General features: G+C 48.1%; 56 protein-coding genes, 1 other RNA gene and 1 other annotated feature (2 of these 58 only partly in view). Of the genes, 45 read left to right on the top strand and 12 right to left on the bottom strand.

What is annotated here, in order from left to right; genetic code table 11:
• From floA to rnpB, 23 genes are all read left to right on the top strand, one after another.
• Positions 1-596, top strand: partial view of a flotillin-like protein FloA gene (gene floA / locus AC0YNZ_RS07515; protein ID WP_475826005.1) — the 3' portion only. Its footprint begins 394 nt before the window's first position; the window shows 596 of its 990 coding nt (coding positions 395-990); the start codon falls outside the window, past its left edge; the stop codon is at positions 594-596.
• A gap of 61 nt (positions 597-657) precedes the next feature.
• Positions 658-1,155: a hypothetical protein gene (locus AC0YNZ_RS07510; protein WP_475826004.1), complete on the top strand. Its 498-nt coding sequence runs from the start codon at positions 658-660 to the stop codon at positions 1,153-1,155.
• 217 nt (positions 1,156-1,372) lie between these two features.
• Positions 1,373-1,651: a sporulation protein YqfC gene (gene yqfC, locus AC0YNZ_RS07505; RefSeq protein ID WP_110770596.1), complete on the top strand. Its 279-nt coding sequence runs from the start codon at positions 1,373-1,375 to the stop codon at positions 1,649-1,651.
• A gap of 56 nt (positions 1,652-1,707) precedes the next feature.
• Complete coding sequence (yqfD, locus tag AC0YNZ_RS07500; RefSeq protein ID WP_475826003.1) at positions 1,708-2,901, top strand: sporulation protein YqfD; 1,194 nt, start codon at positions 1,708-1,710, stop codon at positions 2,899-2,901.
• A gap of 6 nt (positions 2,902-2,907) precedes the next feature.
• Positions 2,908-3,879, top strand: coding sequence for a PhoH family protein (locus tag AC0YNZ_RS07495; RefSeq protein ID WP_475826164.1), 972 nt, complete (start codon positions 2,908-2,910; stop codon positions 3,877-3,879).
• A gap of 17 nt (positions 3,880-3,896) precedes the next feature.
• Entirely contained in the window at positions 3,897-6,143 is a 2,247-nt protein-coding gene (locus AC0YNZ_RS07490) for an HD family phosphohydrolase (protein WP_475826002.1), read from the top strand.
• Positions 6,140-6,637, top strand: coding sequence for an rRNA maturation RNase YbeY (ybeY, locus tag AC0YNZ_RS07485; protein ID WP_475826001.1), 498 nt, complete (start codon positions 6,140-6,142; stop codon positions 6,635-6,637). The genes AC0YNZ_RS07490 and ybeY overlap by 4 nt, the downstream gene beginning before the upstream one ends.
• Positions 6,637-6,999: a diacylglycerol kinase family protein gene (locus AC0YNZ_RS07480; RefSeq protein ID WP_475826000.1), complete on the top strand. Its 363-nt coding sequence runs from the start codon at positions 6,637-6,639 to the stop codon at positions 6,997-6,999. Before ybeY ends, AC0YNZ_RS07480 begins: the two co-directional genes overlap by 1 nt.
• Positions 7,000-7,028: 29 nt before the next feature.
• Complete coding sequence (cdd, locus tag AC0YNZ_RS07475) at positions 7,029-7,463, top strand: cytidine deaminase (RefSeq protein ID WP_475825999.1); 435 nt, start codon at positions 7,029-7,031, stop codon at positions 7,461-7,463.
• 8 nt (positions 7,464-7,471) lie between these two features.
• Positions 7,472-8,395 carry a GTPase Era gene (gene era / locus AC0YNZ_RS07470; RefSeq protein ID WP_475825998.1) on the top strand — a complete coding sequence of 308 codons (924 nt, stop codon included), beginning with the start codon at positions 7,472-7,474 and terminating at the stop codon, positions 8,393-8,395.
• Between the two features lie 101 nt (positions 8,396-8,496).
• Positions 8,497-8,658: a YqzL family protein gene (locus AC0YNZ_RS07465; RefSeq protein WP_475825997.1), complete on the top strand. Its 162-nt coding sequence runs from the start codon at positions 8,497-8,499 to the stop codon at positions 8,656-8,658.
• A 165-nt stretch (positions 8,659-8,823) separates the two neighbouring features.
• A complete protein-coding gene (gene recO / locus AC0YNZ_RS07460; RefSeq protein WP_475825996.1) occupies positions 8,824-9,567 on the top strand; it encodes a DNA repair protein RecO in 744 nt (247 codons plus the stop codon).
• A gap of 159 nt (positions 9,568-9,726) precedes the next feature.
• Entirely contained in the window at positions 9,727-11,268 is a 1,542-nt protein-coding gene (locus AC0YNZ_RS07455) for an MDR family MFS transporter (RefSeq protein ID WP_475825995.1), read from the top strand.
• Positions 11,269-11,636: 368 nt separating this feature from the next.
• Positions 11,637-12,524, top strand: a complete 888-nt coding sequence (glyQ, locus tag AC0YNZ_RS07450) for a glycine--tRNA ligase subunit alpha (RefSeq protein WP_110770586.1) — start codon at positions 11,637-11,639, stop codon at positions 12,522-12,524.
• On the top strand, positions 12,517-14,598 hold the full coding sequence (glyS, locus tag AC0YNZ_RS07445) for a glycine--tRNA ligase subunit beta (protein WP_475825994.1): 2,082 nt from the start codon (positions 12,517-12,519) through the stop codon (positions 14,596-14,598). Before glyQ ends, glyS begins: the two co-directional genes overlap by 8 nt.
• A gap of 27 nt (positions 14,599-14,625) precedes the next feature.
• Entirely contained in the window at positions 14,626-15,441 is an 816-nt protein-coding gene (locus tag AC0YNZ_RS07440) for a pyruvate, water dikinase regulatory protein (protein ID WP_475825993.1), read from the top strand.
• Between the two features lie 101 nt (positions 15,442-15,542).
• Positions 15,543-15,992 (top strand): YaiI/YqxD family protein, encoded by a 450-nt coding sequence (locus AC0YNZ_RS07435; protein WP_475826163.1) that lies wholly within the window; start codon positions 15,543-15,545, stop codon positions 15,990-15,992.
• A gap of 41 nt (positions 15,993-16,033) precedes the next feature.
• Positions 16,034-17,887: a DNA primase gene (gene dnaG, locus AC0YNZ_RS07430; RefSeq protein WP_475825992.1), complete on the top strand. Its 1,854-nt coding sequence runs from the start codon at positions 16,034-16,036 to the stop codon at positions 17,885-17,887.
• A gap of 18 nt (positions 17,888-17,905) precedes the next feature.
• Positions 17,906-19,036: an RNA polymerase sigma factor RpoD gene (rpoD, locus tag AC0YNZ_RS07425; protein WP_110770581.1), complete on the top strand. Its 1,131-nt coding sequence runs from the start codon at positions 17,906-17,908 to the stop codon at positions 19,034-19,036.
• 123 nt (positions 19,037-19,159) lie between these two features.
• Positions 19,160-19,996, top strand: coding sequence for a hypothetical protein (locus AC0YNZ_RS07420; RefSeq protein ID WP_475825991.1), 837 nt, complete (start codon positions 19,160-19,162; stop codon positions 19,994-19,996).
• Positions 19,996-20,754 carry a tRNA (adenine(22)-N(1))-methyltransferase gene (locus AC0YNZ_RS07415; RefSeq protein WP_475825990.1) on the top strand — a complete coding sequence of 253 codons (759 nt, stop codon included), beginning with the start codon at positions 19,996-19,998 and terminating at the stop codon, positions 20,752-20,754. Before AC0YNZ_RS07420 ends, AC0YNZ_RS07415 begins: the two co-directional genes overlap by 1 nt.
• A complete protein-coding gene (locus AC0YNZ_RS07410) occupies positions 20,745-21,866 on the top strand; it encodes a Nif3-like dinuclear metal center hexameric protein (protein ID WP_475825989.1) in 1,122 nt (373 codons plus the stop codon). Before AC0YNZ_RS07415 ends, AC0YNZ_RS07410 begins: the two co-directional genes overlap by 10 nt.
• An 87-nt stretch (positions 21,867-21,953) precedes the next feature.
• Positions 21,954-22,359: RNase P RNA component class A (rnpB, locus tag AC0YNZ_RS07405), an RNA gene on the top strand.
• A gap of 67 nt (positions 22,360-22,426) precedes the next feature.
• Here the strand turns inward: rnpB and AC0YNZ_RS07400 are convergent.
• Positions 22,427-24,274, bottom strand: a complete 1,848-nt coding sequence (locus AC0YNZ_RS07400) for a S8 family peptidase (RefSeq protein ID WP_475825988.1) — start codon at positions 24,272-24,274, stop codon at positions 22,427-22,429.
• Between the two features lie 182 nt (positions 24,275-24,456).
• On the opposite strand from AC0YNZ_RS07400, the gene AC0YNZ_RS07395 reads away from it, so the two are divergent.
• From AC0YNZ_RS07395 to AC0YNZ_RS07385, 3 genes are read left to right on the top strand one after another with little or no spacing between them, the layout of a single operon-like run.
• The gene (locus AC0YNZ_RS07395) at positions 24,457-24,957 is read left to right on the top strand and encodes a YpuI family protein (RefSeq protein WP_110770576.1); all 501 of its coding nucleotides are present in this window, start codon (positions 24,457-24,459) and stop codon (positions 24,955-24,957) included.
• A 54-nt stretch (positions 24,958-25,011) separates the two neighbouring features.
• Positions 25,012-25,224: a DUF1540 domain-containing protein gene (locus AC0YNZ_RS07390; protein ID WP_110770575.1), complete on the top strand. Its 213-nt coding sequence runs from the start codon at positions 25,012-25,014 to the stop codon at positions 25,222-25,224.
• Positions 25,225-25,230: 6 nt separating this feature from the next.
• On the top strand, positions 25,231-25,647 hold the full coding sequence (locus AC0YNZ_RS07385; RefSeq protein ID WP_475825987.1) for a DUF4190 domain-containing protein: 417 nt from the start codon (positions 25,231-25,233) through the stop codon (positions 25,645-25,647).
• A gap of 44 nt (positions 25,648-25,691) precedes the next feature.
• Here AC0YNZ_RS07385 and AC0YNZ_RS07380 read toward each other — a convergent pair whose 3' ends face one another.
• The gene (locus tag AC0YNZ_RS07380) at positions 25,692-26,321 is read right to left on the bottom strand and encodes a GTP pyrophosphokinase (RefSeq protein ID WP_475825986.1); all 630 of its coding nucleotides are present in this window, start codon (positions 26,319-26,321) and stop codon (positions 25,692-25,694) included.
• 157 nt (positions 26,322-26,478) lie between these two features.
• On the opposite strand from AC0YNZ_RS07380, the gene AC0YNZ_RS07375 reads away from it, so the two are divergent.
• The 3 genes from AC0YNZ_RS07375 to helD all read left to right on the top strand — a co-directional run bounded on the left by AC0YNZ_RS07375 (position 26,479) and on the right by helD (position 32,102).
• On the top strand, positions 26,479-27,267 hold the full coding sequence (locus tag AC0YNZ_RS07375; protein WP_475825985.1) for an ABC transporter ATP-binding protein: 789 nt from the start codon (positions 26,479-26,481) through the stop codon (positions 27,265-27,267).
• A complete protein-coding gene (locus AC0YNZ_RS07370; RefSeq protein ID WP_475825984.1) occupies positions 27,258-29,570 on the top strand; it encodes an alpha/beta hydrolase family protein in 2,313 nt (770 codons plus the stop codon). The genes AC0YNZ_RS07375 and AC0YNZ_RS07370 overlap by 10 nt, the downstream gene beginning before the upstream one ends.
• Before the next feature lie 204 nt (positions 29,571-29,774).
• Positions 29,775-32,102, top strand: a complete 2,328-nt coding sequence (gene helD, locus AC0YNZ_RS07365) for an RNA polymerase recycling motor HelD (RefSeq protein WP_475825983.1) — start codon at positions 29,775-29,777, stop codon at positions 32,100-32,102.
• 2 nt (positions 32,103-32,104) lie between these two features.
• On the opposite strand, the gene AC0YNZ_RS07360 is transcribed toward helD, so the two are convergent.
• Entirely contained in the window at positions 32,105-32,998 is an 894-nt protein-coding gene (locus tag AC0YNZ_RS07360) for a helix-turn-helix domain-containing protein (RefSeq protein ID WP_475825982.1), read from the bottom strand.
• A gap of 698 nt (positions 32,999-33,696) precedes the next feature.
• Here AC0YNZ_RS07360 and glgB point away from each other — a divergent pair.
• The 5 genes from glgB (at position 33,697) to AC0YNZ_RS07335 (ending at position 41,473) form a co-directional block, all read left to right on the top strand.
• Complete coding sequence (glgB, locus tag AC0YNZ_RS07355; protein ID WP_475825981.1) at positions 33,697-35,604, top strand: 1,4-alpha-glucan branching protein GlgB; 1,908 nt, start codon at positions 33,697-33,699, stop codon at positions 35,602-35,604.
• 16 nt (positions 35,605-35,620) lie between these two features.
• Complete coding sequence (locus AC0YNZ_RS07350; protein ID WP_110770568.1) at positions 35,621-36,787, top strand: glucose-1-phosphate adenylyltransferase; 1,167 nt, start codon at positions 35,621-35,623, stop codon at positions 36,785-36,787.
• Positions 36,784-37,896: a glucose-1-phosphate adenylyltransferase subunit GlgD gene (gene glgD / locus AC0YNZ_RS07345; RefSeq protein WP_475825980.1), complete on the top strand. Its 1,113-nt coding sequence runs from the start codon at positions 36,784-36,786 to the stop codon at positions 37,894-37,896. The genes AC0YNZ_RS07350 and glgD overlap by 4 nt, the downstream gene beginning before the upstream one ends.
• A 146-nt stretch (positions 37,897-38,042) precedes the next feature.
• Positions 38,043-39,506 carry a glycogen synthase GlgA gene (glgA, locus tag AC0YNZ_RS07340; RefSeq protein WP_475825979.1) on the top strand — a complete coding sequence of 488 codons (1,464 nt, stop codon included), beginning with the start codon at positions 38,043-38,045 and terminating at the stop codon, positions 39,504-39,506.
• The gene (locus AC0YNZ_RS07335) at positions 39,488-41,473 is read left to right on the top strand and encodes a glycoside hydrolase family 15 protein (RefSeq protein WP_475825978.1); all 1,986 of its coding nucleotides are present in this window, start codon (positions 39,488-39,490) and stop codon (positions 41,471-41,473) included. Before glgA ends, AC0YNZ_RS07335 begins: the two co-directional genes overlap by 19 nt.
• Before the next feature lie 326 nt (positions 41,474-41,799).
• Here the strand turns inward: AC0YNZ_RS07335 and AC0YNZ_RS07330 are convergent, their stop codons facing one another.
• Positions 41,800-42,645 (bottom strand): MurR/RpiR family transcriptional regulator, encoded by an 846-nt coding sequence (locus AC0YNZ_RS07330; RefSeq protein ID WP_475825977.1) that lies wholly within the window; start codon positions 42,643-42,645, stop codon positions 41,800-41,802.
• A gap of 131 nt (positions 42,646-42,776) precedes the next feature.
• Here AC0YNZ_RS07330 and gnd point away from each other — a divergent pair, with 131 nt between their 5' ends.
• Entirely contained in the window at positions 42,777-43,673 is an 897-nt protein-coding gene (gene gnd, locus AC0YNZ_RS07325; protein WP_475825976.1) for a phosphogluconate dehydrogenase (NAD(+)-dependent, decarboxylating), read from the top strand.
• A 104-nt stretch (positions 43,674-43,777) separates the two neighbouring features.
• A complete protein-coding gene (gene gntK, locus AC0YNZ_RS07320) occupies positions 43,778-45,316 on the top strand; it encodes a gluconokinase (RefSeq protein ID WP_475825975.1) in 1,539 nt (512 codons plus the stop codon).
• Positions 45,317-45,372: 56 nt separating this feature from the next.
• Here gntK and AC0YNZ_RS07315 read toward each other — a convergent pair whose 3' ends face one another.
• Both AC0YNZ_RS07315 and AC0YNZ_RS07310 read right to left on the bottom strand, forming a co-directional pair.
• On the bottom strand, positions 45,373-47,241 hold the full coding sequence (locus AC0YNZ_RS07315) for a squalene cyclase (protein WP_475825974.1): 1,869 nt from the start codon (positions 47,239-47,241) through the stop codon (positions 45,373-45,375).
• A gap of 105 nt (positions 47,242-47,346) precedes the next feature.
• The gene (locus AC0YNZ_RS07310; RefSeq protein WP_475825973.1) at positions 47,347-48,231 is read right to left on the bottom strand and encodes a LysR family transcriptional regulator; all 885 of its coding nucleotides are present in this window, start codon (positions 48,229-48,231) and stop codon (positions 47,347-47,349) included.
• Positions 48,232-48,426: 195 nt separating this feature from the next.
• Between AC0YNZ_RS07310 and AC0YNZ_RS07305 the strand changes: the two genes are divergently transcribed.
• On the top strand, positions 48,427-49,455 hold the full coding sequence (locus AC0YNZ_RS07305; RefSeq protein ID WP_475825972.1) for a YeiH family protein: 1,029 nt from the start codon (positions 48,427-48,429) through the stop codon (positions 49,453-49,455).
• A gap of 235 nt (positions 49,456-49,690) precedes the next feature.
• Here AC0YNZ_RS07305 and AC0YNZ_RS07300 read toward each other — a convergent pair whose 3' ends face one another.
• The 6 genes from AC0YNZ_RS07300 to AC0YNZ_RS07275 form a co-directional block, all read right to left on the bottom strand.
• Complete coding sequence (locus tag AC0YNZ_RS07300; RefSeq protein WP_475825971.1) at positions 49,691-49,846, bottom strand: hypothetical protein; 156 nt, start codon at positions 49,844-49,846, stop codon at positions 49,691-49,693.
• A gap of 179 nt (positions 49,847-50,025) precedes the next feature.
• Positions 50,026-50,466: a spore germination protein GerPE gene (locus tag AC0YNZ_RS07295; RefSeq protein ID WP_475825970.1), complete on the bottom strand. Its 441-nt coding sequence runs from the start codon at positions 50,464-50,466 to the stop codon at positions 50,026-50,028.
• 5 nt (positions 50,467-50,471) lie between these two features.
• Positions 50,472-50,681: a spore gernimation protein GerPD gene (locus tag AC0YNZ_RS07290; protein ID WP_475825969.1), complete on the bottom strand. Its 210-nt coding sequence runs from the start codon at positions 50,679-50,681 to the stop codon at positions 50,472-50,474.
• Positions 50,682-51,350 (bottom strand): spore germination protein GerPC, encoded by a 669-nt coding sequence (gene gerPC, locus AC0YNZ_RS07285; RefSeq protein ID WP_475825968.1) that lies wholly within the window; start codon positions 51,348-51,350, stop codon positions 50,682-50,684.
• Between the two features lie 41 nt (positions 51,351-51,391).
• The gene (locus AC0YNZ_RS07280) at positions 51,392-51,598 is read right to left on the bottom strand and encodes a spore germination protein GerPB (protein WP_475825967.1); all 207 of its coding nucleotides are present in this window, start codon (positions 51,596-51,598) and stop codon (positions 51,392-51,394) included.
• Positions 51,595-51,822, bottom strand: a complete 228-nt coding sequence (locus AC0YNZ_RS07275; RefSeq protein WP_110770556.1) for a spore germination protein — start codon at positions 51,820-51,822, stop codon at positions 51,595-51,597. Before AC0YNZ_RS07275 ends, AC0YNZ_RS07280 begins: the two co-directional genes overlap by 4 nt.
• Positions 51,823-51,939: 117 nt before the next feature.
• On the opposite strand from AC0YNZ_RS07275, the gene AC0YNZ_RS07270 reads away from it, so the two are divergent.
• From AC0YNZ_RS07270 to AC0YNZ_RS07235, 8 genes are all read left to right on the top strand, one after another.
• A complete protein-coding gene (locus AC0YNZ_RS07270; protein WP_475825966.1) occupies positions 51,940-52,401 on the top strand; it encodes an Hsp20/alpha crystallin family protein in 462 nt (153 codons plus the stop codon).
• A 153-nt stretch (positions 52,402-52,554) separates the two neighbouring features.
• On the top strand, positions 52,555-52,755 hold the full coding sequence (locus AC0YNZ_RS07265) for a hypothetical protein (RefSeq protein WP_475825965.1): 201 nt from the start codon (positions 52,555-52,557) through the stop codon (positions 52,753-52,755).
• Between the two features lie 35 nt (positions 52,756-52,790).
• Positions 52,791-53,015, top strand: a complete 225-nt coding sequence (locus AC0YNZ_RS07260) for a hypothetical protein (RefSeq protein WP_110770554.1) — start codon at positions 52,791-52,793, stop codon at positions 53,013-53,015.
• A 74-nt stretch (positions 53,016-53,089) separates the two neighbouring features.
• Positions 53,090-53,527, top strand: coding sequence for a Fur family transcriptional regulator (locus AC0YNZ_RS07255; protein WP_475825964.1), 438 nt, complete (start codon positions 53,090-53,092; stop codon positions 53,525-53,527).
• 17 nt (positions 53,528-53,544) lie between these two features.
• On the top strand, positions 53,545-53,784 hold the full coding sequence (yidD, locus tag AC0YNZ_RS07250) for a membrane protein insertion efficiency factor YidD (protein ID WP_475826162.1): 240 nt from the start codon (positions 53,545-53,547) through the stop codon (positions 53,782-53,784).
• Between the two features lie 65 nt (positions 53,785-53,849).
• Positions 53,850-54,132 (top strand) — a binding site (T-box leader).
• A 55-nt stretch (positions 54,133-54,187) separates the two neighbouring features.
• Entirely contained in the window at positions 54,188-56,191 is a 2,004-nt protein-coding gene (metG, locus tag AC0YNZ_RS07245; RefSeq protein WP_475825963.1) for a methionine--tRNA ligase, read from the top strand.
• 297 nt (positions 56,192-56,488) lie between these two features.
• Positions 56,489-57,490: a metal ABC transporter solute-binding protein, Zn/Mn family gene (locus AC0YNZ_RS07240; protein WP_475825962.1), complete on the top strand. Its 1,002-nt coding sequence runs from the start codon at positions 56,489-56,491 to the stop codon at positions 57,488-57,490.
• Between the two features lie 58 nt (positions 57,491-57,548).
• Positions 57,549-57,671: the 5' portion of a metal ABC transporter ATP-binding protein gene (locus AC0YNZ_RS07235; protein ID WP_475825961.1), read on the top strand. 705 nt of this gene lie beyond the right edge of the window; only the first 123 of its 828 coding nucleotides appear in the window; its start codon is at positions 57,549-57,551; its stop codon lies off the right edge, out of view.

Raw genomic sequence — 57,671 nt, 5'->3', positions numbered from 1 at the left:
TCGAGACACCGATCGTTGCCGCGGTTGCGAAGGACGGAATTGAAGTGAAGGTAAAGGCTCGCGTAACCGTTCGTGCAAACATCGACCGGCTCGTCGGAGGCGCGGGTGAGGAGACGATCATCGCGCGCGTTGGCGAAGGTATCGTTACGACGGTCGGTTCGTCTAATTCCCATAAAGACGTGCTTGAAAACCCAGATATGATTTCCCGCACGGTTCTCGGCAAAGGGCTTGACGCTGGTACGGCGTTTGAAATTTTATCGATCGATATCGCTGATGTAGACGTAGGCAAAAACATTGGCGCGCATCTGCAAACGGAGCAGGCTGAAGCGGATAAGAAGATTGCGCAGGCGAAAGCGGAAGAGCGCCGTGCGATGGCCGTCGCCCAAGAGCAGGAAAACAAAGCGAAAGTCGTTGAAATGGAAGCTCGCGTTGTCGAGTCGGAATCACAGGTTCCGCTTGCTATGGCAGAGGCGCTCAGAAGCGGGAAAATCGGCGTCATGGACTATATGAACCTGAAAAACATCGAGGCTGATACGCAAATGCGCAGCTCCATTGGCAAACAGGACGGCCAAACGGACAGCAAAGACGGGCGTTAAGGTCAAGCGCTCCAACTCATAATTGCAATTAGCGTGACTGCGCCATGGAGGTGAAGGCAGTTTGAGAATCATTGAATTTCTGATGAACAACATATTTATCGTTGTTATTATCTTCGGAGCATTGGCTTCTCTATTTGGCAAAGCAGGGTCGAAGAAGAAACCGGGACGAATGCCGGACTTTGGCGGAGGCGGGCTGCCGAGAACGTTATTTCCGCAAGCAAGCGACAGGGATCCGAACGTAGAACGGCCGCTTTCGGAGCGTACCGAAAGTCAGCCCGCCTATCGTACACGTCCAGAGCAGGAGCGCCAGTACTCTGCGAATGCTGCTCAAGCATCCAGAGTTACTGAATCACCTGCTGGGCCGCCTCAAATGCCGTCTCTTGAGCTTGCGATCCAGAAGGCGGGAACGGGTAAGGCAAAGGTGCCGGACGCAGCAGGGCGAAAGCCAGGCGCCCAGAGCGCGATTGCAGCCTCCGTTCAAGCTGATGATATGCGAAAAGCAGTGATTTGGGCAGAAATTTTAGGTCCGCCCCGCTCGAAGAGACCTTATCGAAAATAACGAACGAACCGCCGAAGCATGCTGCTTCGGCGGTTTTTTTGTTTTTTGTGGCGGATGGTCTTCGAGGGCTAGAATAATCTCATATTTAGCTAGCTGTTCGCATATTTTGGTACAGTACATGAAAATCGTCACCCCTCTGCTTTGCTATCGCAAGGCTTAGCTTCTGCTTACACAGCAGGTTTGCTCCACAAACCTTGAAGGAGGCAAAGATTCGTCCATGCGCCTTATAAAAAAGAAATTTCGCAAAATGACAGCAGAGCTACTGGATATGCCGCATGATGTCGTATATGATTTGCCGCGTCTTACGATGATTGGGGATTGCCAGCTGTACATCGAAAACCATCGTGGCGTCGTCCATTTCTCCAGCGAGCGTTTGCGGCTCGCTTTAAGCAAAGGAGAGCTGGAGGTAACGGGGAGCTCGCTTGTCATTCGTACGATTTGGACGGAGGAAGTGTTTGTGGAGGGTCAAATCTCGAACATCCAACTGATACCTTGAAATAAATGGTTTTACGTTTGGTTTACTAAAAGCTGTATGAAATGGAGGGGAACGGTTTGAGCGGACAAGGCGCAAATTGGTTAAAGGGTATGGTTACTGTTCACATACGGGGAGGACAACCGGAGCAGCTTGTCAACCGGGCGCTTGCCGGCGGTCTGCAGCTGTCTTCCATTAAGTGGACAAGTAGTGGCTTGCTTGAGTTCGAGCTGTCGGTTAGCGACTTTTTTGGCCTTCGGCCGTATTTAAAGGAGACAGGCTGCCGGGTTCATGTCACGAAGCGCTGGGGACTGCCTTTCCTGCTCGTGAAAGCGGAGCGCAGGAAGCTGTTTGCAGGCGGAATCGTATTGTTCTTCGCATTGATCTTTATGCTTTCTTCTCTGGTATGGAGCATAGAGGTACAAGGCAATGTGAAGCTGACAGAGGATCAAATTCGTTTGGCTGCTAAACAGGAAGGCTTATATCCTATGCAATGGTCATTTCGTCTCGCCGATGCCGACATATTGTCCAAGCAGCTCGTGCGCAAGCTGCCGGGATCGTCTTGGGTCGGAGTTGAGAAGAAGGGGACGAAGGTTATCATACAAGTGGTTGAATCGACCATTCCCGAACAGGCTTCCTTGCAAACGCCCCGTCATCTGGTCGCGTCGGCAGATGCTGTCGTTACTGAGATTATTGCCGAGGCGGGGCGGCCCGTTGTCAGAAAAAATACGAGGGTAAAAAAAGACCAGACGTTGATCTCGGGTACAATCGGCGGAGAGGAATTTTCGCGAACTGTCGTTGCCAAAGGCAAAGTTCGAGGTCTTGTCTGGTATGAGTTTGAAATATCTTCACCGCTGGTTCAGCATGTTAAAGTATACACCGGTGAGAAGAAGACAAAGTGGTTCGCCGTTATCGGCTCAAGAGCGCTTCAAGTCAGCGGGTACGGGGACAATCCATACAGCTCCTCCGAAGCAATCCGTCATGAGGAGAAGGCCTCGTGGCGCAATTGGTCGCTGCCTATCGGCAGGATGAAGGAGACCGTAATGGAGACTCGGATGGAGGACCGGACGCTGACGGAAGAGGAGGCGAAGAGCACGGGCATTCTGCAGGCAAAAGCCGAGGTGCTTATCAAAGCAGGCAGTGATGCGGTGATCAGGGACGAAATTGTTTTGCATGAAAAGGCGGACAATGGTAAAGTTTATATGAAAGTTCTATTTGAGGTCGAGCAATCTATCGTTAAAGAAATGCCACTAGTTCATATGCAGGGAGAATGAGGATTGTTGCAAATTGAGACGAAAGTAGTAAAAATACCGCTCGGAAACGCAGCGGAAGGATTGGCTGTATTCGGACCGCAGGACAATTACTTACGCCTTATTCAAGCACAGGTTGAATCATCGATTACATCGCGTGAAGCGGAAATTGTCATTTCAGGTCCCGCCGAAGAGGTGGATTCTCTGGATCAGCTTTACAATGTGCTGCTGCAGCTCGTGCGCGGCGGCTATAAGCCATCCGAGAGAGATGTGGCATATGCGCTTGAACTTGCTAGAACCATGCAGGCAGAAGAGCTGCTGGATTTGTTTAAGAAAGAAATTACGACGACCTACCGCGGGAAGCCGATACGGGTAAAGACGATCGGACAGCGCCATTATGTGAAGACGATTCGCAAACGTGATATCGTATTCGGGATCGGACCTGCCGGAACAGGTAAAACTTACCTGGCAGTCGTGCTTGCCGTAGCCGCGCTGAAGGAAGGCTCGGTGAAACGGATCATATTGACGAGACCTGCTGTCGAAGCGGGAGAAAATCTCGGATTTTTGCCAGGCGATTTGCAGGAAAAGGTAGATCCTTACCTTCGTCCCTTATACGATGCGCTGCATGAGGTGCTCGGACCGGATCAAACGGTTAAAGCGCTTGAGCGCGGCATGATCGAGATTGCGCCTCTGGCATATATGCGCGGCCGTACGCTAGACGATGCATTCATTATTTTGGATGAAGCGCAAAACACGACGCCGGAGCAAATGAAAATGTTTTTGACTAGACTGGGCTTCGGCTCGAAAATGGTCATTACAGGCGACATTACGCAAATCGATTTGCCCCGTGGCAAAAACTCTGGCTTGATCGAGGCGCAGCGTATTTTGAAAGATATAGAGGAAATCGGTATTATCCTTTTCACTGAGCAGGATGTTGTACGCCATTCTCTGGTTCAAAAGATTATTGTTGCCTACAACTGGGATGCTGAAAACAAAGCCTAGAAAGGAATGTCTGCTGCATGAACCAAAACCAGACCGGAAAACAGGGGAGCTTGCAGCCGTCTAAAACAGCGGGCTGGAAGCAGAGTGCAGCCGTTCGCTGGGTGCTGTTGTTTATGTTTGTGCTGCTGTTCTATTTCAGCTTAGCTCCGCATCTCGTTCCCGAGACGTACGATATTGAGGAGGGCGCCGTAAGCGAGAAGGACATTAAAGCGCCCTTCCAAATTAAAGACGAGAAGGCGACCAGGCAAGCGGAAGAAGATGCCGCTGACAAGATCGACGTCATATTCTCAATCGTGCCATTGCGCAACGAGTCGCTGGTCGAACAAATTTTTGTCCGCATTGAGCAGTTGAATTTGGATGATCAAGTGACTGTACAAAATAAAATCGATATTTACCGCAACGAAATTCCCGGGCGTTATTCGGAATACATCGATAACTTTGTCAAGCTGAACATGGGTAAAGGAACCTATAATGATACGCTGCTTGAGGAAATGGCGCTTGTCGCCAAGGAGCAGCAATACACCATTCCGGAAGAAACCTTTTACAAAATGCCTAATTTATCAGCGGAAACCTTAACCGAGATGCGAAACGTAGCTCGGGATATTGTGCGTAAACTGACCGGCGAGCAGCTCCGCGAGGCGGAAACCGCACGGACGCAGGTCGCTGAGCTTGTAAACGCAAGCTCGCTTTCAAGCCGGACAAGCCGGGAAATTGTACAGGAGCTAGCCAGATTCGCGATTATGCCGAATAAGTTTATGGATAAAGCGGCGACGGATGAGGCGAAGGTGCAGGCGAAGCAAAACACGCCTCCGGTCGTCATAAAAGAAGGCGAATTGATCGTGAAGCGCGGTCAGACGATCACTCCTGATTTGTACAAGCTGCTAGTTGATTCGTCGCTGCTGCAGGAAAAGAAAAATTACTGGCCACAGCTCGGGCTTCTGATCATGTCCGTCATGTTCATCGTCGTGCTTTATGCATACTTGCATCAGTCGGGGAGCATCAACGGGATTAAGCCCAAATACAACAATGCATCACTGCTGATGCTTTGGCTTATCTTCTTAATAAATATTGTTACGATCCAGATCATTTCGTTGACGCAGACGGATACAGCGCCCTATGCAGGCTATTTAGCTCCTGCCGCTCTCGGCACGATGCTGATCACTTTGCTGCTAGATATGCATTTGGCTATGATCAGTTCGATATTATTTGCGGTTATGGGAAGTATTATATTAAATACAGGCCAGCATCAAATTTTTGACTTCCAATACGGCTTCGTCATTATTGTTGTATCGTTTGCCGCCCTTTTCTCGATTCACAGAGCGAGTCAACGGTCCACGATATTGAAGGCCGGCATCATGGTTAGCTTGTTCGGCTCGTTGTCCGTCATTACGATCTTGCTGCTGTCAGAGCAGATGGAACGCGTGCCGTTCATTTATTCCGTAGCCTTCGCCTTTGCCAGCGGATTAATAACAGCAGTGCTCGTTATCGGTTTGATGCCGTTCTTTGAAATTACATTTGGCATTTTGTCGGCTCTCAAGCTTGTAGAGCTGTCGAACCCAAACCATCCGCTGCTGCGAAAGCTGCTTACGGAGACGCCGGGAACCTATCATCACAGCGTAATGGTCGGCAATTTGTCAGAGGCGGCAGCCGAAGCGATTGGTGCCGACGGTCTGCTTTGCCGCGTGGGTTCGTTTTATCACGATATCGGGAAAACAAAACGGCCTAACTACTTTATCGAAAATCAGACGAATATCGAAAATCCACATGACACGATCGATCCGAAGCTTAGTAAATCAATCATTGTGGCGCATGCAAGGGATGGAGTCGACATGCTTAAGGGGCATAATATACCGAAGCCGATTCGGGATATTGCCGAGCAGCATCATGGGACAACCTCGCTTAAGTTCTTTTATTACAAGGCGGTTAAGCAGGCAGAGGAGCAGGGTATTGAGCCTGCTTTCACAGAGGATGATTTCCGTTATCCAGGGCCGAAGGCGCAGTCCAAGGAAGCTGCAGTCGTCGGAATAGCCGACTGTGTAGAGGCGGCGGTGCGCAGCTTGCGTAATCCGACTGTGGAGCAAGTAGAGGCGATGATTCACAAAATCATAAAGAGCCGGCTGGATGACAATCAGTACAATGAATGCGATTTGACGTTGAAGGAGCTTGACAAAATTGCGCAATCGCTTAAAGAGAGCGTAATTGGCATCTTCCATTCACGTATCGAATATCCGGATGATGTGAAAACAAAGGAGCGTTTGGCATGAGCTTGCAACTTGACTGGAGCAATGAGCAGCAAAGTTTGGAAATACCTGAGAATTGGATCGCAAAATTAGAGCAGCTGCTGCAGCTGGCGGGAGAAGCGGAAGGCATTGCCGATGGCGAGGTATCGCTGACATTTACAAATGACGAGGAGATTCACCAGCTTAACCTCGAATATCGGGGTATTGACCGTCCAACAGACGTTTTGTCATTCGCTATGCAGGAAGACGGCAAGGACGAGCTTGGCATCATCTTTGAGGTAGAGAGCGAGGATGAGACCGATCCGATTTCCGGCATGCTCGGAGATATCATCATTAGTGTCGATACAGCAAAGGCGCAAAGCGAGGAATACGGTCATTCTTTGGAGCGCGAAATCGGCTTTTTGTTCGTACATGGATTTCTGCATCTTATCGGCTACGACCATCAGGATGAAAGGTCGGAAGCAGAAATGACCGCCAAGCAGGAAGCGATATTAAAGCAAGCAGGACTTTCACGTTAATGCGTAAATTTATCCATAGCATTGCAGTTGCGATATCTGGGATCGTCTTCGCGCTGCGTACGCAAAGTCATATGAGGTTTCATGCCATAGCCGGCTTGATCGCGTGCTGTTTAGGTTTAGTCGCTTCGATCAAGCCGCTGGAATGGTCGATCATATTGCTAGCGATAGCAGTAGTTATTAGCGCTGAAATGATCAATACAGCAGTTGAACAAGCAGTTAACCTCGCCAGCCCGGACATTCATCCGGTAGCAAAAGTGGCGAAGGATGTTGCTGCCGGAGCCGTGCTCATTGCGGCAGCAATATCTGCTATAATAGGGCTGCTCATCCTTGGGCCGCCCTTGTGGCATTTATTTATGGATTAGGCTGCAAACTCAGACGGGGGGCGTTCAGGATGATTTACAAAGGATTGTCCGATAGTTACACGGAACTGCTGCATGCGGCTAAGGAAGCGATGTCCCGCGCATATGTGCCCTATTCGAATTTTCAAGTCGGGGCTGCGCTGCTGGATGACGAGGGACATATCCATTTTGGCTGCAACGTGGAAAATGCGGCATACGGACCAACCAACTGCGCAGAGCGCACGGCACTATTCCGCGCCGTTGCCGATGGCAAGCGTCCGGGACAATTTCAGGCTATTGCTGTCATTGGCAGCACCGATGGGCCGATTGCGCCATGCGGCGTTTGCCGACAGGTTTTGGTTGAGCTTTGCCCGCCGGACATGCCCGTCATCATGGGTAATTTAAAAGGACAATGGTCGATTTCGACCGTATCAAGCATATTGCCGGGTGCTTTCACGCCGGCTTCATTAGAAAATAGGGAGCGTTAAATACATTTATGAATCGAACAACTTCAAACGAACGAGACAGCAAAAAATTCCGTTCCGGCTTCGTCGCCATCATTGGACGACCTAACGTCGGCAAATCAACATTAATGAACCATCTGATCGGTCAGAAAATCGCGATCATGTCAGATAAGCCGCAAACAACGCGGAACAAAATACACGGCGTTTATACGACGAACGACACACAAATTGTGTTTCTTGATACGCCAGGCATTCATAAGCCGCAATCCAAGCTCGGCAATTACATGATGCAAACGGCGGAGAGCGCATTAAGAGAGGTAGAGGCGGCATTGTTTTTGATCGACGCTTCCGAAGGCCTCGGCGGCGGCGACCGCTTCATTATCGAGCAGCTCAAAAAGGTAAAAACACCGGTCTTTCTCGTCATGAATAAGATCGATAAGGTACTGCCTGAGCAGCTGCTGCCGATGATTACGCAGTATAACGAGCTTCATGAGTTTGCGGAAATTGTTCCGATCTCCGCCCTCAATGGAAATAATGTGGACACGCTGCTGGCGCAGCTTTCCCGGTATTTGCCGGAAGGGCCGCAATATTATCCGGCTGATCAAATAACGGATCATCCTGAACAATTCGTCTGCTCAGAGCTCATTCGCGAGAAAATTTTGCATATGACCCGCGAGGAGATTCCGCATTCAATCGCTGTTACGATCGAGGACATGCGCGTTAAGGAAAACGGTGTTGTGTATATCGGAGCGGTTATTTTTGTGGAGCGTGATTCTCAGAAGGGGATCATCATCGGCAAAAAAGGAGAACTGCTGAAGGAAGTAGGGAAGCAGGCGCGCAAAGATATGGAAGCGCTCCTCGGCTCACGCATTTATCTCGAGCTTTGGGTAAAGGTGAAGAAGGACTGGCGCAATCAGGAGCGGGTGCTCAAGGATCTAGGCTACCGGCATGATTAAACAGAAATTGACGTAATTTGTTAAGGATAGACAGCAGCGGTTTATCGCATCCTATTACCGTCTGGAGCAGCATTTCAGGGGACGGAAAGGGATGAATACGTATGCGAAATTTTTCGTGGAAGTATTTTACGTTAACCGGGGATGTCGAATCGTTCATGCTTTACAAGGAAATAAATCAATATGGAGCGGAAAGCGGCTCTGATGCGTCAGTTATGGATCAAGAAGAGCTTGCCATAATGGAGCTCGAAGACACATCCGGCTAACGTATCGATGGAATTATTGAATAAGCTGATAACGTATAAATGGTTTAAAAAGATAAGCTGGCTGTGTTTAGGCCACACAAGCTATGTTTATCTTTAACCGCTAAGCGAATGCTCGCCGTCATGGGACGGCGATGTTCGTTTCTGCATTCAGGGGAGAGTTTGCAAATGCTGTATCGTGTCGAAGGAATCGTTATTCGTAGTATGGATTACGGGGAAGGTAACAAAATTGTAACATTGCTCACAAAGACAAATGGTAAAGCGGGAGTGCTTATACGCGGCGCGAAAAAGATGAAGAGCAAGCATTCTTCCCTCGCGCAGCCGTTTACATATGGTGAGTTCGTTTATTTCCGTACCAGCGGACTCGGCACATTGAATCATGGTGAGATTATTGAATCTCACCATGTTTTGCGTGAAAAGCTTGATTTGGCGGCTTATTGCTCCTATGTGGCCGAACTAACCGACCGTTCCTTGCAGGATGATGAGGCAACGGGCTTTCATTTTGAACAGTTGAAGGCGTGCCTTTCGGCGCTTCAGGAAGGAAAAGACGCGCAAATTGTAACGCATCTATATGAAATGCGCATTTTGGATTTATCGGGCTATGCCCCGGAATTGGATGAATGCGTGAGCTGCGGCAACGTAGTAGGTCCATTCAAGCTCTCGCCCCATGCGGGAGGGATATTATGCACGAGATGCATAAGCAAGGACCCTCAAGCGGTTCAACTTGGAGAAGGGGCATACAAGCTGCTCCGGCTTTTCCGCAGAATGGATCTGAGAAGACTGGGCTCAATTCAAGTTAAGCCGGAGACGAAGGAGGAGCTTAAGCTTTGCATGCGCAAGCTGATGGATACTCATCTGGGCTTTCAGCTAAAGTCGCGCAATTTCCTCGACCAGCTGGATAAGCTTATGTAAACGGTCTTTTTTGTATCACGAATGCATTTATCAACATTTTTTTCTCCTCCTGAAGTCGTAGAACATCCTCATACTTTTGCATGTTTACTTGAATGGAACGATTGTTTTATGCTAAATGAGGCTGTTAGAGATTAGCAATGAATTGGAGGGATCTACCGGATGTCTGCAGGACAAAATAGACTGGGGTTTGTAGTTGCCGGGCTCTTGCTTGGCATTCTTGTCGCATCGATCGATAATACGATTGTATCGACCGCCATGGCCACAATCGTGTCTGATCTGGGCGGTTTAGACAAATACGTATGGGTGACATCTGCCTATCTCGTAACGGAAATGGCGGGTATGCCCATTTTCGGAAAGCTGTCGGATATGTATGGCCGAAAACGGTTTTTCGTGTTAGGCATAGCCTTGTTTTTAGTCGGTTCGGTGCTTTGCGGCACGGCTGAGTCGATCGCTCAGCTGACCATTTACCGGGCTATTCAAGGTATTGGCGGAGGCGCTATGATGCCAATTGCCTTTGCCATCGTTTTCGATATTTTTCCCCCAGAGAAACGCGGCAAGATGGGCGGCTTGTTCGGAGCCGTATTCGGCACATCCAGCTTGTTCGGCCCTCTGGCAGGGGCATACTTAACGGAATATATCAATTGGCGTTGGATTTTCTATATCAATGTGCCGATTGGTCTTGTGGCTCTTGCTTTTATCGTCATTTATTACAAGGAATCGCACGCGCATTCCAAGCAAAAAATCGATTGGTGGGGCGCCGCGACGCTCGTCGGTTCAATAGTTTGCCTGATGTTCGCCCTAGAGCTAGGCGGTACGGAATTTGCATGGGATTCCGTCCAAATTATTAGTTTGTTTGCTGGCTTTGCCATCCTGCTCGGCGTTTTCCTATTTGTGGAGACGAAAGCGGCAGAGCCGATCATATCGTTCAATATGTTTAAACAGCGGCTGTTTGCGACAAGCACAGGAGCGGGATTATTTTATGGTGCGGCATTCATTACGGCAGCCTTGTACATTCCAATGTTCGTACAGGGTGTATTCGGCGGAACAGCGGTTAGCGCGGGTTTAACGCTGCTGCCTATGACGCTCGGCTCTGTTGTCGCAGCGCAGCTTGGCGGCGTGCTCGCTAACAAAATGCCTTATCGCAATGTGATGACGCTATCGGCAATCATTTTCATCGCGGGCATTATTATGCTCTCTACGATTACGCCGGACACCACACGGTTTATGCTGTCGGTTTACATGTTCGTGACGGGCTTTGGAATCGGCTTCTCCTTCTCCGTGCTCGGCATGTCATCCATACATGGCTTTGATATGAGACAACGGGGAAGCGCCACTTCCACAATGTCGTTTGTGCGTTCGCTCGGAATGACAGTTGGGATTACCGTATTCGGCATCCTTCAGCGCAATTACTTTACACACGGGATGACGGAAGCTTTCGCAGGCGGTGGTGGGACGGGTCCGATGACTGAAAATGCGCGCGAGCTCCTCTCTCCGGAGAAACGGGCGGAAATTCCGCCGGCCATTATGGATAAAATCGTCGCAGCCTTGTCTGAATCGGTCTCGGCAACTTTCCTTTGGTCTATAATTCCTGCAGGACTAGCCTTTATTTGTGTTCTTATGATGGGCAGTGAAGGCATGAAGGATCTTATTGGAAAAAGGGCGGGTAAAACTATTCCTTCCGAGGAGCTGCGTAGTCATTAAGCCATCTGCCGAGCTTCTTGAAGTTCATATTTGACAATTGCCAGAAAGAAGCATAGAATAACTCATTATGAATATTGGACAATGATGGAGAAAGTAATCGTACAATGTCGACGGTATTAGCGAGCCGGGAAAAGTGAAAGCCCGGACGGACAATGCGATGAAAGGGCACTCCGGAGTCGTATCGAACAAAGAGGGTTTGCTCGTAAGGAGCTAACCAAGTAGGGTGGAACCGCGGGATAACAACTCTCGTCCCTACGTCTGGCAGCAGGCGTAGAGACGAGAGTTTTTTGCATGTCATCGCCTTTGCCGATCATAAGAAAAATGTCCGGAAACGGTCAGAAAACAAAGGAAGAAGGAGAGGATCAGCAATGAATTTTCAAAAAATGATTTTGACGCTGCAACAATTCTGGGCTGAACAAAATTGTATTCTAGTACAGCCTTACGACGTGGAAAAGGGTGCGGGTACGATGAACCCGATGACATTCCTGCGTTCGATTGGTCCTGAGCCTTGGAACGTCGCGTACGTAGAACCTTCCCGTCGCCCGGCGGACGGCCGTTACGGTGAAAATCCGAACCGTCTTTACCAGCATCATCAATTCCAGGTTATTTTGAAGCCATCACCAGACAACATTCAAGAGCTTTACTTGGAAAGCCTGAAGCAGCTTGGCATTGATGCGAATGAACATGATATCCGCTTTGTTGAGGACAACTGGGAGTCGCCAACGCTCGGCGCTTGGGGTCTGGGCTGGGAAGTATGGCTGGACGGCATGGAAATTACACAATTTACGTACTTCCAGCAGGTTGGCGGCATTGATGCTAACCCCGTTGCAGTCGAAATCACTTACGGCATGGAGCGTCTTGCTTCCTACATTCAGCAAAAAGAAAATGTGTTCGATCTGGAATGGGTAGAGGGCGTAACGTACGGAGACGTCTTCAAGCAGCCAGAGTACGAGCATTCGAAATATACGTTCGAAACATCGGACACGGCAATGCTGTTCTCCCTGTTCAACATGTACGAGGAAGAAGCCAAAAAAACGATGGAGCAGCATCTCGTGTTTCCGGCTTACGATTACGTGCTGAAATGCTCGCATACGTTTAACCTGCTCGACGCGCGCGGCGCTATCAGCGTCACTGAAAGAACAGGCTATATTACAAGAGTAAGAAATTTGGCGCGCGCTTGCGCATCGACTTATTTTGAGGAAAGAGAACGTCTTGGATTCCCGTTGCTGAAGAAAGGAGTGGAGCAGCATGGCTAGAGATTTGTTGCTTGAAGTTGGACTAGAGGAAGTACCGGCTCGTTTCGTGCGCGGCGCAATGAACCAGCTAAAGGATAAAATGGAAAAATGGCTGACCGATTCACGCATCGGGCATGGAGCCGTTAACGTATATGCGACACCTAGACGTATTGCGGTTCTTATTCAAGATGTGGCTGAGAAGCAATCCGATATGAGTGAGGAAGCAAAGGGACCTTCGCGTAAAATTGCCCAGGACGATCAGGGGAATTGGAGCAAAGCAGCGCTCGGCTTCGCCCGCAGTCAAGGCGTAGAACCTGAGCAGCTTTATTTCCAAGAGCTGGCAGGCGTTGAGTATGTTTACGCGAGAAAAAGCAGCATTGGCGCAGAGACAGCGGCTGTCCTGCCGGAAGGCTTACTGTCGCTTATTACGTCGATGTCTTTCCCGAAAAACATGCGCTGGGGAAGCCATGAGCTTCGCTTTGTCAGACCGATTCGCTGGATAGTGGCATTGTTCGGGCAAGACGTTATTCCGTTTGAAATTACGGGCGTACAGACCGGTAATGTATCGCGCGGACACCGCTTCCTAGGGAATGATGCAACCATCAAAGAGCCGGCTCAATACATAGAGCGTTTGCGCGAGCAGCATGTTATCGCGGACGTTAGCGAGCGCGAACAGCTGATCGTTGACCAGATCAACCGGCTGGCTAACGAAAAGGGCTGGGAGATTGCAATCAAAGAGGATTTGCTTGAAGAGGTTCTTTTCCTGGTTGAATATCCAAACGTATTGTTTGGCGGCTTCGATCCGGCGTTCCTTCATATTCCGCAAGAAGTGCTTATTACTTCGATGCGCGAGCATCAACGGTATTTCCCGGTATTCAACGGGGAAGGCCAGCTTCAGCCATTTTTCGTAACCGTTCGTAACGGTGACCTTAAATCGATCGAGCTAGTTGCAAAAGGTAACGAAAAAGTATTGCGCGCCAGACTTTCAGATGCGAAGTTTTTCTATGAAGAGGATCATAAGCTCACCATTGAATATGCTCTCTCGAAGCTTGAAAACATCGTATATCATGAAGAGCTCGGTTCAGTTGCCGACAAAGTAAGACGAATTCGTGCGACAGCCGACCTATTAAGCAAGCATTTGCTCATAGACGAGCAAAGCTCGCAAGACATTAGCCGTTCCGCAGATATTTGCAAATTCGACCTCGTATCGCAAATGGTTTATGAATTTCCTGAGCTTCAAGGAATTATGGGCGAAGATTATGCCCTTAAAGCAGGAGAGCGCAAATCGGTGGCGAAAGCAATTAATGAACATTACCAGCCGCGTTTTGCAGGCGATCGCGCTCCTTCCGAATTAACGGGAGCTGTCGTAAGTTTAGCGGATAAAATCGATACGATCGTAGGATGCTTCTCCATCGGCATTATCCCGACGGGCTCACAAGATCCATATGCACTCCGGAGACAAGCTGCGGGAATTGTTCAAATCATTTTGGCGCATGGCCTGAAGCTGGAACTAAACGATTTGTACGATGCTGCCCTATCTGTTCATGAAGCTCGCGGTCTGAAGCGTGAGGCAGCGGATATCCGCAAGGATCTTTCCGATTTCTTCGCCCTTCGTGTCAAAAATGTATTGTCCGAGCAAGGCGTCCGCTACGATGTCGTTGATGCTGTAATGGCTTCTGGGTTTACCGATCTGAAATCGACAATTGAACGTGCCGCAGTCGTTCAGACGCTGGCAGCAAGCGATGACCGCTCAGAATTCAAATTGACGGTGGAGCAGTTTAACCGGGTCAGCAATTTAGGCTCCAAAGCAACTGCTAGAACGGTTGATCCAGCTTTGTTCGCAGAGCAGGTGGAAACAGAGCTTTACGAGAAATGGCTGCAGCAGCGTCCAACCTTCCATACGGCGATTGAAAATGGAGATATTGCAAAAGCTGTACAAACCTTATCATCATTGAAGCCTTTTATTCATACTTATTTTGAGAAGGTCATGGTCATGGCGCCTGATGAGGAAGTGCGTGCTAACCGATTGTCTACGCTTGCCGGAATTGCTGACGATATTGCGATTATTGCTGATTTCTCGAAGCTAGTTTGGTAATCGGCTCAGTCAGGAGGATGATGGATCATGTCTCACTCGAATACAGAAGTAATCGTATATGTCGTATCTGATGCTGCCGGGGATACGGGGGAGCTTGTTGTACGTGCGGCGATCGCGCAGTTTCATCCGATCAACACGGATATCCGCAGAGCTCCTTTTGTAACGGATGAGATAAGCTTGCAGCGAATCGCGCAGCAGGCCAAGCAAGCCGATGCCATCGTGCTGTATACGTTAGTCATTCCGCATCTTCGCGACTGCATGCGGAAGCAGGCTGAAGCCTACGGCGTCGTCGCCATCGATCTTTTGGGCTCTTTTATAGAAACGCTTGAAATGCGTACCGGGCGCAAATCCCGTCAAGAGCCCGGCCTCAATCATGTGCTTGACGAGGATTATTTCAAGAAGGTCGAAGCCGTCGAGTTTGCGGTTAAATACGATGACGCAAGAGACACGTCGGGCGTGCTGAAAGCGGATATCGTATTGGTCGGCGTGTCGCGCACGTCGAAGACGCCTTTATCCATGTATCTCGCGCATCAGAAGTTCAAAGTTGCGAATGTGCCGCTAGTACCGGAGCTGAAGCCGCCGGACGAATTGTTTAAGCTTCCAAAGCGCAAAGTTATTGGACTGACGATCGGAGTTCCATACTTGAATACGATCCGGAAGGAACGGCTCAAGGCGTTAGGCTTGCCTAACACTGCTTCCTATGCGACGCCCGACCGTATTGAAAAAGAGCTTCACTATGCCGATACGATAATGAAGCAGCTTGGCTGTGTCGTAATTGACGTATCACATCGGGCCGTTGAAGAAACGGCAAGTTTGATTATGGAATATGTACGGATGCCTTAACTGCAGGCGGCAGGATTTTTTATGGTTATGCCGTATATAATAGTACAGGAAAAGAAATTGAATTCGAGCGGTGATCTCATATTCGACTAGAGCAACCTACTATTGTGGTCGACGCGGATGCATGCCCGGTAAAAGCAGAAATAGGCGAAACGGCTAGACGCTTTTCGGTTCGCGTGCTGATGGTTGCTTCTCATGACCATCGGCTCGAGCCGCAGCCAGGCGTTGATATCGTTCAGGTGGACCGGAGCAATCAGTCCGTTGATTTGTACATCGTGAACCATATTGTACGCGGCGATATAGTCGTAACGCAGGATTTCGGACTGGCATGTATCGCGATCGGCAAAGGCGCCATCGTATTGTCTCCCAGGGGGGAGCAATACTCGGACGAAAACATCGATTATTTGATGGAGCGGAGACATGAGCTTGCGAAGCGCAGGCGTACCGGAGGCAAAACAAGAGGCCCGAAAGCGATGAATAATGACGATCGCAGTCGTTTTCAACAAAAGTTGACAAAAGTTTTGCGAAATGAGCAGGAGAACCATGAAGTATAGCGAATATTATTTACGTGTTACTAGGATGAAGGTGATGAACGATGACATACGGTAATAAAATACCGGAAGAGGTCATTGATGCGGTACGCAAGCATTATGACATCGTAGAGACGGTCGGGAAATATGTTCATCTCACGAAGCACGGCAAATATATGAAGGGGTTATGTCCGTTCCATTCGGAGAAGACTCCCTCGTTTACGGTCACGCCGGAGCTCCAAATTTACCATTGCTACGGCTGCGGCAAGGGCGGCAACGTTATTCGTTTTGTTGAGGAAATGGAAGGCTATTCATTTCCTGAAGCCGTTCGAGTGCTGGCGATGGATGCAGGAATGCCCGTGACATGGGCTTCGCAAGGGGAGAATAAATCTACGCCGCATGACGCGGACCGGGCCAAGATCATTGAGGCGCATGAGCTAACAATCAAGCTTTACCATCATGTGCTGAACAACACGAAGCAAGGGCAGGCTGCAAAGCAATATTTACGGGAGCGGGGTCTGAGTGACAAGCTGATTGATCATTTTATGATCGGATATGCCCCGGAAGAGTGGGACTTGCTTGCCCGGTTTTTAACGAATCGCAGCTTTGATCTGGTACTAATGGAAAAAGGCGGATTGCTTTCGGCAAAATCTGACGGGAGCGGGTATGTGGATCGGTTTCGCAATCGCATTATGTTTCCGATATGGGATCGAGACGGCAAAGCTACCGCGTTTGCGGGTCGCATTATAGGCGAAGGACAGCCGAAATACTTGAACACCTCAGAGACGATGTTGTTTGCGAAGAGCAGGACACTATACAACTTGCATTATGCGCGGCCAGCCATCCGCAAGAGCAAGCAAGTCGTATTGTTTGAAGGCTACATGGACGTCATCAAATCATGGAGCGCTGGTGTGAAAAACGGTATCGCTACGATGGGAACGGCATTGACGGATGAACATTGTGCCATTCTTAAACGGCAAGCCGAAGAGGTCATCGTTTGCTACGACGGTGATGACGCAGGACAAGCAGCAGCATTCAAATCAATTCCGATGCTTGAGAGCGCAGGCCTGAAAGTATCGGTGGCGATGCTTCCGAGAGGAAAGGATCCCGACGATTATATAAGCGAGTACGGACCGGAAGCTTTCTTGAGGGAAACGATCGATCAACCGGTGTCGGTTACAAAATTTAAGCTTATATATTCAAGGAAAAACCATATACTGCTAAAAGAAGAAGGCAGAAAGAACTATCTGCTTGAAGCGGTACAAATTGTTGCTGAGCTGGATTCTTCAACGGAACGCGAGGTCTACTTAAAGGAAATATCCCGAGAGTTTGAAATCTCCCTTGATGCTTTGAAGCAGGACTGTAATCAAATTAGACAGGAGCTGCAAAAAAAGAAACCGCAAGGGGATAATAACGACAATTCGTGGAATAATGGTAGGAATGAAAAGCCCCGAAAGTCTGGACCGCCTACACTTATGCCCGCTTACACGCATGCGGAACGAAGGTTGCTGCATGTTATGATGCGAGATCGGGAAGTAGCGCAAGCGGTTCATGAACGGCTAGGCGATGCGTTCAATGTAGAGGATCACGCAGCGCTTGCTGCTTATTTATACGCTTATTTTGCACAGGGCTACGATCCGGATGTCAGCCGATTTATTGCAACACTGCACGATGACCGATTAGAGCGGGCAGCTGCATCTATTCTGATGATGGACGGTGACTTCCCGTTCGATGAAACAACGATGGACGCTTATATCCAGGATATTATAAAAGTTCCTCAATATCGGGATATTGAACGTAAGAAGGAAGAGATGGTACGTGCTGAGCGTACCGGAAATTTTTTGGCAGCAGCACAAATAGCAAGTGAGATTATAACCCTAGAGAGACAGCTTAGAGGGCGACAGGACGATCGTTTCTAGGGGGGAGGGAGTCGGAATATGGCGAATGATCAACATACTGAACTAGATACCGAACAAAAACTGGATCATGTGAAGGATCAACTGATCGAGCAAGGCAAGAAGAGATCTTCTTTGACGTATAAAGAAATTATGGATAAGTTGGCTCCTTTCGATCAAGACCCGGAACAAATTGATGAATTTTTCGAACAGCTCGATGATTTTGGGATTGAGGTTCTGAATGAAAATGACGAAGAAAATCCGCTTGCTGCCGGAGGGGAAGAGCAAGAGCGCGAGCAGGATGACTTCAACTTCGATGATGATCTTGCATTGCCGCCGGGTATCAAGATTAATGATCCGGTACGGATGTACTTAAAAGAAATCGGCCGAGTTCCGCTTCTTTCTGCGGATGATGAGGTTGAGCTTGCACAGCGAATCGAGAATGGCGATGAGGAAGCAAAACGGAGACTTGCGGAAGCAAACCTGCGGCTCGTTGTTAGTATCGCGAAGCGTTATGTCGGACGAGGAATGTTGTTCCTTGATTTGATTCAAGAGGGGAACATGGGCCTTATCAAAGCGGTTGAGAAGTTCGACCATCAGAAGGGCTTCAAATTTAGTACGTATGCAACTTGGTGGATTCGTCAAGCCATTACGCGCGCCATTGCTGACCAAGCCCGTACGATTCGGATTCCGGTTCATATGGTGGAAACGATTAATAAATTAATCCGGGTATCCCGTCAATTGCTCCAGGAGCTTGGCCGGGAACCGACGCCGGAGGAAATTGCAGCGGAGATGGAACTGAGCACCGAGAAGGTTCGCGAGATTATGAAGATCGCACAAGAGCCTGTATCGCTCGAGACCCCAATCGGGGAAGAAGATGATTCTCATCTTGGAGATTTCATCGAAGACCAAGAAGCGCTGGCTCCGGCTGATGCTGCTGCCTATGAGCTGCTTAAGGAACAACTCGAGGATGTGCTCGACACGTTGACCGAAAGAGAAGAAAATGTATTGCGTCTTCGCTTTGGGCTCGATGATGGCCGCACAAGAACGCTCGAGGAGGTCGGCAAGGTCTTTGGTGTAACGCGTGAGCGTATTCGTCAAATCGAAGCCAAGGCCCTTCGCAAGCTGCGTCATCCAAGCCGCAGCAAGCGCCTGAAGGATTTCCTCGAATAAAACTTTATGATTAAATAATAGTGACCTTTCTGCACGCGCAGCGAGGTCTTTTTTCTAAAAAGCAGACCTTGTACATATGGCTTGCAAACAAGCAAGCTGAGACCGAGAGGATAACGGGATTTTATGAATCAGGATCGTCGGCAAATTATCGTGAAAGAAATTGATCATTGGCGGCGAAGTAAGCTGCTGCCGGATCAGTATTGTGACTTTCTGCTGAATTTATATGCTGATCAAGATGCGATCCATACGAACAAAGAACAGCATCATACAGTAGGAAAAGCAATTGCTGCTGTACAGCGGGCAACGGGCGTGCAATGGCTGCTTACATTTGGAACTTTTACCTTAATTTCCTTTGTTGTGCTTTATTTTAACGAATTTCATCCCTTATTGCAAATGGCGGTCGTTGTCAGTGCAGTGGCTGTTTTTCTAAGGATCGGTCAGCGTCTTCGGGTTCGTAACGAGGCGGCAGGACTGACGGTAACAAGCACTGGCATGCTCCTTCTCCTTGGCGGCGGATTGTACATGCTGAATGTGCATGATATCGAACAATGGATCTGGAAAACGGTTCTGCTTGCCCTGTGCTCGCTCTTTTGGGTAGTCTATGGAATAGCAGCCCGCATTCCTGTGCTCCATTTATGCGGCTGGCTAGCGGCTATTCTCGTCTATGCGCGGCTGCTGTCGCAATTTATGGTGGATTCTAAATGGTATGAGATTCAGCTTTACTGGCTGCCGCTTGCTTGCTTGTTCGGTTGGAGCAGCTGGTTTGTTCACCGCTGGTCTAAGCCTGTATCTGCAGTTCTTTTCTTAACCTGTGCGCTGGTTTGGTTTATGCCTGAGCTGTATGCAATGATGATTGCGGATGAAGCGATGTGGCTTCAACTGCAGCTCCTTATCAAAATAGCGCTGGGCGGCGGTTTACTATTTTCAATGCGAAAAAAATGGATGGTGTGGGTTGTATAATGTTAAAACTTTCTAGACGTCTGCAGCTGATTGCAGATTATGTAACCGCGGGTTCGCGTGTTGCCGACATCGGCTCCGATCATGCGATGCTTCCCGTATATTTGCTTCAAATCGATAAATGTCCTTCAGCCATTGCTGGAGAGCTGAATCGCGGCCCCTTCGAGGCGGCAAGAAAGCAGGGAGCGGATGCAGGTCTTACCGCACGCCTGACAGTGCGACAAGGCGACGGTTTAAATGTGCTGCAGCCTGGTGAAGCTGACACTGTGACAATCGCCGGAATGGGCGGCAGCTTAATGAGCGATATATTGGAGGCGGGACATACGGCCGGGAAGTTGGACGGGGTCACGGAGCTTGTGCTGCAGCCAAATGTAGGCGAAGAAGTGGTGCGCGGATGGCTGCTTAAGCACAATTGGTATTTAAAATCAGAAAGCATCGTTGAAGAAGACGGGAAAATATACGAAGTTATGCATGCGGTTCGAGCTTCCGATGCTAAATCGCGCAATCTAGAGCTGTATGATGGTCATTTTCTTGGGCTCGAGCTTCAGGATGAAAATTTATTTAAAGTTTTGAAGCAGATGGGACCGCATTTACTCCGTGATCCACAGCCTGCCCTATTCAAAAAGTGGCGTCATGAGCTGAACAAGCTTGACCGCATTTGCGAGCAGCTTGCAGCATCTGAGCTATCGGAATCCGCTGTTAAACGTGAACAATTCCAAGCGGAGATGAACGTGATTAAGGAGGTTTTACAATGTTTGTGAGCGGCCAAACCGTAATACAGCTAATGGAACAGCTTGCTCCGAAGCATTATGCGGTTGAGAATGATAAAATCGGTCTTCAGCTGGGCACGTTGAATAAGCCGATCAAGAAAATTTTGGTTGCGTTAGACGTTACGGACGCCGTGGTCGATGAAGCGATTGAGCAAGGCGCTGAGCTGATTATCGCTCACCATGCCATAATTTATCGTCCGCTGGCTAAGCTGGATACGTCCACCGCTGCGGGCCGCTTATATGAGAAGCTTATTAAAAATGACATTGCCGTTTACATTTCTCATACGAATCTTGACGTGACGGACGGGGGTATCAACGATTGGCTTGCTGACCTCGTTGGTATCGTTCCAGAAGGGCGTCAATGCTTAGAAGAGGTGCACACAGATAAACTGTATAAGCTTGTCGTATTCGTTCCGGAAAGCCATCACGAGCAAGTGCTGGAAGCGATTTGGCGCTCGGGAGCGGGAGAGATTGGCGGTTACAGCAATTGCAGCTTCAACATATCAGGCACAGGTACATTTGTTCCTGGGCCGGGAACGGCTCCTTATATTGGCGCCCAAGGCAAACTGGAGCGCGTTGATGAAATCCGGATTGAAACGATAGTGCCCTACAGCGTTCATCGCAAAGCGGTACAGGCGATGCTAAAAGCGCATCCTTACGAGGAGGTTGCTTATGACTTGTATCCCATCGATTTGAAGGGACGTTCGTTTGGTCTCGGCCGGGCAGGCAAACTTGCACAGCCTGTGACGCTTGGCGAGCTGGCAGAGCAGGCAAAGCGGATATTCGATGTTCCGGCAGTACGCGTAGTCGGATCGCTGGATCAGGTGGTACGCAAGGCTGCTGTTCTCGGAGGCGCCGGTGCCAAATATGTACGTCATGCCGTGTTTGCCGGAGCGGATGTGCTCATTACCGGAGATATTGATTATCACACGGCTCACGATGCGCTCGCGGCGGGCATGACGATCATTGACCCCGGCCATAACATAGAGAAGGTCATGAAGCAGCAGGTCGCCGATTGGTTGAATAAGCAGCTTATAAACCGCAAATACGAAACGTCGGCGGCTGCTTCCGTCTTAAATACGGAGCCGTTTACGTTTGTATAAAATATGAATAAATAGATTTGGATAAGTTGGTATTCGTTTCAGGGTTGAGCTTTTGCGAAATAACTTGTATACTTAACGATACCAAGGAAAGTTTGACAGACAATCGCTGGCGGCCTTGTTGCCGCGAGAGGAAAGTCCGGGCTCCACAGGGCAGGATGCTGGATAACGTCCAGTCAGCGCGAGCTGAAGGATAGTGCCACAGAAATGGACCGCCGATGGCCGGCTTTTAGCCGGCACAGGTAAGGGTGGAACCGTGGTGTAAGAGACCACGAGGAGCATAGGTGACTATGTTCCTGGTAAACCCCATCTGGAGCAAGACCGAGAGGACGCCGCAGCTTTACGCTGCAGCCTTAGCCTGAGGCGCGTCCGGGTTGGTTGCTGGAGCCGCTCAGTAATGTGCGGCCTAGATAGATGATTGTCGCTTCCTCGTGGGAGGGTCGTTCCCGTTCGAACCACTAGAAGTACAGAACCCGGCTTACGGCAAACTTTCCATACGACTTTACACATAAGCAAAGAGCACCCCTCGCTCGCGATGGGTGCTTTATTGTGTCATCAGGTGATTATTTTTGGTATTTGGACACGATGCGGTCCAGCCTGCGTTTAACCTGATCCGGGTAGGTTTGCAGCGCGCCTCCAAATTTTGATGCGCCTCGCAGCGCTTTATCGACATCAATTAAACCGTATCCGAAATAATCGTCCTTGCCCTTAGCGCCCAAATCAATCGTCGATTTTCTCATAAGCTCCATGACCTCGACGTTGGAGAGCTCAGGGTTAACGGAACGAATCAATCCGGCAAGCGCAGCGACATGCGGGCTCGCCATTGACGTTCCCGACAATGCTGCATACTGACTGCCAGGATAGGTGCTGGCAATACTGTCTCCAGGGGCTGCGACGTCAATATAATCTCCGTAGTTAGAGAAAGAAGCCTTTTCCTTATTGCTGTCTGTTGCCGCGACCGCGAATACTTCCGGATAAGCTGCAGGATAACCCGGCCGATCGGTATTATCATTGCCGCTGGCTGCGATCATGACAACGTCATGGTCATAAGCATACTTAATGGCATCATGGAGGAAGTCTGCCTGCGCGTAGTTGCCCAAGCTCATATTAATGACTTTCGCACCGTGATCAACGGCCCAAATAATGCCTTGAGCAACGGAATAGGTAGATCCGGCACCGCTGCTGTCCAGCACTTTGACAGGCATAATTTTGTTATACCAGGAGAGGCCGGCGACACCTTCGCTATTGTTGACTGTTGCGCCGATAATCCCTGATACATGTGTTCCGTGACCGACATCATCATCCGGATCAGTATCTTCATTTACAATATTCATGCCTTTTATAATTTTTCCTTTTAAATCCGGGTGATTGCTTTGTACGCCTGTATCCAGCACCGCAATAATGACTTTGTCATTTCCTTTGGAGACGCCCCAACCCTTCTCTGTTTCGATGGACGGTAAATTCCATTGATATTCCGAGTAAAGAGCATCGTTTGGAATGATGGTCTTCGAAGTTTCATTCGTTAAATATAAGTAATGCGGTTCTGTATATTCCGTATTCCATGTTTGCTTGAAGTATTGGACAAGCTGATCCGTTTCAATGTTTTTGGAGCGGAAGACGAACGTATCTCCGATATGCTTAACCGATTCCGCGTTAATATCACGTTTTACGCGTTCCAGCTCAGCATCGGACAAAGGCTTGGCGAAATGGACAACGACATCCCGAACATGATAGTGGCTTGCGTTTCCGTTGTCTTCGCCGGTGCGGACAGTCGTATCGGTCGTTGAATTAGGCTTTACGGATTCAATTTTGTAATTTCCTTCTGCCGGGTAAGGGATTAACCGAAGATTACGCATTTGGTGCTTTTCCACAGATTTTAAAATATCTTGTTTAATAACACCTACAACGCCGATACTGAGATGTTTGGAATCAGGTACGCCAAGCACCATGTAGCGGCTGCCATCCTTCGCGGTGAATGTAGGGGATTCAAACTTGGCTCCTTTGCTTACTTGGGCTTTGGCATCCGCGACATAAGATTCGGCTTGCCTATTCTTTGTTTGCGGCAGAGTGCCTCGGTCCACGCTCCGTTTGCCCGATATCCAGCTAATGTAGGTCATGTGCATATGCTCATGCATCATATGCTTAATTTGCTGGGCAGCTTTTGTTTTTGAGCCCATGCTTGCGCTCATCAGCTGTTGAAAGTCCTTGGAGCATTCTGCCGAGCATAGCATGGCAGTTGCTTTCATATCATTCTGTAAAGCAGCCATCTTGAGCGTATGCTCTCGCTTAGCTGAAAAGCTTGACGTTTGCGGCGTCTTTTTGAAGTCTTTTGGAGCGAACAAAGGCGTCGTAGGTATAAGCAGGGCGGCTAAGGCTACAATTGTAAGGGCACCAATCCATTTTCTAGGCATGCTTGAAACCTCCATTGATCGTTCTAATTAGAGCTAAGTCTAATCTATAGAATTGGGTTTCAACGCGGAAAATATGCGACCAAAAGAGTTAAACGCCAGTACCACTTCAATGTAATTTGTGGTACGATAATGATGATTGTAGTTTTTACGTGTGTTTGGATTATGAAAGGGGAATTACCTATATGCCAACTGCAAACGTCAAAGAGCTTACGGAATCAACTCGCACGAAGCTAAAGGACGCGGTAAATCAACTCGAACCGTTTCTGAATAACAATGCTTTGCTTCAATTAACCGGAGAGGATAATGGCGAAGAAGCCCAAACTTTTTACAAAGGCCTGTTATCTGATTTGAGACATTTATTGGTGTTTTCTGAAGTCTCGGTTGAAAAGCTGGGAGTATTGCTCAGAAGGCCCAATTTCGATACGGATTATGCGGAACGCGTGCTGTATGAAGTTTACCATCATTGCGTAAGCGCGTTTTTCTATCCGAAGAACGAATGCTATTCCGAAGATGGCCGTTATGCATATACCGGTCAGGATGCGATTCGATTCCGTTTTAAGCCGAACCGTGATTCACGTGATATCGTACTTAACGTTTCAAAAATTTTCGAGGAGCTGCGCGACGAATTGGCCTACTACGAAAATGACTACATGACGCAGCGTCGCATGCAAGGACAAAAATAAGGCAGAATGAATCACCTCCAGTCAGGGAAACTTGATAGTGGAGGTGATTTTTTTATGCCAAATGGCGTGTCCTGTAGTGTAGCTAACTGCAGCTTCTGGAAAGAAGGCAATAACTGCGGCGCAAGTGCAATTCAAATTGAAATTGATCAGCATGCAGGTGCTCATTTCAATGAAGAATTTGCTGCAGATGAGCTCGGCTTATTCCATCAGGATCAAGCAGAGACATCTAAGGCAACATGCTGCCAGACCTTTAAACCGAAGGAGTGATGGTCGATGGGGAATTATGAAGACGATTATAAACAATTGTTGGATGAACGGGATCGATCAGCACATGCAAGCCATCCAGTTGTGGGGAAGGACGACTTGCTTGACGTAAATGAAGAAATGGCTGCTGATTTTGCAATCGGTAATCCTGCTGTACATGCGGAGCGGAGAGAGGAACGGCACGTGGAACGGGCGGAGCGGACAGAAGCGCGTTCGGGCGGCTACGCGCTTGGCTGGGTATCGCTTGTATTTGCAATTGCGTCATGGTTTATATGGCCGGTATTGCTTGGAGCTACAGCCGCAGTGCTTGGCTTCATCGCTTACAGGCAAGGCGCACGCGGGCTCGGCGGTTGGTCTATGGCGATCGGGATTATTGCAATAGCAATAAATTTAGTTATCGTGCCCTTTTACTATGCTGTAACCTGAAATAAGAAGAAGCTGCATCCCAGAAAACGGGATGCAGCTTCTTTTTATTTCAGTGCTTGTTCGCGATGCTTTTGTACCTCTACGTTCAAAGCAAGCATTTGCCTGTCAAGCAAATGGATCATATCGGCAGAGCCTTTAAGCTGCTCCTGAATATGTGGCGGAATTTGTTCATTGAATTTATAATAGATCTTATGCTCCAGGCTTGCCCAGAAATCCATGGCGATCGTACGGATTTGAATTTCAACGAGCACATACTCCGTTCGATCCGTAAGGAAAACAGGTATTTCGATTAACAAATGAATGCTTTGGTAGCCGTTAGGCTTCGGATTGATTACGTAGTCTTTAATCTCAACGACCCGGACATCGCTTTGCTTGCTGATCATATCTACAATTTGATAAATATCCGTGGAGAAGGAACAAATGACGCGGACACCGGCTATATCGCGAATATGCTCTTTTGCATCCTCAAGCGTAATATCAAGTCCTTTGCGCTGCAGCTTCTTCATTACGCTCTCCGGCGCTTTTATTCGGGTTTTCATATGCTCGATTGGGTTATAGTCGTGAATAAATTGAAATTCTTCATTTAAAATGTTAAGTTTCGTTTCCACAGCATCAAGCGCAAATTTATAAGTTAAAAAAAAATGAGCCCATTGCTTTAATTGATTGGTTTTCATACGCAGATCACTCCTGAAATAACAAATATGTATAAACGTAAGGGTAAGATGGGACAGTTCCGACGGCTAGCATTCGTTGTACTATTATAATGGTCGATATTATATGCCAAGTCAAATTTGTGAAATGCTTAAATGTCAACGGACGGGAGAGTTAAAGATGATTATAGACATCCATAACGTTTCATGGGATCGAAACAATAAATTGATTTTACAAAATATTAACTGGACGGTAAAAGAAGGGGAACACTGGTGTTTGCTTGGGTTAAACGGCTCCGGAAAAACGACGCTTCTGAATATGATCAATGGTTACATTTGGCCGACTGAAGGCAAGATGTCGGTGCTAGGGAAAATTTTCGGCGAATATGATTTGCGCGAGCTTCGTAAAAGCATCGGCTGGGTCAGCACGTCGCTGCAGCAGAAGCTGTACGGCAGTGAAACCGCATTAAAGATTGTGCTTAGCGGGAAATTTGCAACCATTGGGCTTTATGACCAGACCGATACCGAGGATTTAGGGCGGGCTGAAGCGTTGATGAAATCGCTTGGCTGTACAGCCTTGATAGAACGTACCTACGATACGCTTTCTCAGGGGGAACGGCAGCGGGTTCTCATTGCAAGAGCGTTAATGGCTTCGCCTAAGCTGCTAATATTGGATGAGCCTTGCACAGGCCTTGATGTGTTTGCGCGTGAGCAATTGCTGCAGATGATCGGTACTGTAGCGGCGGAGGAGAATGCTCCTGCGATTATATATGTAACGCATCATGTTGAGGAAATTTTACCTTGTTTTACGAAGACGTTATTAATAAAAGAAGGGCAAGTATTTGCTGCTGATGATACGTCGGACGTACTGACATCAGCGCTGATGAGCGATTTTTTTGAAGTGCCGGTTGAACTTTTAAAGCGGGACGGCAGAAACTGGCTGTCCGTAAAGGGGGCTTTATGGAATTAGCGATACAAGAGCCGGAGCTTCAGCTTCCTGAACCAGGCAGATTAAGAAAAATGAAAGCTTGGTTTAGCAGCCGCTTTGCACTTAGAAATGACCGGGATAATTTCATATCGCGTATCGCTACCGGAAGCACTGCTTTGTTTGGTTCGTTATCGATGCTGGCTGCTGTACTGGGCATGCCAACCGGATTAGGAACTGCCGTAGACATCATTGTTTTTTTGACGCTTAATGCAGCAGCTATGAGCATAGCTGCCATCCTGTTATCATTCTTTTTTAGTCTCATTTATGTGCCATTGCCTCGAAGATTTGCGGCTGTGTGGATATACGTTTCGTTCGAGACGTATGTAATCTGCTATTATGCCGAGTTGGGTGTGCTAATGTCGGTCGTTGTGTCGTTGGCGTTCACGCTTATTGGCGCCTTAGCCGGCTGTTTATTGGGCTGCCTATTAAAACTGAGAATAAAGCCGAGGAGCAAGTTGATTCTAGCACTGGGGTTTGCAATTGCAACAGCCGCGGCTTATGTGTTGATTGACTGGCCCGGGCCGGCCGCCATGCCGCAAAGAGAGGCGGCGCCAAAAGATCTGCCCAGTGATAGCGCTGCTGAATTGAACGCGCCTAATCCAGCCGAGCAGGGGGCGTACGCTTTTCAAACGTTTACTTACGGGAGCGGGCAAGACAAGCACAGAGCGATTTTCAGTGACGAAGTGGATGTAAAAACCGCATCGGCTGATGCGTCAGCATATATTAAGAAATGGTCAAAACTTAAAACCTGGTTTTGGGGGTTTGATGAGCAAGCGCTGCCCTTGAATGGGCGTGTATGGATGCCGAAAGGCCTCGGGCCTTTTCCGATCGCGTTAATTGTTCATGGCAATCATTTAATGGAGGACTATTCTGATGGCGGATACGGCTACCTGGGTGAACTGCTTGCGAGCAAAGGCATCATAGCGATCTCTGTTGATGAAAACTTTCTCAACTATTCCGTTTGGTCGGGGATACCTAATGATGATATGAAGGTGCGTGCTTGGATGCTGCTGAGGCATTTGCAGCAAATCAAGCAGCTAAGCGAAGCGGAGGGGAATCCTTTTGCCGGGCGGGTTGATCTGAAGCATGTAGCTTTGATCGGCCATTCGCGCGGCGGGCAGGCCGTTGCCATGGCGGCGGATGCCGGGCGATGGTTTAAGGATGATAGAACTTTGGACAACCTAAAGGACATTGTCATCGAATCTGTTGTCGCGATTGCCCCAACCGATAAACAAGTAGACGATAAGTCGGCCCGCTTATCGGATGTTAATTATTTGACCCTTCAAGGAGCCAGAGATGCTGATGTAAACAATTTCTACGGAGACCGTCAGTTCAGCAGAACGACTTTCAGGGTGCAATCGGATAAATTCAAAGCAGCGTTATATATTGCGGATGCAAACCATAGTCAGTTCAATTCAGAATGGGGAAGTATGGACGAACGGCCGCCCGGCGGCTTGTTCTTAAACCGCAAACAACTGTTGGAGGCTGATGAGCAGCGCCAAATTTCCAAGGTTTATGTGTCAGCTTTCTTGCTAGCCACCTTGCTTGGAGACGAGCAATATAAGCCATTGTTTAAGGATTATCGCTTAGGAAAGGCTTGGCTGCCAGGCACGTCGTATACGAATCGTTATGAAGAATCGGCTTTTATTGAAATTGCGCGCTTCGACGACGGAAAAAGAAAAACTGTGCTAAAGGACGGCGGTAAGGCCAGCGCAGCCGGTATGAAGGCATGGCAGATCGCCGCTGCAGAGGACCGCGATGGAAAAAACAAAGGAACAAAAGGAATCGAGCTCGAGTGGAAGGAGCCTGGCGCAGAGTACGAGCTGGAGTTTTCATCCGTTACGAGTGCGGAAGCAGAAGGGCTGATGGAAGGGAATCTTGTGTTTTCCATGGCGAATCTTGAACGCGATCTTATCTCGCCTAAGGGCGGGGAAGTAACAGCGGGCGCTGCTGCGGAAGTGACTGAACTGCCGCCGCTGCCAGCTGTTGAGATCGAGCTTACAACAGCCCAGGGGGTCAGCAGGAAGCTGGAGCTAGCCGATATTATGTCTGTTCCACCGTCCGCTTACACGGCTTATATGACCCTGTCTTGGCTCGAAAAACGGATGAAAGAGGAGAAGTACAAGGAGTCTACAGAGCCTGTATTTCAAACCTACATGCTGCCCCTTGAGAAGTTTGGCCCTTACGACAAGCCGATTACAGCCCGGGATATTAACCGAATTACGTTCCGGTTCGTTAATGGACCCGGGAAAGTTATGCTCGATGATATTGGTTTTATGCCATAAACAGTGTAAAAAAGCGGGATGCCTTGCAGGCAATCCCGCTTTTGCACCCTTCACAATAAAAAAATATTCAAAGAATGGCTTCAACTATTTAATTTTCTTTACCATCATTTTATTTGGTCAGTAGAAGATGGTAGAATGGATGATGCCATTTTATAACACGGTGTGATTATTTTTAACCTTACTAATTAGTTAAGGAGTGTTCTCATGACGAATCCTAATGATGAGCTGCAGCAAGAGCAGCAGCGTGTAGTTGAAGTGACGGGTATCATACGTTTTCGGATAGAAGAATTACGTAAACAGGTTGGCGGTATGCGCGAGGATATTGTCGATATTCGTCGAAATTTCTGGGATGATGTGACGCTCAATTTCGAAGATGCGACAGAATCTGCAGAATCGCATGCAAGCATGAAGCAGCAAGCGGAGGTGCTTTCGGAACGTGAAAGAAGTCATCGGCATGCGGAGGAACAGCTTAAAACTTTATTAAAGCTGGAGCGTTCTCCGTATTTTGGAAGAATCGATCTTATGGAGCATGATCAGTCAAAATCGGAGCGGATTTATTTAGGTGTCGGCTCGCTGCTGGATGAAAGCGGATATGAGTATTTGATTTATGATTGGCGGGCGCCAGTCTCCAGCCTGTATTATGATTATGGTCCGGGACCGGTGCGATATGAAACGCCAAGCGGGACGATCGAAGGTGAAATGTCGCTCAAGCGTCAATTTATTATCCGTGACGGTCAAATTCGCAGTATGTTCGATACGGGCGTCACAATCGGGGATGAGCTGCTTCAGGAGGTTTTAGGCAAGCAGTCCGATGCCCAAATGAAAAGCATCGTCGCTACGATCCAGCGGGAGCAAAACCGCATTATCCGCAACGAACGGGCGAGGCTGCTTATCGTGCAGGGAGCAGCGGGAAGCGGCAAAACATCCGCAGCGCTTCAGCGCGTAGCTTATTTGCTGTACCGTTACCGGGGGTTGCTTAATGCCGATCAAATTGTGCTTTTCTCGCCCAATCCGATGTTTAACAGCTACGTGGCAACCGTATTGCCCGAGCTTGGCGAGCAAAATATGCAGCAAACCACCTATCAGCAATACCTTGAACATAGGCTAGGCCAAACGTATGCGCTTGAGGATCCTTTTTCGCAAATGGAATATACGCTGGCAGCTGTTAACGATCAGGGGTATGAGACGAGAATGGCTGCTATCACTTACAAATCCGGAGTATCCTTCATGCATTTGATTGATGGCTACGCGGCAGAACTCGGTCATGCGGGCTTAGCGTTTAAAGCCATCACTTTTAAAGGGCGCACGTTGATTGCAGAATCGGTAATCGCTGAGCAATTTTACAAATGGGACCGATCGATTTCTATCGGCAACCGTATGCGGTTAACAGCGGAATGGATGCTGAAGGAGTTAACGAGATTAAGCCGCGAGGAGCGCGAGCAGGATTGGGTGCAGGAGCATATTGAGCTGTTGGATCAAGAGGCTTATGCGAAAGCCTATGAGGAGCTGCAGCGGAAAAAACGGTTTGCGGGAAATTCATTTGATGATTTTGAAGCGGAACGGGATTATTTGGCCGCAATGGTTGTACAGGAGAGGTTCAAAAAGCTGCGCAGACGTGTGAAACGTTTATTATTTCTGGATGTTCCGGCAATTTATAAGCGTTTGTTCGAGAACAATCAGTCTATGCTGGAGCGTTTAAAAGCAGCCGGGCATAAGCTGCCTGACAAGTGGAAGGAAATAAGCGGGCAAACCATTGTGATGCTGAACAGCGGAACTATTTTTTACGAGGATGCGACACCTTATTTGTATTTGAAGGAAAAGCTTGAAGGATTTCATACGAATACATCGGTAAAACATCTATTTATCGATGAGGCGCAGGATTATTCGGCGTTCCAATATCATTATCTTAAGCGTATTTTCCCGAACTGTAAAATGACCGTGCTTGGCGATCTGAATCAGTCGATCTTTGCGCATGCCGTTACGGGGAACGGGTTTGATCCGTTATCGGAGCTGTATAGCGGGGAAGAAACGGAGAAGATCGTACTGACGAGAAGCTATCGCTCAACGAAACCTATCGTAGCGTTTACAAGCCGGATGATTGAAGGCGGCGAACAGATTGAGCCCTTTAATCGGGATGGCGAAGAGCCGACGATAACCAAGGTGGCTGATCATTCGCAGCTAATGAAAGAAATGAAGGAACGAATCGATCAATTGGCAAGACAAGGCTTTCAATCGATAGCGGTCATTTGTAAAACAGCTGAAGAGAGTAAAGACGTGTATTCTGCCCTGCAGAAGCATCTTCCTAAGCTGCGTCTTATCGAGAAAGAAACGGTTACCTTTGAAAAAGGAGTAATTGTCATTCCATCATATTTGGCGAAGGGTGTCGAATTTGATGCAGTCATCATTAGCAATGCAAGCAATGAGTTCTATGGGCGTGAAAGCGAAAGGAAACTGTTTTACACAGCTTGCACGAGAGCGATGCATGAGCTTCATCTCTTTCATACCCATGAGCTCACTGCATTTATACGGTAGACTTATTTTCTAACTTCCGACCATATATCATGAACATCAACCTGAAGCTCCGAAGCGATCAGCTCTGCTGTGAGTCTTTGGGGCTTCAATATTTTTCCGTTGCGAAGCTTGGAGATCGTTTGAACCGAAATGCCGGTTGAAGCAGATAAATGACCGGCCGTTATGTCTCTTTTGGCCATCCATATCCGCAGCTTCATCGACGCTTCGGCTTTGTCGTTTACGGGACTTAGATCCCAGATGACAAATGCAAATTCCAATACTTCTCCGAATCCGTCGATAATAGGCGTAAACGTTACGGACAGCTCAAGCTCGATGCCGCTCAGTTTATTTGTTTTAAGCTTAAAGCAGCTCTCTTTTTTCGACAAATAGGCCTGCTTTAGTACTTTCTTCATGGGTCCATACTCTGTATCGGAAATGAATTGCAGCAGCGTTTCGTTTTTCATATTTCGGTCTGCTTCGAATAACAGCGGAGCCGGTCCGGCTCTCAATAAACGAACGCGCTGGTGGCTGTCAACGATGCCGCTAATCAACACTTTGTTTATCTCCGCTTGCTGCTCAATCCACTTGTAGGGAGTCAGATCCTCAAAAATGATGAAGGCCCGATTGGAATCATCCTTGCTGCTTTTTGGCAATGGCTGTTGATCGATCCGTACGGATATTGGGCGCTTCTGCTTCGTATATAGGATGACTTCGCTTTTAAACACCTGCCTTGAAGCGTCAATCTTATATTTTTGGAGTAAATTACTGCTTGGCTTGGATTGCAGCTCCTTAAGTGTGTAGCCCGATAACCGTAGAAAGGCATGGTTCGCATCATCGATTTGCACTTCGTGGTCACTTTGGCTCATTAGAAGCATAGGCTGATCCATCATTTGATAAATTTTGCGGTAAACCGACAATACATGACACTCCTCTGAAATCCATTCAACTTCCAACAAATAAGTAAAAGTATAAAATAGCCGTTGAAGACAAACAAGCCCATGATTTTGACATTTTCGTTGCAAATCGAATGAACTTTTGAGTTTAATTAATTAAACTCGGTAGCTTAATTCGGATATAGAACGTGCAAATAGTGTCTATTTTGGTCTAAATCGCCCGAAATTAACGTTTATGAGACTTTATTCTAATTCAGTTTCCCTATAATATGATAGCAGACATTTGCATTGAGCAGGTATGAGCAAATAGGCAAACACACATGGGAGATACTGACATATGAACTATTGCAGCATTGAAAATTGTATGAAGCCGATTAAAGCCAAGGATTTGTGCGCGATGCACCATCAGCGATTGCTGCGTCACGGGGATCCTCATACCATAAGACCTCATCGAGTTAAACAAGTCTCGAATTGCAAATGGGTGAATTGTCCTAAATTATCAATTACGAAAGGTTATTGTGCCAAGCATTATTACATTCAACGAGTCATTGGCGCATGTCAGATTCATGTTACTTGATATGACATGGAATAAATTAACCTGTCGAAATCTATGAAAAAGACTGTGTTTTTTTTCAACAAACCATGTATAATGTGGTTAAAGTGATTCTGGCTCAGCTGACTTTGACTCGTCATTGATCATCCAAGAAAGGGTGAAACCGCGTATGGTTCAAAAGGCACCTAACGGCTTATCACACAAGGATTTATATTTGTTTAACGAAGGAAGTTCCTACCACAGCTACCGTTTCATGGGTGCGCACCTGATCCAAATGGGCGGTATTGACGGAGTTCGGTTTACAGTGTGGGCACCGAATGCAGCAAAAGTTCATGTTATCGGCGGTTTCAATAATTGGGACGGAAAGCGTCATCTGATGAAACGGATCGATTCCACAGGCATTTTTTCCTTATTCGTTGCGAATATCGTTGAAGGTGAATTGTACAAGTACGAGATCGTTACGCCCGAAGGAAACATCATCCGGAAAGCCGACCCGTATGCGTTTTACGCAGAGCGGCGGCCTGGAACGGCATCCATCGTAACTGACATAAACGGTTATGAATGGGGCGATGCCGACTGGCAGGAGAAGAAGCGCGAGCTTCCGGCTTACACCAATCCGCTGCTTATTTATGAGGTTCATGCAGGCTCTTGGAAAATCAAAGGTAAAGAAGATTTTTATACCTATGAAGAATTAGCAGATACCCTGATTCCTTATACAGCGGAAATGGGCTATACGCATATTGAGCTAATGCCAATTGCTGAGCATCCGCTAGATCAATCTTGGGGCTACCAAATAACGGGTTTCTATGGCGTCACGAGCCGGTACGGCACGCCGAAACAATTGATGAGATTTGTTGACAAATGTCATCAGTACGGAATCGGTGTTATTTTGGACTGGGTGCCCGGCCATTTCTGCAAGGACGATCACGGCCTGCGTCTTTTTGACGGGACGCCGATTTTCGAGGGCGCTGATATTAATCGGGCCGAGAAGCCGCTCTGGGGCACGCTTTCCTTCGATTTTGGCAAAAACGAGATCAATAGCTTTCTTATTTCCAATGCGTTATATTGGATGGACATGTATCATATCGACGGCTTGCGTGTTGATGCTGTCGCTAGCATGATTAATTTACATATGGATAAACCGCCAGAAATGCACACTTACAACCACCTCGGCGGCCCTGACAACTTAGATGCGCTCCGCTTCATTAAGAAGCTCAATGAAACAGTGTTTCATTATTACCCCGATACACTAATGCTTGCTGAAGATTCTTCCGCATGGCCAGGTGTCACAGCACCAACCTATCAAGGCGGTCTCGGATTTAATTTTAAATGGAATATGGGCTGGATGAACGATATGCTGCGCTATATGGCGCTAGACCCGTACGATCGCCCGCACCACCATCATCTCATCACATTTTCACTCCTTTATGCTTTTTCTGAAAACTATGTTTTACCTCTATCTCATGATGAAGTTGTACACGGAAAACGCTCTCTATTAAACAAAATGCCTGGCAGCTATGAAGAAAAATTCGCGCAATTGCGGTTGTTTTACGGATTTTGGATGTCCCATCCCGGCAAGAAATTGTTATTTATGGGCAGTGAATGGGGTCAGTTTGACGAATGGAAAGATGCCGATATGCTGGACTGGATGGTACTCGATTACGATTCGCATCAGCATATGCACCATTATGTGAGAACGCTCAATCACATGTATTTAAACCAGCCCTCGCTATGGGAGCGGGACAGTGAACCAGATTGCTTCGAATGGATCGATGTTCATAATGCGGCTCAATCAGTCATTTCCTTTATCCGCCGCGGAAAGTCGGATTTTTCGGTAATAGTTGCTAATTTTTCAAGAAACGACTACCAGCAATTTCGTATCGGTGTTCCAGAGCCAGGTTCTTATCGCTCTTTCATAAATAGTAACGACAAGCAATTTGGCGGAACGGAAACACAAACAAAGCTTTGCTACAGCAGTGAAAACGTTGCTTGGCACGGTCACGATCAAAGCATTTTGATTCATTTACCACCCCTTACGTTCCAGTATTTTGCATTAGAACCAAGGGTCAAACATTGAGAGGGAGTTGGTGTCCATGGGCCGAAAAGAAATGATAGCCATGCTGCTCGCAGGAGGCGAAGGTAAAAGGCTAGGCGTACTTACTAAAGATTTAGCAAAGCCAGCTGTCTATTTTGGTGGTAAATACAGAATTATTGATTTTACTTTGAGTAATTGCGCGCACTCGGGCATTGATACAGTAGGCGTTCTAACGCAATATCAGCCGCTCGAGCTCAACCGTTATCTTGGCATTGGCAGTCCATGGGGGCTTGACCGCCGCGATGGGGGCATGACTATTTTGCCGCCTTATATGAAGCAAAAGGGTGGCGTCTGGTACAAGGGAACGGCGAATGCGATTTACCAAAATATGTCCTTCATTGAACCTTATAATCCAGAATATGTTCTTATTATTTCCGGTGATCACATCTATAAAATGGATTACGAGCTCATGCTCGATCATCATAAGCGCTCTGGCGCTGACGTGACGATCGCTGGCATCGAGGTGGACTGGAAAGAGGCCAGCCGCTTTGGCGTTATGCACATCGACGATGAGGATCGTATAACCGCGTTCGAAGAAAAACCGAAAAATCCGACAAGCAATATCGCATCTATGGGCGTTTATATTTTCACATGGTCCGAGCTTCAAAAGTATTTGATCTATGATGAGGCAAGCCGCACCTCCAACCATGATTTCGGCAAGGATATTATTCCTGCCATGATGAGAGACGGCAAACGACTTCACTCATATCCGTTCAAGGGATATTGGAAGGATGTCGGTACGATCGAAAGCTTATGGGAAGCGAACATGGATCTGATTGCGGAGGAGCCGCCGCTTGAGCTTGCGGATTCCGATTGGCGCATTTACTCGGTCAGCCCTAATCAGCCTGCTCAGCATATCGGGGCTACGGCAGAAGTATCCGCTTCTTTAATCACGGAAGGCTGCAAGATTGAAGGCATCGTTGACCGGTCTGTATTGTTCTATGGCGTTAAAGTCGAAAAAAATTCATTGATATCCGAGTCTGTCATCATGCCTAATGTACGCATAGGTGAAGGCGCGCGCATATATAGAGCTATAATTGGTGAAGGGGCAGTCATCGAAGCGGGTGTTACAATCGGAAGCCCGGATGATAGTGCCATTACGGTCATTGCTGTTGACCAATTCGTGACAAACGATCATTTGCTGCAGGAGGTTGAGCACTCATGAAGCATAAAGTCATGGGAGTCATAAATTTAATTCATGAGACTGATGAGCTTGAACGATTAACGGCGGGCCGCTGCCTTGCTACTGTTCCCTTTGGCGCACGTTACCGCTTAATCGATTTTGTATTATCAAGCATGGTTAATTCGGGCATCTCGAAGGTAGCGGTATTCGCGCATACGAAATATCGCTCGCTTATGGACCATCTGGGATCGGGTAAGCATTGGGATTTGCAGCATCGCCAAAGCGGATTGTTCGTTCTTCCGCCAGCGACTGATGATATCCAAGAGATCAGCCGCGGGGATCTGTATCATTTCTATCAGCAGCGCGATTATTTTAACCGCTCACCGTTAGAATATGTGGTTATTACTCGCAGCCACATGGTGTGCAACGTCGATTTTGAAAAGGTCATACAATTCCATTTGGATCGGGAAGCCGATATTACGGTCGTATGCAAGCAGCAGCAGGATTTGCTGTCAGGCAAAGCCCGTAAGGTGAAGCTGAACGAGGATGGCCGGGTTACCGCCATTCAAGATCATTACGGCCGCATGTCCAGCGATATCAGCTCTATGGAAATGTACGTTATGCGCAAGGACTTACTCATGGAGCTAGTAGAAACTTCGCTTGCTCAAGGTCAGGATCATCTGGTTCGCCATGCGATACTGTCTAGACTCGACAAGTTGAAAGTTTATGGATATATGTATGAAGGTTATTTGGGCGTTGTAAATACGCTGACCAGCTATTACCGCAATAATATGAATTTGCTCGACTCCGACGTATGGTCGGAGCTCTTCTACCAGCCGGGACCGATTTTTACGAAGGTCAAGGATGAACCGCCGGCTCGTTATTTAGTTGGCTCCAAAGTAACGAATTCGCTTATTGCAAACGGCTGCCGCATTGAAGGCACCGTTATCAACAGCATATTGTTCCGCGGTGTGCACGTTCAGAAGGGTGCCATCGTTAGTAATAGCATCGTTATGCAAAATGGGGTTATCGGCGAGAACAGCTTTTTGCAGCACAGCATTTTGGATAAAGATGTTCGCGTAGAAGCGGACCGCGATATCCGGGGAGCAGCAAGTGCTCCTTTCTTAGCCGGAAAACGAAAAATTATTTAATTCGATGTTGTCATGTAAGCCAAAATCCAAAAAAACAGTGAGTTTGTGCCGCGAAACAAGCGCTTTAACGCAATAGGAAGTCGAAAGCAATTTCCAATTGGGTTGATGCAAGCGCTCATGCGGCGTCAATAAGGAAGGAGAATCCTATGAACATTTTGTTCGCAACCTCTGAGGCGGTTCCACTTGCGAAGACTGGAGGGCTTGCCGACGTTGCAGGGGCGCTCCCTAAGGCGCTGAATAAGCGGGGCGTTGATACCAGAGTCGTATTGCCAAAATATGAAGAAATTCCTGCTTCGCTCATCGGGCAGTTCGAGCAAATCACTCATTTTACCGTATCGTTTGGCTGGCGCAACCAATACTGCGGATTATTGAGGGCTGAGCTTGACGGAGTTACTTATTATTTAATCGATAACGAGTTTTATTTTAGGAGAAAAGGGCTTTATGGTTACGGGGATGATGCGGAACGGTTCGTATTCTTCTGCTTTGCAGTGATGGAAGCTGTACGTTACATGGATTTCCATCCTGACATCGTTCATTGCCATGATTGGCAAACCGGGCTTATTCCGTTCCTCCTGAAGACGAAATACTACCACGATCCGGCTTGGGCTTACACCAAATCGGTATTTACAATTCATAATTTGAAATACCAAGGCTTGTTCGGCATCGACCATATGAAGGATTTGCTTGGCGTAGGCGATGAGTTTTTTCTATCCGACAGCTTGGGATTTTACGGTGCCGGGAGCTGCATGAAGGGCGGTCTCGCTTATGCTGACAAACTGACGACGGTCAGCGCCACTTACGCCGAAGAAATTCAAACTGAATACTTTGGCGAGCGGATGGATCCGCTGCTTCGTTACCGTTCATGGGACTTGACCGGAATTGTGAACGGCATCGACGATGAATTGTTTGATCCAATGAATGACAGCGCGATAGCGGTGCCTTATCGAAGCTCGCTCAGCCGCAAGCGGAAAAATAAAGTGGAGCTGCAGCGTGAGCTGGGACTTCCACAATCCGAGGACATACCGCTGATTGGTATCGTAACCCGACTGGTCGAACAGAAGGGCATAGATCTTATTGCGGCTACCTTTGAGGAGCTGCTTGAAGAGGACGTTCAATTTGTTGTGTTAGGCGCCGGTGAAGGGCGCTATGAGCATTTTTTCAATGATGCGGCTTATCGTCATCCCGATAAGGTTGCAGTATGGATAGGCTATGATGATGGGCTGGCCCGCCGCATATATGCTGGCTCGGACATGTTTGCGATGCCGTCGCAGTTCGAGCCTTGCGGTCTCAGTCAACTTCTTGCGTTGCGCTACCTTTCCGTCCCGATTGTTCGAGAGACTGGGGGACTAAAGGACACGGTACAAGCCTATAACGAATATACTGGCGAAGGTAATGGCTTCAGCTTCACGAATTACAATGCGCACGATTATATGCATACCGTACGCAGAGCGTTAGCGCTATATCGTAATGAGGAAGTCTGGAAGCAAATCGTGAGTAACGGTGAACAAGAGGATTATAGCTGGAGCCGTTCCGCAAAAGCCTATATATCCGTTTACTCTCAACTTGTACCGCATCGAAAGGAGAAAGAGCCATGGCCCGTCACCTCGTAATCGGCAACGGAAAAATGCTCCTTAACTTGGATCAACACTGTTATATTCGGGATATTTATTATCCGTTTGTTGGACAGCTAAATCATGTGGGCGGACAGTATTGTCGCTTGGGTTTGTGGGTGGAAGGTGCTTTTACCTGGCTGGATGAGCCGGAGTGGAAGTTTGATCTGGATTATATCGAGGATTCCTTAGTAACGAATATTACTGCTAAGCATCATGGTTTAGGCATTGAGCTTCACATGAACGACGGGATTCATCAACGCGAGTGCATTTACATTAAGCGGGTTGTCATCCGGAATAAAACAAACGATGCGAGAGAAATTCGCTTGTTTTTCCATCAGGATTTGATGATCGATGGTACGGAGGTTGGCGATACCGCCGTCTATTATCCGGAAAACCATACACTTTATCATTACAAGCGGAATAATTATTTCATGTTCAACGGCTTCTCGGATGAAGGCGGAATGACCCAGTATTCGACAGGCATCAAAAGGTTTCAATCCGCAGAGGGGACCTGGCGAGATGCGGAAGATGGCGTACTCATGGGCAATTCTATTGCCCAAGGCTCCGTTGACAGTACGATCAGCTTCCGTACGATCGTTCCGCCAAACGGCGATAAAACGATTTACTATTGGATGTCAATCGGCGAGAACCTCGAAGAAGTAAAAGAGCTGAATCAATATGTGCAAGAGAACCATCCGGAGAAGCTGCTCAGCCGAGTCGTCATTTACTGGAAGCATTGGCTTCGCCGCGCAGAAACCAATCTTGGCGACCTGCCGTATGATGTTGTGAAGATGTTTAAGCAAAGCTTGCTGCTCGTTCGAACGCAGGTCGATGAGCGCGGGGCCATATTAGCTGCGAATGATACCGATATTTTACAGTACAATCGCGACCATTACAGCTATATGTGGCCGCGTGACGGCGCTCTTATTGCTGACGCGATGTCTATGGCGGGATATCAGAGCGTCATCGCTCCATTCTTCCATTTTTGCGCGCAAGCCTTATCCCCTGAAGGTTATTTGTATCACAAATACAATCCGGACGGAACGGTAGGATCCAGCTGGCATCCTTATATCGTGCAGGGCAGCAGACGATTGCCTATTCAAGAGGATGAGACGGCGCTAGTGCTGTTCGCCTTATGGAAGGATTACTCGAGAAATCAAGTTATCGAGCTGCCGCAGTCGTTATACAGCAACTTAATTCGGAAAGCTGCAACTTTTTTGAGCTCATATATGGAGCATTCCTTGTCGCTTCCGAAGCCGAGCTACGACTTGTGGGAGGAACGTTACGGGATTTGGACCTATACGGCAGCTTCCGTATACGGCGGTTTGATGGCAGCCTCTTTTTTTACGGATCTATTTGGAGATTACGAACGCAGCGATCATTACAAAAGCACGGCTCAAGCTATCAAACACGGTATTATTACTCATCTGTGGGATGAGGAAACCGGCCGGTTCGCGCGAGGCCTTATTCAGAAAGACAATCGTTGGGTAAAGGATATGACGCTAGAGAGCAGTTTGTTCGGCGTTCTTGAATTTGGCGTGCTTCCCGTTGATGATTACCGTGTCGTACAGACGATGCTGGCGATTAAGGAAGGGCTGCAAGTCAAAACTCATATTGGAGGCATCGCTCGTTATACGAACGATTATTACTTCCAGCAATCCGGTGAAATCGATAAGGTACCGGGCAACCCGTGGATTATTTGTACGCTTTGGGTAGCCAACTTTGAGATAGATTCAGCTAAGACGCTTGAAGAGCTCGAAGGACCTCGCAATACGCTGCAATGGGTGTCTGATCATGCGCTCAAAAGCGGATTGCTGCCAGAGCAGCTTAATCCATACGACGGCTCACCATTATCCGTAGCTCCGCTTACCTGGTCACATGCAACTGTCGTACACAGCGTTAGCAAATATGCTGAGAAATATAAGCGTCTAAAAAGTAAAGCCGAGTCAAGCGGACTGCAGTAGCAGCAATAGCTAATAACCGCTTTGAAATAAATAGGAAGAACCCGCATGCCATAATCGGAGTGCGGGTTCTTCCTATTTATTTGCTTATGTAAGAAATAAAACGTACGACTCATAATAACTAAATGAATATTGAGCATAAATAATAAAAAATTTTTCGAAAAATTATATTGATTTGAGAAAATTTTTTTCATATAATTGAAATGCTTGCGCAGCGATTTAACCTTAACAAAATAGGAGGGCCCAGATATCTTTGTTTAGAAGATAAAAAAGGTGCGCCATTGACATACAGTCATAGGTTCACCTTGCATCCTTCAATGATTTGCGGATTAAATTCGCGTTTCGGAAATAGCTTCACGTACTTTATCGAGTGATGTTTTTGCTTTATCTTTGTTGATGATCATGACATTCACATACAGGGCATCAATTAAGCTGAGCTGACCGATTCTCGATGCAAGAGCTTCTGACCGGTACTCGGTTTCATCTGAGCTGGTGTGGAGCGATACATCCGCATGCTGGCTGATTGGCGATTTTGGAAAACCGGTTATGGCAATTGTTTTGGCACCGTTAGCGCTTGCAGTCTGGAGAATACGAATCGTATCTTTGTTCGTGCCGGAGTGGGAAATGACGACTGCGACATCCTCCTTAGTAAGCTGTGCCGCAGACATGAGCTGGAAATGCGCATCCGTAAACGCGAAAGCCTGTTTTCCCGAACGGATGAATTTATGAAACGCATCCATCGCAATAACGCCGGAGCCGCCTATGCCATAAAAATGAACGCGGTTTGCAGCTGCAATAAAGGAAACCGCTTTGCCAAAGTCTTCGCCATCAAGAATTTGAAAAGTATTTTCCAGCGTGCGTATATTGGATTTAAATACTTTTTCGGCAATTGCTTTCTCATTGTCATTCTCGTTTATTTCTTCATAAATTTGTTGGATAGGCGACATGATTTCAGAGGCGAGCGCGATTTTCATCGCTTGATAGCCTTTATAACCGATATGCTTGCAAAATCGAAAAACGGTTGCTTCTGCGACATTTAGATCATCCGCAACCTCATTGATCGTGCTATGAATAATTTTTTCGGGATTATTTAATATGTAGGTAGCGATTTTCTTTTCTTTTTCGCTGAATCTAGCATAATAAGAACGAATTTTTCCAAGCATGTTCTGCACCATAATAGTTGCTTCCCCTCGCGTAGTAGCTTATTTCATGAGAAGTATAACATAAACGGCAAGTCGATCATACATCATACATTCGCGCTTACGAAGATCGCTTAGCGCAAAAAAAAATTAGGAGATGAATAACGATGCAAATTGGAATTATTGGTTTAGGTAAAATGGGTTATAATTTGATGCTTAACGTAATGGAACATAACCACAAAACAGTCGTATATGACGTGAATACAGATGCGGTCGCAAAAGCAGTGGAGGAAGGGGCTCAAGGCGCTGCTTCCATTCAGCAATTGGTTAACACCTTGCAGGCTCCTCGCGTCATTTGGATGATGGTGCCGGCAGGAGAGCTGACCGATTCGGTTATTGAACAGGTAAGAGGCTGGCTTGAGGCTGGAGATATTTTGATAGATGGCGGAAATTCAAACTATAAAGAATCGATTAGACGGGCTGATCAGCTTGCGGAACAGGGCGTTCATTTCCTGGATGTCGGCACAAGCGGAGGAACATCAGGAGCAAGATCCGGCGCTTGTACGATGATTGGAGGCAATAAAGCGGCATTTGATTCGGTAGAGCAGCTGTTCTCCGACATTTGCGTAAAGGACGGTTATTTGCATGCCGGAGATAGCGGCAGCGGACATTTTCTAAAGATGGTTCATAACGGGGTTGAATATGGCATGATGCAGGCGATTGCCGAAGGCTTCGAGCTGCTGGAAAAAAGCGATTTCGACTTTGATTTTGAGAAGGTCGCACGGGTATGGAACAACGGGTCGGTCATTCGGTCGTGGCTGATGGAGTTAACGGAAAACGCGTTTACGAAGGATGCCCGTTTGGATGGCCTAAAGGGTATCATGCATTCCTCAGGAGAAGGGAAATGGACACTTGAAACAGCGTTGGATCTGCAAACAGCCACACCTGTTATCGCTTTGTCGCTTCTGATGAGATACCGCTCCCTGGAGGAAAATACGTTCTCGGGCAAAGTCGTTGCAGCGCTGCGCAATGAGTTCGGCGGCCATAGCGTAGTAAGCTCTTAATACTGCTGATTGAATAATTGCCGGAAGAACGGTATTGTAATAATGGCAGGTGGACGAGTAGGATGCTGGCTGTTGGAAGGGCAAATGCAAAGGGAGGTAAAGAGATGAATATGAAATATGTTATCGGTGTTGATATTGGAACGACGAGCACGAAGTCGGTGCTCTTTACGGTAAAGGGTGAAATTGTGGCAAGCCATGGCATGGAATACCCGCTTCACTCACCATCCCCGGCTATTGCGGAGCAGGATCCGGACCAAATTTTTAATGCGGTGCTGGGTACAATCGGTCAAACGATTACAAAGAGCAACGTTCAGCCTCAGGATATTTTGTGCGTTTCCTTCAGCTCAGCTATGCATAGTGTAATTGCCGTGGACCATTCAGGCACGCCGCTGACGAAATGCATTACGTGGGCAGACAATCGCAGTATCGAATGGACGAATAAAATAAAGAATGAATGGAACGGCCATGAGATTTATTTGCGTACAGGCACGCCGATCCACCCGATGTCTCCACTATCGAAGCTCACATGGCTGCGTCATGACCATAAGGAACTGTTTGACCGTACTTACAAATTTATTTCGATCAAAGAATACGTATTTTTCAAGCTATTCGGCCGTTATGTAATCGATTATTCCATCGCTTCCGCGACAGGTATGTTTCATTTGGAAAATTTGAAATGGGACGAGGAAGCATTAAGAGTAGCCGGAGTTACGGCAGACCGGTTGTCCGAGCTTGTTCCTACTACGTATAAGCTGGAAGGCTTGGAAGAGAGCTATGCGAAGCAAATGAATTTGCTTCCGTCCACACCGTTCGTAGTTGGAGCAAGTGACGGCGTGCTGTCCAATCTTGGCGTGAACGCAATCGAGCCGGGTGTAGTAGCGGTTACCATCGGCACAAGCGGAGCTATCCGGGCGGTGACGGACAAGCCGGTAACGGATCCGAAGGGCAGAATTTTTTGCTATGCGCTGACGGAGAACCACTGGGTGATCGGCGGACCGGTAAATAACGGGGGCATGATCTTTAGATGGGTTCGTGATCAGATCGGTACGGAAGAGATCGCCTCTGCTAAGCGGCTTGGCATCGATCCCTATGAACTGCTTACGGAGCTTGCCGCGAAGGCGAAGCCGGGCTCGGAAGGGCTTATTTTCCATCCGTATCTATCCGGCGAGCGCGCTCCGCTCTGGGATGCGAATGCGCGGGGCTCTTATTTCGGACTCGGGCTTCACCACAAGAAGGAGCATCTCATTCGCGCGGCGTTAGAGGGTGTTATTTATAATTTGTACAGCGTGCTAATGGCGCTTGAGGAATTAACAGGCAAGCCGACGAAAATTCAAGCGACAGGCGGCTTTGCAAGATCGGAGCTATGGCGCCAGATGATGGCTGATATTTTCGATCAGGAGCTGCATGTACCGGAAAGTATCGAAAGCTCATGTTTAGGAGCGGTCATTCTTGGATTGTACAGCTTAGGAGAGGTTGATTCGCTAGATGTCGTATCCGACATGGTAGGGGGATCGCATTTTCATTTGCCGAACAAGCAAAACGCCGAAATCTATTCCGAGCTGATGCGGATTTATATCCGTGTTTCTCGCTTGCTGACTGAGGAATATGCCAACATTGCTGCTTTTCAGCAAAAATGGGTATAGTTTAATAGAAAAACAGCCGGGGAAGCCGGCTGTTTTTTTTGTACGTGCGGTCGATATCACGAGCCGTATTTCTTCAATATAGCCGATAAGGTGAGCAAGGGCCATACATAGTTATTGCTTGGATAGTGGACGTATATGCTGCCCGGAAGGCCGGCTCCTGTAGGATAGGTATAGATCCAATCCCGTCGTTCGAGCGAGTGGAGGAGTGCGTTTACCCCTCTCTCCAGCGCAGAAGTTGGTTTTTCGTATGCGGCGGTAAGCGCATCGAGCGCCCATGCAGTCTGGGAAGGGGTGCTGGCATGGAGCGGCACGTAGCGCTTTACTTTATCGCTAAGACATGATTCTCCCCAGCCTCCGTCATCATTTTGGATGTCTAGAAGCCATTTAACTCCCTTCTTAATGGCGGGATGGTCTGCAGGAACGCCCACTGCCGTCATTCCTTGAATGGCAGCGCCTGTGCCGTGGATGTAAGCTATTCCCCAGCGTCCGTACCAGCTGCCATTTCTTGTTTGCTGCGACAGCACCCATTGCACGCTGTCATCGAGCCATTGATGGCCGATGGTCATGTCGAGCTCATTGCCCAGAAAGCTGAGAACACGCCCTGTCAGGTCAACCGTCGAAGGGTCTGTCGAGATGTCTTCTGAGCCTTCGAACGTAAAAAAGCTTGCCGGCAGCTGCTTTCCTTCTCGTTCGAAAGCAGGCCAGCCGCGATCATCGTTGCGCATTGCTAATACCCAGTTTAGACCTCTTTGCCAACTGGCGTATAATCCATTTACGTTCGATATATAGGGACGAATGGCACGCAGTGCGGCGGCGCTGTCGTCGACGTCAGGATACAGCGTATTGACGTCGGAGAAGCCCCAGCCGCCCGCTGGCGTATTCTGCAATCGGATCGCCCAGTCGCCTAGACGGTTTTGCTGCCTGTTTATCAAATAAGCGCCTGCTCTTTCCAGAGCGTTGTGACTGGGCGGTATTCCCGCTTCCCTCAGAGCATAGCTAATCATAGCTGTATCCCATACTTCAGAGGACGCCACTTGAAGATGCGGCCGATCGATGCAAATGATTGAATAAATTCCAGTCAATAATCGATTAATAGCGGATGATTGAGGGGAATAGTCAAGTGCAAGCAAAGCTAAAATCATCAAAATCGTCGCTGTTGAAAAGGTAAGCAGCGTGCCGTTAGGCTCCAGGCGCTCAAACATAAATGCTTCAGCCTGGTCGTATGCGGCTTTGGGGCTGGATAGCAGCAGGCTGGACAAAGGCAAGCTTGATATAAATTCGTTCAAAGCCGATATCCAGGTGGAATCATTCGTGAATGCGCGTGAGCTGCCAACGAATAAATCGGATAAATTAGGCATCGTCGCCGGTCTGCTCACAAATTGCTTGTTAGCCATAATTAAAGTAGGCACAAGATGAACGCGCGCATGACCGGATATTGAGAACAGGTCCAAACCGATTCCAAGATCCGAGAAGAAGGCTTCGAGCGGAATACGCAATAACCTGGGCCATTCGGCTTGGCCCGTAGCGGCGAAGATGACTTGAGTGAGCAGGTTTTTTGCTTCGGATAGTCCTCCAAGGTACAGAATGAACTGCTTCGCCATTAACATGCGCGGATCTGCCGCATGATAGTAGCCCGCATACAGCAGTGCGAAATAGGCCTCGGCAGTCGCCTCCAAATTACCCTCCGACTCGTCCGGATATACCTTCCATGCACCGTTAGCCTCTTGCTTGGAGGCTATTCGCGCAGCAAGCAAATGAATCAAGTGCTCATCCGCTCTACCAAGCAGGCGAAGTAAAATGATAAGATAGCTATCCGTCATCGTTCCTGAATCAAAACACATCCGCCATGCGCCGTCATGCGACTGCGTCCGGAGCAGATCGGCGGTCATTTCATCTATCCGTGCACGGATTCGGTTCATATCCATTAGGCGCGTTCATCCTTTGCAACCGTAGTTGCTCTATTTATATGCGCTAGGAAGCGTCGAAAGTCGGGTTCGCAGCATTTGCAGCGCCAAATTGGAAAATACATCCTAGTCGGCGGCCGTTAACAGCCTCTGAGTAAACGTATTAACGGCCATCGTAACCGCCGCTTCCTTATGGCGAATAATTGAAAAATTGCGCTCAAAGCGCTCCTTATTCAGACGCAATTCGCATAATTCACCTGATTCCAGCTCTCTTCGGACGATCCAGCGTGAGAGCATCGCTATGCCTAAGCCGGACACTACCGCTTCTTTAACGCTTTGGCTGCTATTGAAAACGTAAGAGCGTTTTGGGGTCAGACTAGCATCCCGCATGAATTGATCACTGAAGGCGCGTGTACCGGAACCGCTTTCTCTCAGCACCCACACTTGATTTTGAAGCATTTCGGCGTCTAAAATGCGTTCCGTTGAAAGTGGGCTAGCCGATGGGGCGATTAGAATCATTTCATCCTTCATATAGGGTGTAATAACCAAGTCCGCTGCATTGGTTTCTCCTTCTATAAGTCCTACATCCAGTTCGTTTGATCGAACCGCTTGTACAATCTCCTCCGTATTTCCAATTGTGACCTGCATGGCAACGAGCGGGTATTGGGCAGCAAATTCAGCGAGCCGTCGAGGAAGCACATATTCGCCTATCGTAAAGCTCGCACCGATTTGAATGGCTCCTGTTACTTTATCCTGCAGCATATGAATGTCTTGTTTGGCTTCCTCGTATAAGGACAAAATTTGCTTCGCTTTTTGATACATCACATCGCCGGCTTCGGTAAGCCGGACCTGCTTAGGAGAACGGTGCAGCAGCTTTGCGCCAAGCTCGTTCTCCAGGTTTCGGATATGCAGGCTCACGCCGGGCTGGGAAATATTCAATAAATCTGCTGCTCTTGAAAAATGACTTTGCTCCGTTACGGTAACGAAGACACGTAATGCCTCGATTATCATTAATATCCCTCATTATTATTTGTGATTTAGGCGAATATATTGCAATAATAACGCATAATAAGGCAGTCCACAATTTCAACCATAAGTAATTGTAATGATATAGATAGGAGATAAGTATTTCACTTCCTGCAGTGTGAGCCGTATAGTGAAGGCATAGAGGACAGCAGGTTTAGTCCTGATGCAGAGGTGAAGGTCATGGCACATAAAAACGGGTTTGCTGTTATTAATGATAAAGGGCTTGGATTTACGCTGGGCTTAGCGATTACCATGTTCATTGCTATTGCTGCAAAATACATCTCGATGCTGCCTTTTTTTAACGTGATGGGTCAGCTGGTTGTGGCAATTTTACTTGGAATCGGATGTAAAGCGTGGGTAGGCGTACCGGAGCCGGCAGTGCGTGGTATAGCATTTTCGAGCAAAGGTCTGCTGAGGATCGGCATTATACTGCTTGGACTGCGTTTGAATTTGATTGACATTGTACATGCGGGCCCAAAGGTATTTGCGATAGCAGTAATCAATATTTCATTTACGATTGTTGTTGTATACGGGCTAAGCAAATGGCTTAATATTGATAAAAAGCTGGGTATCTTGACGGCTTGCGGAACCGCAATCTGCGGCGCTGCTGCTGTGGTGGCTATTTCACCGCAATTAAAGGCAAGCGATAATGAAACGGCCATTAGCGCAACGACAGTCGCGATACTTGGCACGCTGTTTACGCTCGTCTATACGATTCTATATCCCGTCCTGCATTTAAGCGACGCAGGCTACGGTATATTTTCGGGCGCTACGCTCCATGAAGTTGCTCATGTTATTGCGGCAGCTGCGCCTGGAGGGCAAGAAGCGATTGATTTGGCCGTTATCGTCAAAATGTCGCGGATAGCAATGCTGGTTCCGGTCTCGATAATGATAGGCCTGTGGAATGGGCGCGGAGCGAATAAACCGGTAACATTCAGTCTGAAAAAGCTGCCGATTCCTTGGTTTATCGTTGGTTTTCTGGCGATGAGCGGTATTAATACGGCGGGCATTATCCCTGAAGCGATGACAGGCGAGCTGATTGCCGCTGCCTATTTCCTCATCGCGATGGCGATGGCCGGACTTGGCCTAGGCGTTGATCTCGTGATTTTCAGAAAGCGGGGCAAAAAACCTTTTGTCGCAGCGTTAATCGGTTCCGTATTGTTAGCCGGGCTTGGACTGCTGCTCGTACACGGCTTTCAATTGGCTTAAGCAGCAATAAAGTCCGCATGGATGCAATCATCCGTACGGACTTTATTTAAATATAAGAATTTATCAGTTTATCACGAATAAACTTGCTTATATTTTACCGTGAAGCGGGCTTTTTCCGACAAAAAACGGTGTCAGCCGTTTTCGCTGGTCCCCCATGTCATGTTTGATCTGAATAATCGTTGACCGGAGCGACGGGGCAAGCTTGCCCCGTTAGCTCAAAAGTTTAAGCTATGGCTTAAAATATGCCGCACCGCAGAATGATTACCAGCAAAATGAAGAGGACGAGAATAACGCCCGTGCTGGTCCAGATGCCTCCAACCGGTGAACAACCAGTGCCAACGCCTCCGACCGGATAACAACCAGTGCCAACGCCTGCTACAGGGTATCCCATGGTTCATACCTCCTGAATAAATTTGTTTTATTGTGATGTTTAGCTCACACTGTTAATGTATGCCGGAATCGCATGGTTGCACTGGACGTTTGTACCGGATCATTTGCATTTGCGCAAATGCCTATTCGGAAGCGGCCATAATAGCCTTGTACAGCTGCCTCGCCTGACAGATGACCTTGCTAGCAGCCTATAGGAGGATAGGGCTTAGGACGAGGATACTGACGGACATTTTTGATGCGGGACTCGCCGGTTAGGCACATGCCGTTGCCGGCTTGAATGCTGGATGCCGCGCCGGCTGCAATGACCTGAATATGGCCGACTGTAATGTTTGGCGCGCAATTGGTCCGGTGAAGCGATACGACCTGTCCGTTATCATCACCGGGATCATCAAAATAGGGCAGAGGACGGTAGAATAGCGGATACATTTCAAAAAAGACGTCGCCGGCGCCTGGATGATCCTCTTGCCGCTGCACCGCAACCCCTATCTGCTTCGCATTCGTTACCGCGCGGTCGCCAATCTGAACGCATCCTGCCTGGGAGACGCTTATCATACAAATCGATCCAATATTCGCAGTTCTTACCGGATAAGAATGCTCGGATTGTTCATTCATACGAGTCATATTGTTTATCCATCGCTTGATATGTCTTCTGCCTCTTCAGGCATTGGTAAAGGGGCCATCGGGCCAACGATAACGGACTCGGGCGGCGTATCGAACATGGAATACAAGGAGACGGTATCGGTGTCGCCCACCTGCAGCATCGATGCGCTTGATATACCAAGTATTTCGATTTGACCAACGCTCAATTGATGGTTTATGACGCTGAAGTTAAACATCTATTCCATTCCTCCTGAGACGGGCGTACCGCTCTGAAGCTGGCGCATGTAAGCGAGCATAGCTGCCTCGGCATCCCTCGTTGTTTTGGTGAGGACTCTAGCGGCAACTGTTTCATCAATTTGTGCCGGCTGCTGATCCGCTGTAATATTATCCGGCTGCTTCATATAGTAATGGATGCGGTTAGGCAGCTGTCTGCGGACATCCTCTATAATAATGCGTCTATGATAAGGGTCCAGCGGAATCCCAAATTCATGCTCGAAAATAAGCAGCCTTTGCGGAGCTGCGTCATCCAAATAACGGTTCATCTCGCCATAAACAGCGTTGTACGTTTCGCTCGGCGGCGGAATAGATGGGCCGGCTGACGGAAATACCTGCGGGCTCGTCACCTCCAGCTGGTCAATGCTGCCTGGAAAAGACTCGCCGTCCGCACTTGGAGCAGCCATACCGATATTTAATGTGCCGTCGAGCTTTTCTACCTTCAACTGGTCAAAATGATATTCAATGCTTTCTATATTGTAAGTAGGGCGCGTTTCGAGCTTCTTCACCTGCTCGCTCAAAGCAGCTACCTTCGCTTCAAGCGTTTGAAGCTGCTCCTGCTGCTCGTTTAGCTTATGCTGCACTTCAAGAGACCACATCTGCCAAGGGGACAGCTTATTGGGCTGCTGCATGAGACTGCTCCTCCTTCTCGTATTGGAATCCACGCGCTCCCTTAGGAAGGGTTCGGAAGAGGCACGAAGGACAGGGGATTATCCCCGCTGCCGAGCTGTGGAGCGGGTTCGGTGAACCCGCCTGTATTATAGAGCTGAGACAACGAGCGAATGGACCCGGCGCTGCCGATCTGCAGGACGGAGCTGTTCGATACGTTGTCTACGCGCAGCATATTAATCGTAATTTGCTGATGAATCGTTAGACTCATACGACACTCACATCATTATTCGTATTATCCTGTACGTCAGGATCGATGGAGTTCGTAGCGCTGACAGCATTGTTCGAGTTCGTTAAGCTGCCGGTCAAGAACGAGCCTGAGCCCGCATAAGTCTTTGTAGCGCTAGAAGGCGATACTTCAAGGGCATCACCGAACTGAACTATGGAACCAGTACCGGTGCTAACTATTTTAACAAAGCCGATGACAGCTGGCATAAGCATCCTCCTTTTTCGTGTGCACTTTTTGATCAGACGGCTGTACGTGATATATCTTATGCGGCATTCGCCTAGAGGTTCCCGGAGCTTAAGTATCCTGTATGAAGCTAGGCGCATATGATGGTAGGAATGCTGGAAGGCGGGTGTTTGCTGGTGACATCCAAATGGGATGATATGGAGCGATGGATGGAGAGGCAGCAGCTTCCCAAAGGATTTGAGCTGCTGCGTGAACCGGATTGGGTGGAGCAATACGTGCGCAAAATGATGACTAAGGCGCTGCCCGAAGCGGCCGGCGCAATAATCGGGGGAGGCTCCGCTACCTTTTCTGAAACACGCCATTTTGTTCAGGTTAAAATAAAATTACCGGTTGGCTTTGAAAGAGAGCAGCTGAGGTTGTTTGTGCGCGAGGACCGGCTGCGGCTTGACGGCTTGCCGAATGGCAAAAGCGAGACAATCAAGCTGCCAAAGCTTGTGAAGCCGCGCGTCTGCAAAACGCTTTTAAAGGACAATGTGCTGCAAGTAAAGCTGCAGAAGCGACCGACGAACCGAAATTATCATGAGGCTATCGTACGGTGGTAGCGCAAGCACGGACAGGGAGCGATGGCGCATATCCGCCGGATGTGTGCTTTTTTTGTCACGAAATCGACAGGGTTTGCAGCTGGCTAATGGCTGAACTATCCCTTATAATGTCTAGTGAACATGTACATATTAGCAAACAAGGGAGTGTGTTCGGTGTCACTAGTCGATGTGAGCAGTGTATCTGCTTCGTTATTCATACTCGGTATCGTGTTTATCATGCTAATTTTCGGTTTACTCAGCTTCGGAATTTTACGCATGTTTCAGCAGCGGTTCCGTACGGGCTGGTTTAGCTTCGGCGGTGCGGTTATCAGCTTCGTAGTCTTTATGATTATATTAAACAAGTGGTATCTATAGCCGTTCTATAGCTGATCACAACCGGAGGAATTGGCTTGTTCTGGACAATCATATGGTTTTTCGTCAATATGCTGTTTGTCGTATCTATTATTACGTATTTGTTTATGCATCGCTCTTATACGGAAACGAAACGGCAATCGGGAGATTTTGCGCTCATCAAACGGCTGAACGCAAGGCGAAAGCTGGTCGGGGTTCTCAGTATCGTGTTATTCGTTGCGATGGCAGCCAGCTTTATGATCAACATGAGATTGAATGGATAAGAGGCTCTCATTGACGAGAGCTTTTTTTTTCGTCATTATGGAGATAGACAATTATTAGTCCGGAGGTTCGACATATGCATACAATGGAAGACATTATACGACGCATGTCTAGTCAAGGATTACGAATAACGGATCAAAGAAAGACGCTAGCTAGACTGTTTTCGGAGACGCAGGGTTATTTGGCCCCGAAGGAAGTCTATGAATATATGGGAAAATCGTATACCGGTCTCAGCTTCGATACGGTATACCGTAATTTGCGTGTCATGGAAGAGCTGGGCGTGCTGGAGCAGGTTATTTTTGAGGACGGCGGCAAGTTCAAGCTGCATTGCAGGGAGCATGATCACCATCACCATATGATTTGTCTGCAATGCGGCATGACCTATCCGATAACCTTCTGTCCGATGGAGCAGACGGCCGTTCCCGAGGAGTTCCGGGTCGTCAAGCATAAATTCGAGGTTTTCGGCTACTGCAAGGATTGCATTCAGGATGATTCGCCGGCAACCTTAGCCTAATGCCGAAACAACGAGTGATGCGAAGGGTGACGCAGGCTCCGATTCATTTTTATCGCAAGGTTATATCGCCCTTGACTCCGCCTTCATGCCGCTTTTATCCGACCTGTTCGATGTATGCGCTGGAAGCGATCGAGAAGCATGGAGCAGCTAAAGGTACATGGCTCGCGGTTAAGCGTATCGCGCGCTGTCATCCGTTTAATGCCGGTGGATATGATCCCGTACCGCCTCCAAAAACGGATAAGACAGATGCTCCTTGACAGAGAGGGTTCTGTTTCGGTATATTTTGAATAATAAGCGGGTAAAGTTATTACTAGATTTCTCCATATGTCCGAGGAACGGATAAGTACAATAGAACAACTTTTACAGAGAGCCGGGATTGATGGTGCAAGCCGGTAAGGGACGCTATTGGAATATGGTCCGGGAGGATTCGCTTTCAAGCTGCAGCCTATGGTGACGGCTCAGTAAGGGAGCGACGCGAAGCTGGCGTTAACGGCGATAGCCGCCAAGAAGGCGGCACACGAAGCTTTCCCGGAAAACCGGTTCATCTGGTTTTTCGTGATTGAAATTTGGGTGGTACCGCGTGAGTTCTAACTCTCGTCCCATGATGGACGGGAGTTTTTTGCGTTTTTTTGCAGTGAAAATGGAATAGGGGGATTTCAGATGACGAAAAAAAATACGTTTTATATTACGACTCCGATTTATTATCCAAGCGATAAGCTCCATATCGGTCATGCTTATACGACAGTAGCCGGAGATGCAATGGCGCGCTATAAGCGTCTTCGCGGTTATGATGTATGGTACTTGACGGGTACGGATGAGCATGGGCAGAAGATAGAGCGCAAGGCAAAGGAAAAGGATCAAACTCCGCAGCAGTTCGTTGACGATATCGTCGTAGGCATTAAGGATCTTTGGGCAAAGCTTGAAATTTCCAATGATGATTTCATTCGCACCACGGAAGAGCGCCATAAGACTGTAGTGGAGAAAATATTCGCTCAGCTTCTAGAGCAGGACGATATTTACAAGGGTACCTATGAAGGTTGGTACTGTACGCCTTGCGAGTCGTTTTTTCTCGAGCGTCAGCTTGTAGACGGTAAATGTCCGGATTGCGGCCGCCCGGTTGAGCTTGTGAAGGAGGAAAGTTATTTTTTCCGCATGAGCAAGTATGCGGATCGCCTGCTGCAATATTTTGAGGACAATCCGGATTTCATTCAGCCGGAATCGCGCAAGAACGAGATGATCAACAACTTCATTAAGCCAGGTCTGGAGGATCTGGCCGTATCGCGTACGACTTTCGATTGGGGCGTAAAAGTACCGGGAGACCCTAAGCATGTCGTATATGTATGGATCGACGCTTTGTCAAATTATATAACGGCACTAGGCTACGGCAATGAAGGCAAAGATCAGAAGTACCGCGATTTCTGGCCTGCCGACGTGCATTTGGTAGGGAAGGAAATCGTTCGTTTCCACACCATTTATTGGCCGATTATGCTGATGGCGCTTAATTTGCCAATACCGAAGAAGGTATTTGCGCACGGCTGGCTGCTGATGAAGGATGGCAAAATGTCGAAGTCCAAGGGCAACGTTGTTGATCCGGTTATGCTGATCGATCGTTACGGACTAGACGCACTCCGTTATTATTTATTGCGTGAAGTGCCGTTCGGAGCAGATGGAACATTTACCCCGGAAAATTTCGTCGAGCGGATTAATTTTGACTTGGCAAATGATCTTGGAAACTTGCTCAACCGGACGATTGCGATGATCGATAAATATTTTGATGGTGTTATTCCTCCTTTCGCGGGCTCTGTAACGGCTTTCGACGATTCCTTGCAGAAGCTTACGGTTGAAACGATCGCGCAGGTGGAAGCTGCGCTGGAAAACATGGAATTTTCGGTGGCCCTCGCATCGTTATGGCAGCTTGTAAGCCGTACGAACAAATATATCGATGAGACGCAGCCATGGGCTCTTGCCAAGGATGAGGCGAAGACTAACGAGCTCGCATCGGTCATGTATCATTTGGCGGAATCGCTGCGCATCGTATCGATTTTGCTTCAACCGTTCTTGACGCATTCGCCTCGCGAAATGTGGAAGCAGCTTGGCCTGGAGCAGGGCGAGCTGACGACATGGGAGAGCACCAAGCAATTCGGCACGCTGCCGGGCGGAACGAAAGTCAGCAAAGGCTCGCCATTATTTCCGCGTCTTGAAACGGCGGAGGAAGCGGCTTTTATCGCCGCTGCGATGGGAGGCGGCGCACAGCCTGAGCAGGCAGCGGAACAGGCTGCCGCATCGAATTCGGATGCGAACGCTCGGGGCGAAGCTCCGCAAGCGGCAGTTGAGACGAAGGAAGAAATTGCGATTGATGACTTTGCTAAGGTTGAGCTGAGGGTTGCAGAGGTTATTGCGGCGGAACCAGTGCACAAAGCCGATAAGCTGCTCAAGCTGCAGCTTGATCTTGGCTACGAGCAGCGCCAAGTCGTTTCCGGCATTGCCAAGTTTTACACGCCGGAGCAAATGGTCGGCCGCAAAGTGATTTGCGTAACGAACCTGAAGCCGGTTAAGCTGCGCGGTGAATGGTCGCAGGGCATGATACTTGCGGCATCGCACGGCGATCAGCTAACGCTGGCTACGGTACCGGACGGCATGCCAAATGGCGCGGTCGTGAAATAACTGTCGTTGCCGAATGATTGAATCAGGAGATGCCCCGGAAGTCGAAACGACTTCCGGGGCATCTCTATTTTTTCCGGCTTGGGATGATGGTCTTCATATCATATATTGTTCTTTTTTAGTCAATACAAGTAATCAGAGTCCGGTACAGCGCAGCTGCTGACAGCTTATGAATCTGCTATTATGACTGCTTTATTCGGATGAATATGGTTGACAGTCTATTTAATTGCGTCGTATAATACAAAACGTAATAATAACGATTACGAAGAAGAGCGGAATAAGAATGGAGAGAAAACCCAAATGAAAGATTCGAAATCATCGATACGCTTGATGGCGTTACTCCTGCTCCTAACTGCAATGGTGCTGATCGCGGCAGCATGCGGCAATCATACGAACAACGCGAATTCACCGGCTAATGCGGATAGCAGCGCCGCAGCTGACAATGCAAGTAAAGATCAGATTAGTGTTGTTACCAGCTTCTATCCGCTATACTTTCTGGCGGCTGAAATCGGCGGAGAGCATGTTAATGCGGTAAATTTAGTATCTGCCGGTGTAGAGCCTCACGACTGGACGCCGAAGAGCCGTGATTTGGACACTGCTTCGAAAGCGCAGCTGTTTTTGTATCATGGAGCAGGGTTAGAGGGCTGGGTAGACGATTTTCTGAAGGGGTTGTCGAAGGACAGCACGGTTGTAACGAAAGAGATCAGCGATGGGATTGCGCTTATTGAAGGCACGGAAGAAGAGCATGGGCATGAAGAAGAACATGCTGATGAGCACGGCAGCGTGGATCCGCATACGTGGGTCAGCCCGAAATCAGCGCTAACACTGGCGGAAAATGTGAAAAATAGCTTGATAGAGGCAGATAGCGCAAATCAAGCGGATTATGAGAAAAACTATGCTGCGCTTAAATTGAAGCTGGAAGCCATCGATGCGGAATATACGGCTAAGCTTGCGCAATCGGTGAATAAAAACATCGTTACATCGCATCAAGCGTTCGGCTACCTGGCTCGCGACTATGGCTTGAAGCAAATTTCCATTATGGGACTGAGCCCGGACGCCGAGCCGCGTGCGCAGGATTTGCTGGACATTGCGAAGTACGTTAAGGCGAACAACGTAAAATATATTTTCTTCGAAGAGCTAGTATCCGACCAGTTGGCACAAACGCTTGCGAGCGAGGCTGACGTTAAGACCATGGTGCTTAATCCGCTTGAGGGCTTAACGCCGGATCAGGAAAAAGAGGGAGAAACCTACCTCACGCTGATGGAGAGAAACTTGCAAAATCTTGTGCAAGCATTACAATAGAACAAAAGGCAAACCTGCGGAGCTGATTCAGCTCCGTATTGCTGTGAGGAGAGAAATTATGGCGCAATCGAATCGAATAACAAATACGGACGCTAGCTGCCACCAAGAGGTTATCTCATTGGAGGATGTCTCCTTTTCTTTTCAACAGCAGACTGTCATTTCGAATCTTAGCTTTGCAGTG

The organism is Paenibacillus sp. J2L1-98, assembly GCF_056269405.1.
Note: the sequence above shows the minus strand (reverse complement) of the source record. Positions and strands in the feature narration are given on the sequence as shown.

Coding starts and splice junctions, on each gene's coding strand:
- AC0YNZ_RS07415 (WP_475825990.1), top strand. CDS start 19,996: ATGTTAAAACTTTCTAGACGTCTGCAGCTGATTGCAGATTATGTAACC.
- AC0YNZ_RS07395 (WP_110770576.1), top strand. CDS start 24,457: ATGCCAACTGCAAACGTCAAAGAGCTTACGGAATCAACTCGCACGAAG.
- dnaG (WP_475825992.1), top strand. CDS start 16,034: ATGACATACGGTAATAAAATACCGGAAGAGGTCATTGATGCGGTACGC.
- AC0YNZ_RS07465 (WP_475825997.1), top strand. CDS start 8,497: ATGCGAAATTTTTCGTGGAAGTATTTTACGTTAACCGGGGATGTCGAA.
- AC0YNZ_RS07490 (WP_475826002.1), top strand. CDS start 3,897: ATGAACCAAAACCAGACCGGAAAACAGGGGAGCTTGCAGCCGTCTAAA.
- gntK (WP_475825975.1), top strand. CDS start 43,778: ATGAATATGAAATATGTTATCGGTGTTGATATTGGAACGACGAGCACG.
- AC0YNZ_RS07380 (WP_475825986.1), bottom strand. CDS start 26,321: ATGAAAACCAATCAATTAAAGCAATGGGCTCATTTTTTTTTAACTTAT.
- glyQ (WP_110770586.1), top strand. CDS start 11,637: ATGAATTTTCAAAAAATGATTTTGACGCTGCAACAATTCTGGGCTGAA.
- AC0YNZ_RS07390 (WP_110770575.1), top strand. CDS start 25,012: ATGCCAAATGGCGTGTCCTGTAGTGTAGCTAACTGCAGCTTCTGGAAA.
- AC0YNZ_RS07295 (WP_475825970.1), bottom strand. CDS start 50,466: ATGACTCGTATGAATGAACAATCCGAGCATTCTTATCCGGTAAGAACT.
- glgA (WP_475825979.1), top strand. CDS start 38,043: ATGAACATTTTGTTCGCAACCTCTGAGGCGGTTCCACTTGCGAAGACT.
- glgD (WP_475825980.1), top strand. CDS start 36,784: ATGAAGCATAAAGTCATGGGAGTCATAAATTTAATTCATGAGACTGAT.
- yidD (WP_475826162.1), top strand. CDS start 53,545: ATGCGAAGGGTGACGCAGGCTCCGATTCATTTTTATCGCAAGGTTATA.
- AC0YNZ_RS07275 (WP_110770556.1), bottom strand. CDS start 51,822: ATGCCAGCTGTCATCGGCTTTGTTAAAATAGTTAGCACCGGTACTGGT.
- AC0YNZ_RS07350 (WP_110770568.1), top strand. CDS start 35,621: ATGGGCCGAAAAGAAATGATAGCCATGCTGCTCGCAGGAGGCGAAGGT.
- rpoD (WP_110770581.1), top strand. CDS start 17,906: ATGGCGAATGATCAACATACTGAACTAGATACCGAACAAAAACTGGAT.
- gnd (WP_475825976.1), top strand. CDS start 42,777: ATGCAAATTGGAATTATTGGTTTAGGTAAAATGGGTTATAATTTGATG.
- ybeY (WP_475826001.1), top strand. CDS start 6,140: ATGAGCTTGCAACTTGACTGGAGCAATGAGCAGCAAAGTTTGGAAATA.
- AC0YNZ_RS07300 (WP_475825971.1), bottom strand. CDS start 49,846: ATGGGATACCCTGTAGCAGGCGTTGGCACTGGTTGTTATCCGGTCGGA.
- AC0YNZ_RS07410 (WP_475825989.1), top strand. CDS start 20,745: ATGTTTGTGAGCGGCCAAACCGTAATACAGCTAATGGAACAGCTTGCT.
- AC0YNZ_RS07280 (WP_475825967.1), bottom strand. CDS start 51,598: ATGAGTCTAACGATTCATCAGCAAATTACGATTAATATGCTGCGCGTA.
- AC0YNZ_RS07455 (WP_475825995.1), top strand. CDS start 9,727: ATGTCTGCAGGACAAAATAGACTGGGGTTTGTAGTTGCCGGGCTCTTG.
- AC0YNZ_RS07420 (WP_475825991.1), top strand. CDS start 19,160: ATGAATCAGGATCGTCGGCAAATTATCGTGAAAGAAATTGATCATTGG.
- AC0YNZ_RS07400 (WP_475825988.1), bottom strand. CDS start 24,274: ATGCCTAGAAAATGGATTGGTGCCCTTACAATTGTAGCCTTAGCCGCC.
- AC0YNZ_RS07240 (WP_475825962.1), top strand. CDS start 56,489: ATGAAAGATTCGAAATCATCGATACGCTTGATGGCGTTACTCCTGCTC.
- AC0YNZ_RS07370 (WP_475825984.1), top strand. CDS start 27,258: ATGGAATTAGCGATACAAGAGCCGGAGCTTCAGCTTCCTGAACCAGGC.
- gerPC (WP_475825968.1), bottom strand. CDS start 51,350: ATGCAGCAGCCCAATAAGCTGTCCCCTTGGCAGATGTGGTCTCTTGAA.
- cdd (WP_475825999.1), top strand. CDS start 7,029: ATGATTTACAAAGGATTGTCCGATAGTTACACGGAACTGCTGCATGCG.
- helD (WP_475825983.1), top strand. CDS start 29,775: ATGACGAATCCTAATGATGAGCTGCAGCAAGAGCAGCAGCGTGTAGTT.
- era (WP_475825998.1), top strand. CDS start 7,472: ATGAATCGAACAACTTCAAACGAACGAGACAGCAAAAAATTCCGTTCC.
- AC0YNZ_RS07255 (WP_475825964.1), top strand. CDS start 53,090: ATGCATACAATGGAAGACATTATACGACGCATGTCTAGTCAAGGATTA.
- AC0YNZ_RS07310 (WP_475825973.1), bottom strand. CDS start 48,231: ATGATAATCGAGGCATTACGTGTCTTCGTTACCGTAACGGAGCAAAGT.
- glyS (WP_475825994.1), top strand. CDS start 12,517: ATGGCTAGAGATTTGTTGCTTGAAGTTGGACTAGAGGAAGTACCGGCT.
- AC0YNZ_RS07315 (WP_475825974.1), bottom strand. CDS start 47,241: ATGGATATGAACCGAATCCGTGCACGGATAGATGAAATGACCGCCGAT.
- AC0YNZ_RS07335 (WP_475825978.1), top strand. CDS start 39,488: ATGGCCCGTCACCTCGTAATCGGCAACGGAAAAATGCTCCTTAACTTG.
- AC0YNZ_RS07270 (WP_475825966.1), top strand. CDS start 51,940: ATGATGGTAGGAATGCTGGAAGGCGGGTGTTTGCTGGTGACATCCAAA.
- AC0YNZ_RS07305 (WP_475825972.1), top strand. CDS start 48,427: ATGGCACATAAAAACGGGTTTGCTGTTATTAATGATAAAGGGCTTGGA.
- yqfC (WP_110770596.1), top strand. CDS start 1,373: ATGCGCCTTATAAAAAAGAAATTTCGCAAAATGACAGCAGAGCTACTG.
- AC0YNZ_RS07330 (WP_475825977.1), bottom strand. CDS start 42,645: ATGGTGCAGAACATGCTTGGAAAAATTCGTTCTTATTATGCTAGATTC.
- AC0YNZ_RS07440 (WP_475825993.1), top strand. CDS start 14,626: ATGTCTCACTCGAATACAGAAGTAATCGTATATGTCGTATCTGATGCT.
- AC0YNZ_RS07480 (WP_475826000.1), top strand. CDS start 6,637: ATGCGTAAATTTATCCATAGCATTGCAGTTGCGATATCTGGGATCGTC.
- AC0YNZ_RS07375 (WP_475825985.1), top strand. CDS start 26,479: ATGATTATAGACATCCATAACGTTTCATGGGATCGAAACAATAAATTG.
- recO (WP_475825996.1), top strand. CDS start 8,824: ATGCTGTATCGTGTCGAAGGAATCGTTATTCGTAGTATGGATTACGGG.
- AC0YNZ_RS07385 (WP_475825987.1), top strand. CDS start 25,231: ATGGGGAATTATGAAGACGATTATAAACAATTGTTGGATGAACGGGAT.
- metG (WP_475825963.1), top strand. CDS start 54,188: ATGACGAAAAAAAATACGTTTTATATTACGACTCCGATTTATTATCCA.
- glgB (WP_475825981.1), top strand. CDS start 33,697: ATGGTTCAAAAGGCACCTAACGGCTTATCACACAAGGATTTATATTTG.
- AC0YNZ_RS07290 (WP_475825969.1), bottom strand. CDS start 50,681: ATGTTTAACTTCAGCGTCATAAACCATCAATTGAGCGTTGGTCAAATC.